The following is a 56,122-nucleotide window of genomic DNA, read 5'->3' as shown; positions in this document are numbered from 1 at the left end:
TGCCAGAGCCGCCAGCGCCGCCACCATTCCGGGCGTCACCAGCGCGCGCAGATTGATGCCTTGCGAGCAATCCATTCCTCCCGCGGCGAGGCAGGCCGCCTTTGCCGCGTCGCGCGTGGACAACATGTCCTCGAGCCCGGCGCCGAGCCCGGCATAGATGAAGGCACCCGGCGTCAGCCCGAGCAGGGTGGCGAGCGCGAAGGTACGCAGCCGCACGCCGAAGGCCGCCGGGGCGATGTTGGTGATCCAGTAGGGAAAGATCGGCAGCAGCCGCAGGATCAGGATGTAGCCGAAGCCGTCGCGGCGGAAGCCCTCGGCGAAGCGCCCGACGCGGGGGCCGGCCTTGCGCCGGATCAGGTCGCCGGCGGCGTAGCGCCCGACCGAAAACACGATCGCCGCCCCCGTCGTCGACGAGCCGATGGCCATCAGGGCTCCGGTGACGGGGCCGAACAGCAGCCCGGCCAGCACCGTGAGCACCAGGGTGGCGGGCAGCGAGACCACGACCGAGCCGACATAGACGAGGCAGGCCAGCGCGATCGCCCGGACCCGGTCCTCGGCGATGAGCGACTGGAGCCAGACCCGCGACTCGGACAATTGATCGAGGTCGAGGATGCGGGCGCCGCCCGAGGCGAGGATGCCGACGGACAGCGCAGCGAGGACCAGAAGCGGGAGCCAGCGCAGCCAGGGCCGGCGCGCCCCCGATGTCTCGGGCCCGGCTTGCCGCTCACGCGATCCATCATCCGGCCGACCGCCCTCGCCGCCCCCTGGCGTCATCGACCTGCCTCCGCCGGACGGTGTTCGCGTGCTCGCAAACGGTTGCGCATCGTCCTTCTCCGGAAGCCGGCGACCAGCTTTCGAGGCGATGCTTTAGGCCGTTGGTTTTCCATCATCTTTTACCGAAAGCCGGTGACCACCTTTCGGGATGATGCTCTCGCCTTCAGCCCGGCTTGCGCATCCGCAGGATCTTGAAGAAGCCGCCGGGGAAGGTCGGCGCGAGACCGACGACTTCGACGCCGTTGCGCCGGGCCCAGGCCTCGATCCGAGTCGCCTTGAAGTCGGAGGACCAGCCGATCTTGGTGCAGAGCGGTGCAACGATCTCCTCGACCCGCGCCACCGGACCGTTCGACTGGCCGAAATGGTTGGCGAGCACGATGCCGCCGCCGGGGCGCACCACGCGCAGGAATTCGGAGAGCGCGGCCTCCGGGTTCGGCACCAGGGTGATGAGGAACTGCGCCACCACCGCGTCGAAGCTCGCATCGGCGTAGCCGAGGCGGCAGACATCCATGACCTGGAGACCCTTGACGTGGGTCAGCCCCTTGCGGCGGACTTTTCCGCGGGCGCGCTTGAGCATGTCCTCGGAGAGATCGACGCCGCAGACGAAGCTGTCGCGCGGATAGTAGCCGAGGGACAGGCCGGTGCCAACGCCGGCCTCCAGCACCCGCGGCCCGTGGGCGACCGCCGCCTCGACGGCGGCGCGGGCGGCGGGCTCGGTGAGCTTGTCGTAGACGACGTCGTAGACCGGTGCCCAACGGGCATAGGCCTTGCGCATCAAATCGGTGGTCGGCCCGGCCTCGGGCGCCCGCTCGCTCAGCATGTAAAAGTCACCCTTCCCTCTTTTCGGCCTCAAGCGCCGGCAGCCGCCTCCGCGGCTTTGGCTCTCGCCATTCCACTTCGCATCGCCTCTTCCCGAAAGCCGGCGACCACCTTTCGAGACGACGCGCGAGACGCCTCGGCGAGGCCGCTCCGCATGCGCTCTTCGCGCCTGACAAGCGGCACAATCGCTCGAAAAGCGATTGCAGGGTTTAGAAAAACCTGAATCCGCGCGGCGTGAAACACCACCATCAGGCCGCCTCGGCGGCGCCTGCCTGCAACGCGCCGATGCGCCGGATGGTGCCGCCGCCGAGCACCTGCGCGCGCGGGCCGTCATCGGCGTAGATCACGCAAGCCTGACCCGGCGAGACGCCGTCCTCGGGCGCGACCAGCTCGACCTCGGCACAGGCCTCGGCCGCGTTCCACGACAGGCGCGCGGGCCGCGGCTCGCGGGTCGAGCGGACGCGCACCGCCACGGGGCGCTCGGTGATGTCTTCCGGGATGCCGTCCCCGAGCCAGTTGAGGTCGGTGAGCCGAATGCGGCGGGTGGCGAGCGCCGCGCGCGGGCCGACCACGACGCGGGCGGTCTCAGGCTCCAGCCGTACCACGTAGAGCGGCTCGCCGACGGAGAGCTTGAGGCCGCGGCGCTGGCCCACGGTGTAGTGAATGATGCCCTCGTGCTCGCCGAGCCGGCGACCGTCGAGATCGACGATCTCGCCGGGCCGGGCCGCCTCGGGCCTCAGCTTGGCGATGATGTCGGCATAGCCGCCCTGCGGCACGAAGCAGATGTCCTGGCTGTCGGCCTTGTCGGCAACGGCGAGGCCGAGTTCGCGAGCGAGCGCGCGGGTCTCGTCCTTGGGCCGCTCGCCCAAGGGAAAGCGCAGGTAGGCGAGCTGCTCCGGCGTCGTGGCGTAGAGGAAGTAGCTCTGGTCGCGGCCCGGATCGAGGGCGCGGTAGAGCGCGCGCCCGCCCTCCGGCCGCGCCCGGCTCGCCACGTAATGGCCGGTCGCCAGCGCCTCGGCGCCGAGGTCGCGCGCCATCCCGAGCAGGTCGCGGAACTTGACCGAGCGGTTGCACTCGACGCAGGGAATCGGCGTCTCGCCCGAGAGGTAGCTCTCGGCGAAGCGGTCGATCACCGATTCGCGGAAGCGGTCCTCGTAGTCGAGGACGTAGTGCGGGATGCCGAGCGTGTCGGCCACCGCCCGCGCATCGTGGATGTCGCGGCCGGCGCAGCAGGCGCCCTTGCGGTGAGTCGCCGCGCCGTGATCGTAGAGCTGGAGCGTGACGCCGACGACGTCGTAGCCCTCGCGCTTCAACAGCCCGGCGACCACCGACGAATCGACGCCGCCCGACATGGCGACGACGACGCGCGTCTCGTGCGGGGGCTTCGGGAGATCCAGCGAGTTCATGGCCGGTGATGCGGGCCGGTTGCCGGCCATTGGCGGAGCCTTCGGGCATGCGCCGGCCGGCAGGGACCGGGCGCATCGTGCGGATGTCTATAGCGATCCCGATCCGGAGTTTCCAGGGATGGTGCGGATGAGAGCGGGCCGAGGGCTCGCGGCGCTCCCGCGCCGGGCCGGCAAATACTGCCGGGCGGACGGCAGATCCGGCCGGGCCGGAGGGCGGCGGCGCCTTCGCCTTCAAATTTTCCCGATCCATACCAGAGGCTTAGAGAAAACGCTCCGGTGGCGCGCCGTTTGCTGTGCCCTCCCGCGTCTTCGGCTCCGGAAGATTAAGGACGGCATCGTGGTTTCGCGCTCAGATCTGGCGGAGGTGTGGTTCAGGCAGGTCCCGCGGCCCGCCTCGTCCGCAGCGCGGGGGAGCGAGGGCACCCCACGCTTCAGTCTCGAGGCCGCGGAGCGGAAGCCTGCGGCTCCGGTCCGGCCCGCCGCCCGCCGCGACGAGACGGCGTCCGCCCGCAGCGATGCCGGCCGGGCGGACAAGATGACGGCGGCGAGGGCCGAGAGCGCCGCGGCTAAGGCTGCCAGGACCGAAGCCGCCAAGACCGAAGCCCTCAAGACCGAAGCCCTCAAGACCGAAGCCACCAGGACCAGAACCGCCAAGGCCGACGCAGCCGAGAGCGGGCGGGCCGGCGCATCGCCGGAAAACCGTGCGCAGTCGACCTCCGCCCGCAACAAGCCGCCTCCCTCCGTTCCTACGCGGGACGGCACGGATGCCGCCTCGGCGCGGGCACCGGGCGCCGCCGATTCCGCCTCGCAGGGGCCGGACAGCCCGGCCGAAGGCGAGACCATAAAAGGGGCGGCGCAGGAGGCGGCTGCCGAAGGCGTGGCTGCGCAAGAGGCGGGGGCCGTCGTCCTGTCCGAGGACGAGACGCGGGACGAGACCGATGCGGCGGCACCGGACGCCCTCGATCCCGCCGCCCTCCTCTCGCCGCCCCCAGCCCCCCCTCCCCCCATACCGGCGCGGCCCGCCGCGACGACGGATGGGGCGGCGGACGAGGGCCGTATCGGCGCGGGTGAACCCGTCGCGGGCGGGCCCGGCGAAGCGGCGGCAACCGGACAGGCCGCCAAAGCCGATGCGGCCGCGGCATCGGCCTCCGCCGCGGCGGGCACGGCCGGCTTCGAGACGGCACTCAACGGGACGCAGACCGCCTCGGCGCCCGCTCCGACCGGCGTTGCGGGCCCCCTCCCCCCACACGGCAGCAGCGGTCTCGGCGCCGCACAGGGAGCGCAGGCGGCCCAAGCCACGGACGCCGCGGCAGCAGCGGCTCCGCCCGCGACACCGCCGATTCCCCTGGGCGCCGTGCCGATGACGATCGGGCTGCGCTCGCTGTCGGGCATGAACCGCTTCGCGATCCGCCTCGACCCGGTCGAACTCGGCCGCATCGACGTGTCGCTCGATCTCGACAAGGCGGGCGGCAAGGCGCGGGCGCATCTCGTCGTGGATCGCCCCGAAACCCTCGCCCTGCTCCAGCGCGACGCGGGCTCGCTGCAGCAGGCGCTGGCGCAGGCCGGTTTCGACGTCGGCGCCGAGGCGGGCGGGATCGACCTGTCCCTTCGCGGCGAGACGGGATCCCAGGGCGGCCGGGACGGCGAATCCGCGCCCCGCGGCGGCTCCGACCGCGGACCGGGCGGACGGGACGACGGCCCCGCTTCCCTCCCCGCTCCCCTCGACCCCGCCTCCCTCCGGCGCCTGCGTGCCGTCAGCGGCCTCGACATCCGAATCTAAGGGAACGCCATGGCCTCCGGGATCACGAGCAGCACCAGCATCACCGCCACCGGTGCCGCCTCGACGACCGACACGAAGTCGATCGCGGGCAACTTCACGCAGTTCCTGACGCTGCTCACCACGCAGCTCAAGAACCAGAACCCGCTCGACCCGCTCGACACCAACCAGTTCACCCAGCAGCTCGTGCAGTTCGCCGGCGTCGAGCAGCAGCTCAAGACCAACGCCTCGCTCGATACGATTCTGACGAACTCCAAGGCCGCCTCGGCCTCCTCCGCCTCCGGCCTGATCGGCCGGACGATCACGGCGGACGGCGCCAGCACCGACCTCGCCGACGGCAAGGCGAACTGGACGCTGACCCCGGAACGGCCCGCCGCCAAGGCCGTCATCACGATCAAGGGCAGCGACGGCACCGTGGTGGCCACGAGGACCACGACGCTGAAGAGCGGCGCGCAATCCTTCGCATGGGACGGCACCGCGACCTCGGGGCTCGCGGCCAAGGACGGGCGCTACACGATCACCGTCGATGCCCTCGATACGACGGGCACGCGGGTCAACGTCGACACCAAGGTGACCGGCACCGTGGACGGCGTCGACCTCAGCGGCTCTGAACCGGTGCTGACGATCGGCTCGGCGCGCGTCCCGGCCTCGAGCGTCAAAACGCTTTCCGCGCCAGCATCTTGATGCATTGCAGCATCGAGGAAAGCGAAATTGTCCACATCCGTTAACAACGAACGAATCGCATTCGAACGGCCGACTTCAAGAACTTTTAAGCGGACGCAAGTAGCTTCCCTCTCGACAGGTCAGTCGAGTGTAGAGCGTATCATGACCGAAACACCCCGGCCCCGCGTGAAGTATGTGATTGGGCCCGACGGCAGCCCCCTGACGATCGCCGATCTTCCCCCCGTCACCACCCGCCGTTGGGTCATCCGCCGGAAGGCCGAGGTCGTCGCCGCCGTCCGCGGCGGCCTTCTCAGCCTGGAGGAGGCCTGCCAGCGCTACACGCTGACCACCGAGGAATTTCTGAGCTGGCAGTACTCCATCGACCAGCACGGTCTGGCCGGCCTGCGCACCACGCGCATCCAGCATTACCGCCACTGAGTTTTTAACACCATCGATCCGACCGTTGCGCATGCCTGTTCGCGCAACGCATGAGGAGCCGCCTCCGGAGCACCGGGGCGGCTCTCGTCGTTTCCGGTACCCTCGAGCGGATCGCGCCGGCCGCGACATCGTGAACGGGACAGTCCCGGCGTTAACGCCTCGCTAACCACGCACCGGGCAATTCTTGCCGGGCGGTCGCGCATCCCTCGCGGCCGCATCCGCTGTCCTCAGGCGTGCCGGCCCGTGAAACCCATCCTCGATCTGGTGACGAAGCTCGGGCCTGCGCGCATTGCCGCGATGGCGGCCGTGACGCTGACGCTGGTCGGCTTCTTCGCCTTCGTGATCCTGCGTGTCTCGCGGCCCGATATGGGCGTGCTGTTTTCCGACCTTTCGATGCAGGATTCGTCGGCCGTGATCCGCGAGCTCGATGCGCGCGGCATCATCTACGAGACCAAGGGCGACATGGGTCAGACCGTGCTCGCTCCCCGCGCCGACCTGGCCAAGCTGCGGATGGACTTCGCCGGCAAGGGCCTGCCGGCGCAAGGCGGCATCGGCTACGAGATCTTCGACAAGGGCGACGCCTTCTCCTCGACGAGCTTCGTCCAGAACGTGAACCATCTGCGGGCGATGGAGGGCGAGCTCGCCCGCTCGATCCGCGCCATCGGCCGGGTCCAGGCGGCGCGCGTCCACCTCGTCATCCCCGAGCGCCGCCTGTTCGAGCGCGACCGCGAGGCGCCCTCGGCCGCCATCGTCGTCAAGCTGATGGGCGATCTCGATCCGAGCCAGGTGCGGGCGATCCGGCATCTCGCGGCCTCCGCGGTCGAGGGTCTGAAGCCCGAGCGGGTCTCGATCGTCGACGAGCGCGGGCGGCTGCTGGCCGACGGCGCCCGCGGCGCGGAGAAGGACGGGGCCGGCGCCCTGGAGGAGCGGCAGACGGGCATCGAGCGGCGCATGCGCTCGCAGATCGAGGAGATCGTGGCCGGCATCGTCGGCCAGGGCCGCGCCCGGGTGCAGGTCACCGCCGAACTCGATCTCAACCGGGTCGAGAGCCGCTCGGAGAGCTTCGACCCCGAGAGCCGCGTGGTCCGTTCCACCCAGACCCGCTCCGAGAATTCGCTGACCGGCGGGACGGAAGGGCAGGCCAGCGTCGGCAACGAGCTGCCCGGCGCCAACCAGAACCAGGCCCAACCGCAGCAGAAGGATTCCTCGCAGAAGAACGAGGAAGTCACGAACTACGAGATCTCCCGCGTCACCAAGGTCGAGACCCTGGAGGGCGGCCGCCTCAAGCGGCTCTCGGTGGCGGTGCTGGTCGACGGCGTCTACGCCCCCGGCGCCGACGGCAAGACCGCCTACCAGCCCCGCTCCGACGCCGAGATCGCGCGCATCACCGCGCTGGTGCGCACCGCGGTCGGCTACGACAAGGCCCGCGGCGATCAGGTCGAGGTGGTCAACCTGCGCTTCGCCGAGACGCCCACCGCTCCCGAATTCGCCGAACCGGGCCTGATCCAGTCGTTCCTGAGCCCGACCAAGGAGGACGTGATGCGCCTCGTCGAGCTCACGGTCCTGAGCCTGCTCACCCTGGTCGTGCTGATGGCGGTGGTGCGCCCGCTCCTGCGCCGCGTACTCGAAGCGGAGGCGCCGGTGGCCGCGCTGGCCGGCCCGGCCGGCGCGCTGGCGCTGGCCGGCGCGACGGGCGGCGAGGGTCCAGCCGAGCTCGCGGTGCGCGAGAACAGCACCAACCGGTTCCTCGAATCGGCGAAGATCAACGGCCAGATCCAGGCCGAGACGGTGGAGCGCGTGGTCGACATGGTGCGGGCGAGCCCGACCGAGACCGTCGAGGTGCTCCGCAACTGGATCCACGATTCCTGATGCGCGCCGAGACCAGCCATAGCCGGGAGAGAGGAGAGGTTTCGTGTCCGCGGGCGTGAACTTCAACGCTGCCATGGAGAGCCTCGATGCGTCGAAGGCCTTCTCCGAGATGCCGGGCCCGCAGCGCGCCGCCGCGCTGCTGCTGCTGCTCGGCGAGGAGGAGGGCGCGCCGATCTGGCAGCGCCTCGACGAGGACGAGATCAAGCTCGTCAGCCACGCCATGGTGCAGCTCGGCTCGCTCGAGGCCGCCACCGTCGAGCGGCTGATCGTCGATTTCGTCTCGCGCCTGTCCTCGGGCGGCGGCATCACCTCGAACTTCGAGCGCACCGAGTCGCTCCTGCTCAAGATCTTTCCCCCTGAGCAGGTCTCCTCGATCATGGCGGAGATCAAGGGCGCTTCCGGAAAGCGCGTCTGGGCGAGCCTCACCCAGATCGACCCCGAGATCCTCGCGAACTTCCTGCGCAACGAGTATCCGCAGACGGTGGCCGTCGTGCTCTCGAAGGTGCGGGCCGACTACGCCGCCAAGGTGCTCACGATCCTGCCGGAGGAGTTCGCCATCGACGTGCTCAACCGGATGCTGCGCATGGAGACCGTCCAGAAGGAGGCTCTGCGCCACATCGAGGAGACGCTGCGCACCGAATTCGTCTCGACCATCGCCCAGACCACGCGGCGCGATGCGCACGAACTCATGGCCGAGGTGTTCAACGCCTTCGACCGGCAGACCGAGACCCGCTTCCTCGCAGCGATCGATCAGGCCAACCGCGGCTCGGCCAAGAAGATCCGCCAGCTCATGTTCACCTTCGAGGATCTGCTGAAGCTCGATCCGGGCTCGGTCCAGACCCTGATGCGCAAGGTCGACAACGACACCCTGTGCCGGGCGCTGAAAGGGGCCGACGAGCGGGTGCGCGCCTTCTTCATGCGCCAGATGTCGACCCGCGCGGCCAAGAACCTCACCGACGAGATGGGCTCGATGGGGCCGATCCGCCTCAAGGAGGTCGATGAGGCGCAGGCCAAGATGACGGAACTCGCGAAAGAGCTGGCCGAGAAGGGCGAGATCATGATCGCCAAGAACGGCGGCGAGGAGGAGTTGGTCTATTGAGCGCGCGCGCCTCCCGCCCCTTCCTGTTCGATACCGATTTCGGCCGCCCGCGCGGGCCCTCCGCCGCCGACGCGGAGGCCGCCGCCCGGACCGAGGCCGAGCGCGCGGCGCTGGAGGCGGCGGCCTATGCCCGCGGCCTCCAGGACGGCCGGGCCGAGGCCGCCCTCCAGGAACAGGCCCGGCTCGCCGACGCCCTGACTCGGGTCGGCCTCGCCGCCGCCGGCCTCCTCAACCAGTCCGATGCCCGCGATTCCGAGCGCGAGGCGCAGGCCCTGGCCTTCGCGAACGCGCTCGCCCGCCGGATCGCGGGCGAGGCACTCGACGCGCGCCCGCTCGCGGCGGTGGAAGAGGCGGCCCGCTCCGCCCTGCGCCACCTGCGCGGCGTGCCCCACCTCGTCCTGCGGGTGAACGAGGCGCTGGTCGACGACGCGGAAACGCTGATGAAGCGTCTCTCCCGCGAGCACGGCTTCGAGGGCCGCCTCGTGGTGCTGGGCGAGCCCGACATGGCGCCGGGCGACGCCCGGCTCGAATGGGCCGATGGCGGCGTCGTGCGTGAGCGCGCCCGCATCGAGGCCGCCGTTGAATCCGCCCTCTCTCCCAACTTCGCCAGCACGGAGGCCTGAGCCCGATGTCGAGCGACGATTTCAGCCTGCCCCAGCTCAACGAGGGCGACATGCCCTACGACGAGGGCGGCCCCGGCTCCGTGCGCGACGCGCCGACGAGCCCGAAGAGCGCGGCGGACCTCGAACAGGTCTTCGACGTGCCGGTGGTGGTCTCGGCGGTGCTGGGCTCCTCGCGCATGCCGATCGGCGATCTGCTGCGGCTCGGCCCCGGCGCCGTGCTCGAACTCGACCGCAAGGTCGGCGAGGCCATCGACGTGTTCGTGAACAACCGCCTCGTCGCCCGCGGCGAGGTGGTGCTGGTCGATGAGCGCCTCGGCGTGACCATGACCGAGATCATCAAAAACGATCACTGATCCGTCGTCCCACCCGTACCCTCATCCTGAGGTGCCGCAGCGAAGCGAAGGCCTCGAAGGATCCTCCGGCAATCGCGCGGGATCTGGAGGATCCTTCGAGGCCCGCTGATGCGGGCACCTCAGGAAGAGGGCGCAGGTGGGAGACGCGATCGGACAGCAAACCTTTTCGGAGACACCACGCCATGCGGCTGCTCATCGTCGGACGGCTCTCGGGCGAACTCGTCACCGCCTCGAAGATCGCCATGAACCGGGGGGCCTCGGTCACCCACGCGGACGGGATCGACCAGGGGCTCGCGGCCCTGCGCGCCAAGGGCGGTGACCTCGTCATGGTCGATGTCGGCCTCGACATCCGCCGGATGGTGCAGGCGCTCTCCGACGAGCGCATCCGCACGCCGGTGGTGGCCTGCGGCATCGCCTCCGACGCCCGCGCCGCGGTGGCCGCGATCCAGGCCGGCGCCAAGGAGTACATCCCCCTCCCCCCCGATCCGGACATGATCGCGGCCGTCCTGGAGGCGGTGGCGGCGGATGCCCGCAGCTTCGTCTGGCGCGATCCGTCGATGGAGCGCGTGGTGCGGCTCGCCGAGCAGGTCGCCCGCTCGGAGGCTTCGGTGCTCATCACCGGCGAGAGCGGCACCGGCAAGGAGGTGCTCGCCCGCCACGTCCACGCCAAGTCGAACCGGGGAAACCGCCCGTTCGTCTCGGTCAATTGCGCGGCGATTCCCGATGCCCTGCTCGAATCCGAGCTGTTCGGCCACGAGAAGGGCGCCTTCACCGGCGCGATCGCCCGGCGCATCGGCCGGTTCGAGGAGGCCAACGGCGGCACGCTGCTCCTCGACGAGATCTCCGAGATGGACGTGCGGTTGCAATCCAAACTGCTGCGCGCGCTGCAGGAACGGGTGATCGACCGGGTCGGCGGCGGGGCCCCCGTCAAGGTCGATATCCGCGTGCTCGCCACCTCCAACCGCAACCTCTCCGAGGAGGTGAAGAAGGGCACGTTCCGCGAAGACCTGTTCTACCGCCTCAACGTCGTGCACCTGCGCCTGCCGCCCTTGCGCGAGCGGCTGGCCGACATCCTCGAACTCACCGCCCACTTCGCCCGTAAATATGCGGAGCTGAACGGCCTGCCGCTGCGGCCGCTGGCCCGCGAGGCGCAGGCGCTCGTCGCCCGCAACCCCTGGCCAGGCAACGTGCGCGAGTTGGAGAACACGATCCACCGCGCCGTGCTGCTGGCGCAGGGGCCCGAGATCGGCCCCGACGCGATCCTGAGCCCGGAGGGCGAGTCGCTGGCCGCGCCGGCCGCCGCCTCCGGCCCGGTCGAGCGGGCGGCGAGCGCGGCGGAAGCCGCCACCCGCGGTCTTGTCGGGCGCACCGTGGCGGAGGTCGAGCGCGACCTGATCCTCGACACCCTCGACCATTGCCTGGGCAACCGGACGCACGCCGCGAAGATCCTCGGCATCTCGATCCGGACCCTGCGCAACAAGCTCAACGAATATGTCGAGGCGGGCCTGCAGGTGGCCGAGCCCGGCGGGGTACGGGCGGTGGCGGCCTACGGCTGAGAGGGCCGGCGGGGCCGGAGGCTGCGGCGCGCACCTGCCACGCGCCCGCTCGCCTCACCGCTTCTTGGCGAACTGCGCCTCGTACTCGGCATTCTGCGCCGCGCGCGCCTGCTCGATCCGGCGCAGGGTGAGGAAGCGGACGATGTCGAACTCGACGTCGCGGATTGTCTCCTCGATCAGGTGGCGCTGGAGCAGGATGCGGGGATCGTCCGCGGCCAGGTTCTCGCGCTCCTGGAGCCGCTGCACCGCCTGCCGGACCACGGTGTAGACCTGCTCGCGCTCCTCCCGGCTCATGGAGGGGCTGACGGCGCGGGCGATGAGGTCGGTGAAATCCGCCATGGACGCTGTTTTAGAGAATGCCGTTCGATGAATGCCGCTGGCCCGCCGCTCAGAGCCGGTTGTCGTTGACCGCCGCGGCCACGAGCGAGACCGAACTCCACAGCACGGTGAAGCAGAACAGGGCCGCGAACAGGGTGTAGAACGGGGCCGGGTACTCCGAATAGGTCGGCAGAAGGGGCGGTACGAAGGTCGCCAGATAGATCTGCTGCTTGGCCGCCGCGATCCGGGCGCGGTCGAGGATCAACTGCATCGAGGCATTGAGCTTCTCCGCCACCGTCTGCTCGACCATCAGGCCCTCGTATTCGAGCAGCGCCTGGGTGAGGTTGTGCTCGGAATTCGAGACGAGGCCGTCGGTGGTGAGGCGGCTCTGCAGGTCCTTGATCTGGCCATCCAGGGCGCCGACGGTGGCCACGAGCACCTGGATGCCGCGGCTCTTTTCGTCGAGCTTGGAGTCGCGCAGGACGCGCAGGTCGTTCTCCGCCTTGATCTTGTCCTTGCGCAGGAGTTCGATCGTGGTCACGGCGGCCTCGGCCGACTTCACCGGGTCGATGATGCCCCAGCGGTTGCGGAACTCCTGGAGGGCGACCCGCGCCTGCTTGAGCCGCTCGGCGGTCTGCTCGACCTCCTTCTTCGCGTTGGTGATCATGTCCTCCTGGGCCCGGCGCGAGATGCCGTTGACCAGGGTCTCGGAGCGGGCGATCACCTCCTGCGAGATCGCGACCGCATCCTCGGGCTTGAAGGCGCGCACCTTGAGGTGGATCACGCCGGAGATCGCATCGATCTGCGGAATCACGTGCCGGCGCCAGTAGCGCACCAGCTTCTCGACCGGCTGGTTCTCGTCGTAGCGGGCCCAGAAATCGATCCCGTCTTCCGAAAACATCTTCGCGAGGCCGAGCTTGGCGTCGATGGCCTCCACCATCGGCCGGCTGCCGATGTAGTCGCGCAGGATGAAGCTGTCCTGGCTGTTGTGCTTCTGGATCAGGTCGGTGTGCAGGCCGAGTTCGGCGCTGGCCATCGGCTCGACGTTGCCGCGCACGGCGAACTGCGACTCGACGATGTATTGCGGCGAGGCGATCACGAAGACGTAGAGCCCGACCACCGCGGTCGGCAGCAGCGCGAACAGGGCGTAGCTGCGGAACAGACGCTTGACCATCCGCTCGGGCGGCCGCGCCTCCCGCGGCCGCAGGCCCGGCAGCCGGGTCCATTCGAGACCGCGCCGCGCCCGCTCGACCAGGGCCGCGCCGAGAGGCCGGCCCCGGCCGGGCGCGACCGGCTCGATCGTCTCGGCGTTGCGCCGCAGGTCCGGCACGGAGCGCCGGGCGAGTTCCATGAGCGACTGGACGCTCGGGCTCGGCCGGACTCGGGTCGCCTGCTTGACCTCGTCGTCGGAACTCATCGAATGGGGGTCCTCACGGATCCACGGCCGGAGCGCGCCCGCACGAAACGCCTCGCGCCCGCCCCCCGCGATACGCACGGGCAAGGCTTTTCGGCAAGCTCGGGCGGCATCCTGTCTAGAGGTTCAGGTCACGTTCTTTTCGGCCCTTTTTAAGGCGCGGCGATCCGCCGGGATTGCGCCTCGGGCGGGGGGGCTGCGATACCGCCCCGGACATCGGGATGCGGCCCGAATCGAGCGGGCCGGTCGGGAGGGCATGTGGGACGGCGGCAGGATCCGGGCGGGGCGGCCCGCGAGACCCAGGGCGAGGCGATCGGGGCCAAGGAAACCGGGACCAAGGCAACGGGGGCCAAGGAAACCGGGGCCAGGACGGCGAAGGCGGGCTTCTCGGACCTCGTGCTGGTCTGCCGCAAATGCGCCAAACGCCAGGGCGTGGCCCGCAAGCAGATCGGCCGTGCCGTCAAGCAGGCGCTCAAACAGGGTGCGCGTGGCGACGGCTCCGCGAAGCGTGCCGGCAAGGTCCGGCTCGGCAAGGTCCGGCTCGTGGAGACGGGCTGTCTCGGACCCTGCCCCAAGCGGATGCTGACGCTGGCCACGCCGGATTCCCTGGCCCGCCGCCGCGTCATCCTCGTCGATCCGGCGCTCGAAGACCTCGCCGCGGGGGCCCTCGTCCTCGCGCCCCTGTCGGCGCCGGTCGAAGCGCGTCCGGAGGTGCCGGCCGATGGAGCGGGGAATGGCTGAGTCACCCGCTCGCCGCGAGGAGCGGTGTCAGGAGCCCGGCGACCGGCGCCACGATCGGCGTCCGGCCGACCCCTCGCTGCCGCAGCGCCTCCTGCGCGGGCTGCTGCGCCGGTTGCCGCTCGTCGGCACCCTGGTCGGACTGGGGCTGGGCGTCTGGCTCGTCGCCACCAACGACCTCGCGGCGATCGGCACGGCCTTCGGGCGGATCGGTGCGGCGGGTCTTGCCGCCATCGTCGGGGTGCGGGTCGTCATCGTGCTCCTGTGCGGGCTCGCCTGGGCGAGCGTGCTGGCCGGCCTCCCGCCCTCCGGCCGCCCGCCCTCCGGCCGCCCCCGGACGGGCGCTCCGGCCGAGCCGCCCGTCGAGACCGGCGCCTTCGTGATCCTGCGCTTCGTGCGCGAGGGCGTGAACGTGCTGTTGCCGGTCGCCTCGGTCGGCGGCGAAGTCGTGGGCGGGCGCCTGCTGACCTTCTGGGGCGTCGCGGGCAGCCTCGCGGCGGCCTCGCTGCTCGCCGACATGCTGATCCAGGTCGCGACGCAGGTGGCCTTCACCGGGCTCGGCGCTGCCCTGCTCTGGCGGCTGCCGGGGGAGGCGGCCGCCGCACTCGCGTGGTGGACGACACAGGCCGCCGTCGTAGCGGTGGCAGCGGTCGCCGCCTTCTTCGCCCTGCAGACGCTCGGCGTGGCACGGGGCCTCGAGCGGCGCCTCGCCGGCCTCGGCCGCCGCTTCCTGCGCTCGGCGGCTCCGGAGGGGGCGAAGCCGGAGGGAGACGCGGCCGGCATCCTCTCGGTGCAGGAAGCTCTCGATGCGGTCTGGGCGCGGGGCCGGCGCGGGCGCATCGCCCAGTCGGTCGCCCTGCACGCCGTGGCCTGGGGCCTTGGGGCGGCCGAGATCTGGATCGTGCTCGCCTGCATCGGGGTCGAGGTGAGCCTGACCGAAGTTCTGGTGCTGGAATCGCTGTCCCAGGCGATCAAGTCGGCGGCCTTCGCGGTGCCGAGCGGGCTCGGCGTTCAGGAGGGCGGGTTCGTGGTGGTGGGCGCCCTGTTCGGGCTCGATGCGGGCACCGCCATCGCCCTGTCGCTCGCCAAGCGCGTGCCCGACGTGGTCCTCGGCCTGCCCTCGCTGATCGTCTGGCAGAGCCTGGAGGCGAAGCGGGCGCAGGTGCTGCCGCCGCGCTGAACCGGGGTTTCGAAAGGACAAGTCCTTTCGCGGGTCCAGGGCAGAGCGCTGGAGAAGCCGTGCCGATCAGCCCGCGCCCGAGACGAGCCACCCGCGCATCGCCTCGAACGTCGCGATGCCGGCGGCGAAGGCTGCATCGGCCTCCGCCTCCGGCAACCCATCCAGCCGCTCGCGGAAGGCCCGCCAGAGCGGCCCGGTCGCGCGGCCGCGGCCGGCATAATAGGCCAGCGGCACGCCCGCCCCGTGCAGACGGGCGACGTGGCGGCCGATGACGGCGCCGCCCAGCGTCGAACCTTCCAGCACGTAGAGCGCGCCGAGCGCCGCGCCCGGGCCGTCGAGCCGGGGCGCGGCGGGTGCGGGCAGGGTGTCGGGCGCCGGCCCGTCGAGGGCGTGCAGATCCGCGTCGAGGGAAGGGAGCCGCCGCCGGGGATCGAAGAAAGGCGCGTCGGCGAGCGCGATCCCGATCACCGGCTCGTAGGCGGCGTGGAAGCCGCGCAGGCGGATCAGCAGGTCGCGGTAGCCCGGCAGCGTCGCCACCCGCACCTCCCAGTCGAGGTCGCGCTCCAGCGCCTCATGGGCCGGAGCCGTGGCCTCCCGCAGGCGGGCATGCAGGCTGTCGCTCAAGGAGGGCTCAGGCGTAGACGGTGAAGCAGGCGCCGTCGGCGTTCTCGACGTCGAGGCGGGCGCCGATCTGGTCGAGCATGGCGCGGATCAGCTTCATGCCGAGCCCGGTGCCGCGCGCCTTGGCGTTCTCCCAGCCCGGCGGCATGCCCTCGCCGTCGTCGCAGACCTTGAGCCGGACCGCCGTCCCCTCGCCGCCCGCCACGGTGACGCTGACCCGCGCACCCTTGTCGGGTCGGCCGGCATATTTGAACGCGTTGGTGACGAGTTCGGTGGTGATCAGCGACAGCGCCACCGCGTGCCGGTAGGGCACCATCAGGCCGGGCTCTGCCGTCATCTCGACACTGTGCTCGTCGCCGGCCATGCCGGCGAGGTCGCTGCACAGGGTCTGGATGGTCTGGCCGAGATCGACCTGTTCCATGCTCTCGCCCTGATACAGGCTGTCATGGACGCGGGCGACGCTCATGACGCGGGCCGAGGTCTCGGAGAAGGCCTGCCGCGCCTCCGGGTCGGCGATCTGGCGGCGCTGCATGTGCAGGAAGGCCGTCACGATCTGGAGCGAGTTCTTGACCCGGTGGTCGATCTCGCGGGTGAGCAGGTCCTTCTGCTCCAGCAGGCGCTCCTTGTCGGCGAGCAGGCCCGTCAGTTCGTCGATCTTGCGACGCTGGCGCAGCACCACGCCGTCGACGGCGTCGGCGAGTTGGGCGGCGAGCGCCACCTTCCAGGTCGCCCAGGGTGTGGAATGCCCGCGCCGCTCCTCGATCCAGCGCTCGAACGAGCGTCGCGGCAGCACCGCCACCGGGCCGCTGCCGGGCAGAACGGGTTTGCGCGGGTCACCGCCCCAGGTCACGGTGCTCGGCACCTCCGGCTTGAGCCAGAACAGGAGGTGCTGGCGCGAGGTGCCGACGAAGGTCGCCAGAAGCCCGCTCGCGATCTCGGTATAGGCGGAGGCCGGCGCATGGTGCAGCACCAGCGTGTCGGTGACGAAGGTGATCTCGCCCGGCGCCAGACTCTCCCGCAGCCAGTCGGCGAGCGCGCGCATCTTCGCCGCTTCCGGTGTGGCGCCGACGAGGCAGACGGCCTCGTCCGAGACGATGCCCGCGCCGGTGGCGCCGAACAGGTCGAGCAGGGTCGGGTTGCCCTGGGTCAGGGAGGCGACGAAATCGTCGGAGCGGGTGAGCCCGCGCACGAGCCGGCCCTGCACGTCGAGATGACGCTGCCGCTCGCCCCAGAGCGCCTTGCCCTCGATCTCCTGCACCCGCATGGCGAAGCCGTCGGTGAGCACGGTGGCCGCGGCGCGAGTCTCCGGCGCGACGTAATGCGGCCGGCGGTGATGGCCGATCATCAGGCCCCAGAGCCGGTCCTCGACCATGATCGAGATCGACATCGAGCCGTCGACGCCGAGATTGCGCTGGTATTCGAGGTGGATCGGCGAGAGCGAGCGGTTCTGGGCGAAGGTGAGATCGATCGGCGCATTGCCGGCGGAACGGTCGGCGACGAGCGGCACCGGCACGCAGTCACGGTCAATCACGAAGCGGCTCTTGGCCTTGGTGTAGAGGGCGCGCGCCTGGGCCGGGATGTCGGAGGCGGGAAAGCGCAGGCCGATCAGCGGGCGCTGCCAGTCCGGCACCATGTCCTCGGCGATGGCCTCGCCGTTCCAATCCGCGTCGAAACGGTAGACCAGCACCGATTCGAAGCCGGTCATGGCGCGGATTTCGAGGGCGGCGATCTGCGCCGCCTCGGTCAGGGTCTCGGCGGCGCGCAGCCGCATCATGGCGAGTTCGGCGTCGAGCGGGCTTGCGGTGAGGAAGTCCTCGGGCCGCTCCGGTGCCAGTTCCAGCTCGACGATGATCCGGCCGAGATGGGCATGCGCCACGAGGTGGAAGCGCTCCTCCCGCGGCGGAAGCGTGAGCGTGCGGCGCAGGAGGCGTCCGTCGGTCAGGGTGTGGGCGGCCAGGCCGTCGCGGATCGCGGAGACGATCGCGCCCGGCAGCACCGCCTCCAGATTGAGGCCGCTCGGCGGAAACAGCTCGGGCGCCAGCACGTCGGCGGCGTTGGCGCTGAAGGCCAGGATCTCGAGCGTCGCGGCGTCGGCGGCGAGCATCACCGCATTCGGCTGGATCGAGCCCGGAATGTGGATCGGCTCGCGCTCGCACAGACTCGGATCGACCGGTTCGGCCCGGCTGCGCTGAGAGATCGCGGCGAAAACGGCCTCGCGCGAGGGGCCGGCGGCGATCTGCTCGAGGGGGCTGATCGTCAGCCACGTGCAGTTCGCCCCCGCTCGCAGGCCGATCCGCGCCCGCAACGGGGCCGGGATGCGGCCGAACACGAATTCGAAGGCTTGGCCCGCCACGGCCCGGCGCTGAGCGGCGAGGAAGCGGCCGTAAAAGCCGGGCACGTGCGCGCTCGGCACGAGATCGCGGAAGAAGTTGCGCCCGACCATCGCGTCGGGCGGCAAGCCGCACAAGCTTCCCGCGGCGCGATTGCAGGCGAGCACTTTTCCGGCGGCGTCGAGAGCGAGAATGCCCACGCCGATTTCATCCCGCTGCTCGGGGGTGAGCGCATCGAGATCGACCGGAAGGTCGATCGGACCACCATTCGGTCCCCTGGCGTGCATCTGCGACGGATCGACCATTACGGCAGCCGGTATGCCTTCCGCGCTCGGGTTAGGCAATGCCGAGGCGCCCGCAGACGTCCGTTTGAGATCCCCGAAACGTCGCACCAAGTGCCTGAGAAGCCCGCGCTTTGTCTGAATGCATACAGACGCCGCGACACAGTGCGTAGGCCGCGCAGAGCCACCGCGGCACGCGCGGCGGCGCCGCGCTCCGAAACGCTATGGTCGCAAAAGGCCGGCTCACCAACCTCACCGATCCGCGAGATCGGACAGGGCCGTCTCGAGCCCCTCCTCCAGGGTCGGATGGTAGAACGGCCGGTCGCGCAAGCGCCGGACATCGAGCCCGTCCTGCACCGCGTAGGCCAGCAGGTGGCCGAGATGCTCCACCTCCGGGCCGATCAGCTCGGCGGCGGCGAGGCGCCCGTCGGCCTCCGCATAGAGGCGGATGCCGCCCTGCGCCCGATCCATCACCTGGGCCCGGCCCTGGTCGCAGAAATCGGCGCCGCCGACGCGGTGGCCGGCCTCGGGGTCGAAGCCACCGCCGATCACGGCGATCTGCGGATCGCTGAACACCATGGCGAGCGCCACCCAGCGCTCCGGCCGCTCGGCTCCCTCGCTGCGGGCGAGCCGCGCCGCGTTGCGCCCGGCGATGCGACCCTGGCGGCTCGCCTCGTGCAGCACCGGGCGGTCCGCGTTGGCATCGCCCGCGATCAGGATTGGCGCGCCCTCGCAGAGCAGTGAGCGGGGATCGTGGACCGGGCCCCCCTTCTCGTTCAGGCGCAGGCCGGTGTGTTCCAGGCCGATGCCCGACACGTTCGGCGGGCGGCCCGCGGCGGCGAGCACCCGCTCGAACACCCTCTCGCCCTCGCCGCTCTCTCCGTTCCAGCCGAGGCGTGCGCCCTCCCCGTCCGTCGCGCCGCTCTCGACCTTGACGCCGAGATGCAGGTCGAAGGCCTCCGAAAAGATCGCGCGGGCGGCCCGCTTCAGGTCGGGATCGCCCAAGCCCCCGAGGCTGTCGCCGGGATCGAACACGCTGGTCGCCACGCCGAGCCGGGCCATGGCCTGCGCGAGCTCCAGGCCGACCGGGCCGGCTCCGAGCACGGCGAGCGAGGCGGGCAGATCCTCGATCTCGAACAGGGTATCGGTGGTGAGAACCCTGTCACCGAGCCCCCGCAACGGTTCGGGCACGCTCGGGCTGGAACCGGTCGCCAGCACCGCCGCCTTGAAGCGCAGGCGGATGTGGTCGTCGATGCGTAAGACGTCCGGCCCTTCGAACACGGCTCGGCCGGTCAGGCGCGTCTCGGCCGGCAATCGATCGAGCCCCGCGAACACGGAACCCACGAACCGGTCGCGCCAAGCTCGCATCCGGGCCAGCACCGCCGGGCCGTCGACCTGCACCGCGCCGACCCGGACGCCGAGCCGGTGCGCCGCACGGGCCTCGTGCGCAGCCTCGGCCGCGGTGATCAACAGCTTCGAGGGCATGCAGCCGACGCGGGCGCAGGTGGTGCCGCCTGGCCCCTGCTCGATCAGTACGGCGCGGGCGCCCGCATCGAGGGCGGCGCGATGGGCGGCGATGCCGGCGGTGCCGGCCCCGATCACCGCGACGTCGCAAGACATCTCCCGCATCGCTCAGGCCGCCATGGTAAGGACGGCGCCGCCATCGACCCGCAAGTTCTCGCCGGTGATGAAGCTCGCCTGCTCGGAGCAGAGGAAGGCCACCGCGGAGGCGACCTCCTCGACCCGGCCGCGGCGCTTGGCGACGATGCCGGGACGCTTCTCCTCCAAGAAGCTCTCGATCGCCGCATCGAACGAGACGCCGAGTTCCTTGGCCCGCTTCTCCATCATCGCGTCGGTCATCGGCGTGGCGACGAAGGCGGGCGCCACGGAGTTCACGAGCACACCGTCCGGTCCGTAGGCCTTGGAGAGGCCCTTGGTCAGGTTCATCAGACCGGCCTTGGCGGCGCAGTAGGGCAGCTCCTCGACATAGGGCTGGACCGCGTCCTCGGAGGTGAAGAACACGATCCGCCCCCATTTCTGCGCGCGCATCCCCGGGATGAAGGCGCGGGCGACGCGGACCGCCGCCATCAGGTCGGCCTGGATCGTGGACATCCAGCCCTCGTCGTCGATCTCCAGGAAATCGCCGGTGGCCCCGGTGACGCCGGCGGCGTTGACGAGGATGGTGGGGGTCTCGCCGAAGGCTTGATCGGCGAACGCGCGCAGCGTGCGCGCGCCGGCGTCGCTGGAGAGGTCAGCCTGGCACGCCTTCACGGCACCGAGGGCGGCGAGCCGTCCGGCCGCCTCCCCCAATTCCTTCTCCTTCAGATCGGAGAGGACGACCTTCACGCCCTCGCGCAGCAGGTACTCCGCGCTCGCGTAGCCCATGCCGGAATCGCCGCCGGTGATCACCGCGACGCGGCCGCTGATGCCGAGATCCATAGTTCGACCTTCTTCGTTGGCGGCGTCCGGTTCGACTGTTCCGTGTCGGCGCGGGCTACCCTTTGATAAATGCGCGGGCCAACGGAGGGCGTCGGGGATCGTTCCAGTCCGGCGCCGGGCTGCGGCGATCCGACCGCCGCCTCGGACGGGATGAGAGACGGCCCTCATCCGTGGCGGACGGCCTTTTGCGCGCAAAAACGCTTTGCACCGGCGGCGGCCCACGGCACCCTCCCGGCCTTGGCGGTGGTGAATCGAAGAGGGAGAGCAACGATGAGCGAGACCGAGGCGACGCAGCCGGGACCAGCCGTTCCTCCGAAGGGCGGCGTGGTCGCCTACCTCACGCTCGATGGCGCCCTGCGGGCGGCGGCGTTCTACCAAAAGGCCTTCGGTGCCGAGATCCTGGCCTCCGTGCCCCCGGACGAGCAAGGGCGGACCATGCACGTTCACCTGTCCGTGAACGGCACCTCGGTGATGCTGTCCGACGCCTTTCCCGAATACGGCCACCCGCTCAAGCCGCCGCAGGCCTTCAGCCTGCTCCTGCCGGTCGACGACATCGCGGCGTGGTGGGATCGGGCGGTGGCGGCGGGCGCCGAGGTGGTGACGCCCTACCAGGAGATGTTCTGGGGCGACGTCTACGGGCAGTTGCACGACCCGTTCGGCGTGATCTGGGCGATGAATCAGCCCAAGCGCACCGCCTGATCCGGTTCGGGAGACAGACCATGAGCGACGCCGACGATCCGCGCGACCTCGTCCTCACCCGCCTGATCCCGGCGCCGCGTCGGGCGCTGTGGCGGGCCTGGACCGAGCCGGAATTGCTGAAGACGTGGTTCGCGCCCAAACCCTACACGACACCGGTCGCCGAACTCGATGTGCGGCCGGGCGGGTCGAATCTCATCGTGATGCGCAGTCCCGAGGGGCAGGATCTGCCCAATCGGGGCGTCTACCTCGAGGTGGTGCCCGACGCACGCCTCGTCGTCACCGACGCCTACAGCACGGCTTGGGTACCCTCCGAGAAACTGTTCCTGACGGTGATTCTCACCTTCGCGGATGAAGCCGGCGGCACGCGCTACACCGCACGCGCCCGCCACTGGACGCTTGAAGACCGCGAGCGTCACGCGGCGATGGGTTTCGAGCAGGGCTGGGGAACGTGCGCGGACCAGCTCACCGAGGTGGTGAAGGGATTGGGCTGACGGCTTCCGGGAGCCCTCCCCCCTCCGGATGTCGGGCTCGCCCGATATCCGACTCTCTTGTCCAAGTCGGGCAAGCCCGACTTGGATGGGCGAAGGGCGCCCGCGGAGCGGGCGGGAGCGGGGCCGGCTCCGCACTTTCCGGACACGGCGCTCCCCTCACCCGACCCCTTCGGGGCCATCCTCTCCCGCAGAGGGGAGAGTGGTATTCGCGTGCGGCCTCGGATCAGGCCGTCTCGCCCAGGCACCACGCCAAAATCCCCTTCTGCGCGTGCAGACGGTTCTCGGCCTCGTCGAACACCACCGATTGCGGGCCGTCGATCACCTCCGCCGTAACCTCCTCGCCGCGATGGGCCGGCAGGCAGTGCATGAAGACCGCGTCCTTGGCGGCCGCCGCCATCAGCTTGGCATCGACCCGGTAGGGCGAGAGCAGGTTGTGGCGGAAATGCTCGTCGTCGTCGCCCATCGAGACCCAGCAATCGGTCACGACCGCATCCGCCCCCTCGACCGCCGCGTATGCGTCGGTGGTGGCGTTGACGCGCGCACCCTCGCGCTTGGCCCAATCGACGAGCGCCGGCGGCATCGCCAGCTCCCGCGGCGCGGCGACGTTGAGGGTGAAGTCGAAGCGGGCGGCGGCGTGGACCCAGCTCGCCAGCACGTTGTTGGCATCACCCGACCACGCGATGGTGCGGCCCTTGATCGGCCCGCGATGCTCCTCGAAGGTCAGCACGTCGGCCATGATCTGGCAGGGATGCGAGGCCTTGGTCAGCGCGTTGATGACCGGCACCTCGGCATGCTCGGCGAGCTCCATCACCAGGCCGTGGTCGAGGGTGCGGATCACGATCGCGTCGACGAAGCGCGACAGCACGCGGGCGGTGTCGGACACCGTCTCGCCGCGGCCGAGCTGCATCTCCTTGCCCGTCAGCATCAGGGTGTCGCCGCCGAGCTCGCGCATCGCCACGTCGAAGGAGACGCGGGTGCGGGTCGAGGGCCGGTCGAACACCATCGCCAGCATCTTGCCGGTGAGCGGTCGCTCCGCCGCACGCTGGCCCTTCACCCGCGCGCGCTTCATCGCGGCGGAGGTGTCGAGGACGCCGCGCAGGGTCTCGGCGGAGAAGTCCTTCAGGTCGAGGAAATGGCGGACATGCGGGCCGCTGCCGTTCAGGGTCGTGGTCATCTCAAATTCTTCGCTCGCGATGCTGCCCTCAGAGTGGCTCACGAAATGCCCAAGCACCGGCCATGCCCGATTCGGGGGCGACGGCGGGACGGGCATTTCGTGAGAGGCACTCAGGCGGCACCGCGTATCTGCGCCTCCAGATCGGTCGCCGCGGCCTCCAGCCGGGCCACGGCCTCATCCACCTCCGTCTCGCCGACAATCAGCGGCGGCAGGAGACGGATCACGTTGTCGCCGGCAGGGATCACCAGCAGGTGCCGCGCGCGCGCGGCCGCGACGAACTCGGTGTTCGGCAGGCTGAGCTTCAGGCCGCGCATCAGCCCCTGCCCGCGCATCTCGGCGAAGACATGGGGGTGGCGGTCGATCAGCCCGGCGAGCTTCTGCGTGAGCAACAGGCCGATGCGCTCGACATGGGCGAGGAAGCCTTCGCCCAGCACCACGTCGAGCACGGCGTTGCCCACCGCCATGGCGAGCGGGTTGCCGCCGAAGGTGGTGCCGTGGGTGCCGGCGACCATGCCGCGGGCGGCCTCGGCGGTCGCGAGGCAGACGCCGAGCGGGAAACCGCCGCCGATGCCCTTGGCCGCGCTCATGATGTCGGGGGTGATGCCCGACCACTCGTGCGCGAAGAACTTGCCCGTGCGCCCGACGCCGGTCTGCACCTCGTCCATGATGAGGAGCAGGCCGTGCGCGTCGCAGAGCGCGCGCAGGCGCCGCAGCGTCTCGCCGGGAATCACCCGCAGGCCGCCCTCCCCCTGGATCGGCTCGATCATCAGGGCGGCGGTCTCCGGGCCGATCGCGGCTTCCAGCGCGGCGAAGTCGCCGACCGGCACCTGATCGAAGCCCTCGACCTTCGGGCCGAAGCCCTCGATGTATTTCTGCTGGCCGCCCGCCGCGATCGTCGCGAGCGTGCGGCCGTGGAAGGCGCCCTCGAACGTGACGATGCGGTAGCGCTCCGGATGGCCGCCGGCCGCGTGGTACTTGCGCGCCATCTTGATGGCGGCCTCGTTGGCCTCGGCGCCGGAATTGGCGAAGAAGGCCACGTCGGCAAAGGTCGCGTCCACGAGCCGCCGGCCCAGGCGCTCCCCGCCGGGGATCTGGAACAGGTTCGAAGTGTGCCAGATTTTTTGCGCCTGCTCCGTCAGCGCCTCCACGAGGTGCGGATGGGCGTGGCCGAGCGCGTTGACGGCGATGCCGGCGCCGAAATCGAGGTAGCGGTCGCCGTCCTCGGCGACCAGCCATGCGCCCTCGCCTCGCTCGAACGCGATCGGGGCACGGGCATAGGTCGGCAGCAGGGCGGAGGTCACGCGGGTCCGTCTCCTCAGGCTCGATCCAGGGGGAAGTCGCCAAAAGAAAGTGCCGCCTCGGGGGACGGGCGGCACGCGCGCGATTACTATGGAAGCGACCGTGTCTGTCAATCGCGGCGGCGGGTTTGCCGGTCCCGATTCGACCGGAGGTGGTGCCGTGCGGCACCCCGCACGCGCGGTCAGGCCCGCTGCAGCCGGGCCGCCTCGGTCGGCGAGCGCCCGATCACCTTGCGGAAGGTGCGCCCCATCCGCCGCGCATCGGGAAAGCCCGCGCGCTTGGCCGCCTCGCCGAGGGAGACCGTCCCGGAGCGGATCAGCGATTGGGCCAGAGTCACGCGCTCGCGCAGGACATACTGATAGGGCGTGACGCCGAAGCTGCCCTTGAAGGCCCGTACGAAGTAGCCCTCGCTGAGGCCCGCCGCCTCCGCCATCTCCCGCAGGGACAGGGGCGCATCGATACGCGCGGCGACGAGGTCGCGCACCCGCCGCGCCTGCCGCGCGGTGAGGGCCGCATTCCGGCGCGGGCTGGACGGCGCCAGGGCACCGGAGACGCGCAGCACCGCCAGCGCCACGCTGTCCACGAGGAGCGCGTCGGCGGCGGTGTCGTGCCCGCCCGCCTCCTGCCCGAGGGCGGCGAGCAGGTGGAACACGCTCATCCGCTCCGAGAGGTCGTCCGTGAGCGTCGGGATCTCGGCCTGGGAGATCGGCGCCTCGATCATCCGCTCGACCGCCGCCGGCATGTAGGCGAGGTAGCGCCCGCGGCAGGGCCCGCTCCAGGCCGTGCTGCCGACAAAGCCGGGGCCGCGCAGCACGAAGGCGTCGGCGATCCGCTCCTCCGCACGCTCGTCCGGCATCGCGCCCCCGCGGAAGGTTAGCCGGGTCCGCCGGTCGCCGGGACGGTCCTCCGGGCCGGGATGCCAGGGATTTCGCCAAGTGTTGTGCGAAGTGCCCTGCCAGGTGCCGACGAGGAGCCCGTCCACGCGATGGGTGCTGTATCCCGCGGATTCGTAGGCGAAATCGAGAAAGGCGACGCCGTCGAGGCCGCTTGCCGGGATCTGGCCGAAGATCTGGTCGGGCGGGGCGGAGAGTTCGCCCTGCACGGAGGCGTTGACGAACGGGACGCTCATCGGCCGCTTCGCTCTCCCCGTCTCGGCCGCTTCGAGGCGGCGTGGTTCCCCCCGTATCGCGCGCCGCCGCCAGGGTCGGCGGCCGGACGGCGAACGGTCCTGCTTGCATCCGACTCGGCAGAACGACGCTTCGGCCGAACCTGTTCCTTCGCCGGCCAATCTGCGCCTCGCGGCGCGCAGGACCGTTGAGCCCTGCGGAAGCGGTGGGGTTGACCGCTTCCGCAGGGCGGACAGCCCCGATGGGGGCTGACCTCAGAGGCTGCCTGAGAGGTTACTTGCCGAGCACGCCGCCCAGGAGGCCGCCGACCGCGCCGAGCACGGTGTCGAGCGTGCCGCCGACGAGGCCGCCGACCTGATCGACCACGCCGGAGACGGCGCCGAGTTCCTGGCTGAGATCGAGTTCCACGCCGACGCCGAGAGACAGACCGCCGCCGACCTGATCCAGCTCCGCAGCGTTCAGCTCACGGATGGTGTCAATGTTCTGCTGCATATGCTCTCCTTAGTCCGTACGATATTGGAAGATCGTTCTGTATTTATGTCTTCCCGTGGAATAAGAGCGGCGTTGCTGCGCTGCTCTGCTGGATAAGGTACGGATATTAGTCCGGCAGGCAACCCGGTTTGCGCCGGCAGAGCGGAGCGGATGGAGGCGGAAACCGAGGAATGAACAAATCTTGCCCCTCGAAATCACCACCAACGGTCGTGAATACGTCGCCTCGGCTGCTCACAGGCAACCGCCTTGCTCCGTCCTACGCCTTTCGGCGGTGTTCCGGGACGTCCGCACGGGAGGCGCGACCGACCGGAGCTCGGGGGACAAAAATTGACCTGCCCCGCCGGTAATGGGCCGCCCCACGTGCCCGATGGAATAAAGCCCTGAAATGACTACGGATTACGACAAGCATGCGTCAGAATAACGCACCATGCCGCACTGTCGCAGGCTGGAGCGCAGGCCGAAGCGAGACTTCCCGGGAGGCCCGGCCGTGAACGCGCCGCTGTTCCGGCACGAGGTCGTCGAGGCGCGTCGGAGCGCCTGGCTCGGCGAGGCGCAGGTGGTGCAGCCGCTCTCCATTCGCATCGTGGTTGGCCTCTGCCTCGCCTTCGCCGTTCTGGTCGGCCTCTACGCTTGGCTCGGCAGCTACACCCGCCGAGTCCACGCGAACGGTCTGCTCGCGCCCGATATCGGGCTCATCACCGTGGCGAGTCCGCTCGCGGGGCGGGTCAGCGCGTCGGGGGTCAAGGAGGGCGACCGGGTCGAGCGCGGCCAGCTCCTCTTCACCATCGATCTCGACGCCGTCTCTGCGAGCGGGCCGACCCAGGAGCGGGTGATCGCCCAGCTCGGGCGCCAGCGCGAGAGCGTCGAGCGCCAGCGCGCCGCCCGCGCCGCCATGGCCGCGGCCGAGAAGGAGGGCTTGCGCGAGCAGATCGCCAACCTGGAGGCGCAGCGCGCCAAGATCGACGAGCAGCTCGCGCTTCAGGAGAAGCTGGTGCCGCCGCTGAAGGCGCGGGCCGACGAACTCGCCGACCTCGTGACCCGGGGCTTCGCCCGCGCGGCCGACTTCCAGAGCCAGAACTACCTCTACCTCCAGGCGACCTCGCAGCTCGCGCAGTTCCGCCAGGGTGGCCTGCAGGTCGAGGGCAAGCTGGGGGATCTCAAGGCCAAGCTCTCGACCTTCGACGAGACGCTGGCGCGCGATCTGGCCGAACTCGACCGCAGCGCGGCCCAGCTCGAACAGCAGCGGGCCGAGAGCGAGGCGCGCCGCGCCATCGAAGTGCGCGCGCCCGAGCGCGGCATCCTCACCTCGATCCGGGCGCAGGCCGGGCAGACGGTGGCGGCGGGGGCGAACCTGCTGACCCTGCTGCCGAGCGAGGGCCGGCTGCAGGCCAACCTGTTCGTCGATTCCTCGGCCATCGGCTTCATCGAACCGGGAGCGAGCGTGATGCTGCGCTACGCTGCCTTCCCGTTCCAGCGCTTCGGTCTGCACCGGGGCATCGTGACGGAGGTGACCCGCGCGCCGCTCGAAGGCGACGGCGCCGCGCAGCCCGAGGCAGTCCGCGACGCGGCCAGGAATGCGGGGAATGGGGGCGTCTACCGCATCATCGTGCGGCCGGACGCCGACAGCGTGAGCGCCTATGGCGAGCCGCGCCGGCTCGAGGCCGGGATGCGGGTCGAGGCCGATATCGCGCTGGAGAAGCGCCCGCTCTACCGCTGGCTCCTCGACCCCCTCTACCACGTCAAGCGCAGCGTCGATCTCGTCACGGAAGGAGGGGAGCGTTGAGTCTGCTGTCGGATCTTCAATTCGGTTTCCGGCGGCGCCTGCCGGTCGTGCTTCAGGCGGAAGCCGCCGAGTGCGGCATGGCCTGCCTCGCCATGGTGCTGGGCTACCACGGTCGCGGGGTCGATCTCGGAACCTTGCGCGCGCGCCACGCCCTCTCGCTCAAGGGCATGACGCTGCGAAATCTCATGGACCTGTCGGGCACGATGGGGCTCTCGACGCGGGCGCTCAGGGTGGAGTTGCCCGATCTCGGCCGGCTACGCCTGCCCTGCATCCTGCACTGGGGGCTCAACCACTTCGTCGTGCTGGCCAAAGTCGGGCGCCGAGAGATCGTGATCCACGATCCCGCCCGCGGGCGCCGCAGTCTGAGCCTTGCGGAAGCCTCGCGGGACTTCACCGGTGTGGCCCTGGAGGTGAGCCCGAACCAGAGCTTCGTGCGGGAGAAGGCGGTTCAGGGCCTTGCGCTGTCCGACCTGTTCCGCGGCATGGCCGGCATCCGCTCGGCGATGACGCAGATCCTGGTGCTGTCGCTCGGGATCGAGCTCGTCGCGATCCTGATGCCGATCGCCTCGCAGATCGTCATCGACGAGGTGATCGTGAACGGCGACCTCGACCTTCTTCTCGTCGTCGCCCTCGGGCTGGCCTTGCTTCTGGTGCTGCAACTGGGCCTCGGCGTCGCCCGAAGCTGGGCGATCATGCTCACCGGCACCAAGCTGAATTACCAGTGGTCGGGATCGCTGTTCGACCACCTCTCGCGGCTGCCGCTCGACTATTTTCAGAAGCGGCATGTCGGCGACGTGATCTCTCGCTTCGGCACGCTCGCCACGATCCAGAAGGGCATCACCACCGATCTCGTCCAGGCGCTCCTCGACGGGCTGATGTCGGTCGGCATGCTGATCATGCTGTTCCTCTATGGCGGCTGGCTCGCCCTGGTGGCGCTCGCCGCCACCGCCCTCAACGCCGCCATGCGCATCGCCGCCTACAAGGCCTACCGCGAGGGTACCGAGGAGGCGATCGTCGCGGAGGCGCGCCAGCAGAGCCACTTCATCGAGACCGTGCGCGGCATGGCGAGCGTCAAGCTCCTGAACCTGCGCGAGCGCCGCCGCGGCACGTGGATGAACCAGTTCGTCCAGGCGCTGAACGCCCGGCTGCGGCTGCAGCGGCTCGACCTCGTGTTCGGGCGCGGCAACGAGTTCCTGTTCGGCGCCGACCGGCTGATCCTGCTGGTGCTGGGCGCCCGCGCCGTGATCGACCAATCGATGACGCTCGGCATGCTGGTGGCGTTTCTGGCCTATCGCGACCAGTTCTCGACGCGCATCGGCAACCTGATCCAGTCGGGCTTCCAGCTGCGGATGCTCAACGTGCAGACCGACCGGCTCTCGGACATCGTCATGACCGAGCCCGAGGAGGCCGCCGCCCCCATGCCTGCCGCGGTGGCGCCGGTGGCCGCGCCGGCCCTCCTCCCCGCTGGGGAGCGTCCGCCGGGGCGCGGGGCGGGTCTGCGCGCCGCCGGCCTGTCCCTGCGCTACGGCGCCGACGAGCCCTGGGTGTTCCGCAACCTCGGCCTGGAGGTGGCGCCGGGCGAAAGCCTCGCCATCACCGGCCCTTCGGGCTGCGGCAAGAGTTCGGTGATGAAGATCCTGATGGGTCTGCTGCCGCCCACTGAGGGCGCGGTGCTGGTCGACGGGCGCGATATCCGCGCCGGGGGGCTCGCGGCCTACCGCGCCCGCATCGCCGGAGTCATGCAGGATGACGGGCTGTTCGCCGGCTCGATCGCCGAGAACATCGCCTGTTTCGACGAGCGGCCCGATCTTGGCTGGATCCGCGAATGCGCCGCCCGCGCGGCCATCCTCGACGACATCGCCCGCACGCCGATGGGCTTCGAGACCCTGGTAGGCGACATGGGCTCGACGCTGTCCGGCGGCCAGCGCCAGCGGGTGATCCTGGCCCGCGCCCTCTACCGGCGCCCGGAGATCCTGTTCCTCGACGAGGCGACGAGCGCGCTCGACGAGCCGACCGAGGCGGTCATCGCCGCCGCACTCCGCGACCTGAAGATGACGCGGGTCATCGTCGCCCACCGCCCGGCCACCGTGGCCCATGCCGACCGGCGCTACGACTTTTCGGCCGACGCGCCGCGGGTCGAGCCGCAGGCGGCGGAGACCGCCGGCTGAAGGGGCCCTCCCCCTTGCGGAGCGCCCCGCGCCCGTGCTCAGAGCCCCGCAGCATCATGCGGGAGACGGCGATGAACTCGGTCAAGGAACGTCTGGAAGCGCTCGGCCTGAAACTGCCGAAGGCGGCGGCGCCGGTCGCGAACTACGTGCCGTATGTCCGCACCGGCAACCTCGTCGTCATCTCCGGCCAGATCTGCTTCGGGCCGGACGGCACGCTCGATCCCGCCCACAAGGGCAAGCTCGGCGCCGAGGTCTCGGCCGAGCAGGGGATCGCGGCGGCCCGGCTCTGCGGGCTCAACGTGCTGGCCCAGCTCCAGGCGGCGGTGGGCGATCTCGACCACGGCGTCGTGCAATGCGTGCGCCTCGGCGGCTTCATCAACGCCGTGCCGAGCTTCGCCGGCCTCGCCCCGATCATGAACGGCGCCTCGGACCTGATGGTCGAAATTTTGGGCGATCGCGGCCGTCATGCCCGCGCGACGGTGGGCGTGGCCGAACTGCCCCTCGACGCGGCGGTCGAAGTCGAGGCGATGTTCGAGGTCGCGTGAGCGAGACCCTGGATCGGGCGCCGGACTGGCTTACCGCCCGTCCGATCGCCCATCGCGGCCTGCACGACCGCGCGAACAGCATCCCCGAGAACACCCTGGCCGCGGCCGAGGCGGCGGTCGCGGGCGGCTACGCCATCGAGTGCGACGTGCAGCTCAGCGCCGACGGCGAGGCGATGGTGTTCCACGACGAGGCGCTGAGGCGCCTCACCGCGGCCTCCGAGCGGGTGGAAGCCCGTATGGCCGCCGACCTCGGCCGGCTGAGCGTGGCCGGGACGGAGGAGCGCATCCCGACCCTGACGGAATTCCTGGCGCGGGTCGCGGGCCGCGTGCCCGTGGTCGTCGAGATCAAGTCCCGCTTCGACGGCGACCGGCGCCTGACCCGCCGCACCGCCGAAATCGTCGCAGGCCTCGACGCGCCGGTGGCGCTGAAATCCTTCGATCCCGGCATCGTCGCCACGCTCGCCGAGATCGCGCCGGACCGGCCCCGCGGCATCGTCGCCGAGGCGAGCCAGGACGATCCGCATTACGCCCTGCTGGCGCCCTCGGTGCGGGCCGAGTTGTCGGGCCTGCTCCACCTGCATGTGAGCCGGCCGCACTTCCTGTCCTGGCGCGTCGGCGACCTGCCGGGCCCCGTCCCCTATCTCTGCCGCCGGCTCGGGCAGATGCCGGTGATGACCTGGACGGTCCGCACCGAGGCGCAGCGGGCGCTGGCCCAGGAGCACGCCGATCAGATGGTCTTCGAAGGCTTCCGCCCGTAACGGGTTTCGAAAGGACAAGTCCTCTCGCGGGTGCAGGGCAGAGCCCTGCTTCATGCTCAGGCCGCGCGAACCGTGTCGAGGAACCGTGAGACCTCCGCCGAGAGATGCTCGGACTGGCGCGACAGCTCGGTCGCCGAGGCCAGCACCTGGGCGGCCGCCGCGCCGGTCTCCTCGGCCGCGCCCGCCACGCCGGCGATGGTGCGGGTGACGGATTCCGTCCCGCCCGCCGCCTGGGCGACGTTGCGCACGATCTCCTGGGTCGCCGCCCCCTGCTCCTCGACCGCCGCGGCGATGCCGGTGGCCACGCCGCTGATCTCGCGGATGCGCCCGGCAATGCTGTCGATGGCGCCGACCGCCTGCCCCGTCGCGCCCTGGATGCGCCCGATCTGCGCGGTGATCTCTTCCGTGGCCCGTGCGGTCTGGTTGGCGAGTTCCTTCACCTCCGCCGCGACGACGGCGAAGCCGCGGCCCGCCTCGCCGGCGCGCGCCGCCTCGATCGTGGCGTTCAGCGCGAGCAAGTTGGTCTGGCCGGCGATGGTCGAGATCATCGCCACCACGTCGCCGATCCGCGCGGCGGCCTCGGAGAGATCGCGCACGAGCGCCGCCGTCTGGCCGGCCTCGGCGACGGCCGCCTGCGCCAGGGAAGCCGAGCCGTCGACCTGCCGGCCGATCTCCTGCACCGAGGCGCCGAGCTCCTCGGCCGCCGCAGCCACCGTGCCGACATTGGAGGCGGCCTCCTCGGCGGAGGCGGCCACCGTACCGGACTGGCCGGCGGTCTGGCTGGCATTGGCGGTCAATTGCTGCGCGGTGGCCTGCAACTCGGTCGCGGCGGCGGTCACGCCGTTGACGATGCCGCCGACCGCGCGCTGGAAATCGTCGGCGAGCGCGCGGGCGGCGGCCCGGCGCTGCGCCTCGGCGCCGGCGCGGGCGGCCTGCGTCTCAGCCTCTAGGGCGCGGGTGCGGATCAGGTTGTCCTTGAACACCTGCACCGCCGCGGCCATGGCGCCGATCTCGTCGCCGCGCCCGCGCCCCGGCACGGCGACCCCGGCATCGCCGCCCGCGAGCGCGCCCATCGCCCCAGTCATCCGCGTGATCGGCCGCGAGATCCCGAACCAGCCGAACAGGGCGGCGGCAAGCGCCGAGAGCAGGGTGACGGCCATGGCGATCCAGGCGGTCGTGGCGGCGGAGGCCGCGCTGCCGACGGCGCCCTCGACGCTGTGCTTGGCGCCCCGCTTGTTGAGGGCGAGGTTCTCCTGCAGCGTCTTGGTCGCGGCCTGGGCGAGGCCCAGGGCCTCGGGCCCGGTGAGGAGGGCGAGCGCCTCGCTCTGGCGCCCCTCCCGCATCAGGGCGACGATCGCCTCGATGCGCCCCGTATAGGTCGCCCAGGTCGCGGAGAAGCGCTCGTACAGCGCCCGCTCCTCGGGAGAGGCGATCATCGGCTCGTAGGCCCGCCGCAGGGCGTCGAGGGCGGCCTGGCTCGCGCGCACGCTCTTCTCGTTCTCCTCGCGCAAAGCGGCGGTCGGCGAGGCGGCGACGTAGCGGTAGGTCTTCACCCGCTCGTCCCGGGTCGCGGTGCTGATGTCACCGAGCAATCCCACCGAAGGCAGCCAATTGTCGGCGATGTCGCGGACTTCGTGGTCGATGGCCGAAAGTTTGACGATGCTGAGACCGCCCTGAACCGCAGCAACCACGGCCAAGAGGCTGAACGAGCCCGCCAGGGCCACCTTGAGGGAGACGCGCATGCTGGATCCGGTAGGGTATGGAAACGCTCGGTTCCGCCACCCTGCCCCGGAATACTTAAGGTTCTCTCGATTTCTGCAAGAAAATGCACATCCCCACGCCATCGAGCGCCGCCCCACCGGAGGCGCGGTGGCGCAGCCGGCCGGCCGCGAACACCCGCCGCCAGGGGAGGCGGAGGGCGGATCGCGGATCGCCGGCTACCGGCGGCCCTCCGGCCGCTCCGATGAACTCGCCTTCTCTGTCGTCGCCTCGGGCTGGCCCAGAAACTCGGCCAAGTAGCCCTTCCACAGGCTCGCGAAGCGCAGCGACTGGTGGCCGTGGGTTTCGGGCGAGGTCGGCACCAGCACGAAGCGGCCGTCCTTCACCCGCGCCATCGCCGCGTTCATCACGTCGAGCTGCGGCGGGTTCAGCTCGTCGTCGGCGAAATTCACCGCGAGCACCTTGGCGGCGATCTTTTCGAGGTCCGGCGAGGGGTCGTAATCGTAGGAGGAATCGAACCAATACAGCCAGTCGTTGGCGTCGGCCTTGTTCTCGTAGCCGGCGATCATCTTGTCGTAGGCCTTGTCGGCCGCCGCGCGGGTCGGCGCCTGCTTCTGCAGGCCGAGCACGCTCTCGGTCATGATGTTGAAGATCGGCAGGATGCGCTCGAAGTTGCGCGGCTGCTCGGTGTACGCGCCGCCCTTCCAGCCGGGATCGGTGCGGATGCCCTCGATCAGGAGGCGCCGCCACAGGGCGTTGCGCCCGCTCACCGGGATCGGCTGGCTCGCCACCGCCATCAGCAGGTCCATGCTGCCGGGATAGCGCTCACCCCACATCCAGGCCTGCATCCCGCCCATGGAGGTGCCGAGCACGAGGCGCAGGTGCTTGACCCCGAGCGCTTCGGTCACGACCCGGTGCTGGCCCTCCACGACGTCACCGTAGCCGTAGCGGGGGAAGCGCGCCTTGAGACCGTCGGAGGGCTTCGAGGAGCCGCCGCGGCCGAGCCCGTCGGGCAGGATCACGTACCAGCGCCGCGCATCGAGCGGCGCCCCCTCGCCGAACAGCTCCGGCCCGAGGGTGGGGATCAGGAAGCTCTTTCCGGTGCCGGTGGTGCCGTGCAGGACGAGCACGGCGTTGTCGATCTCGCCGTCGGCGCCGCGATGCGGCGTGCCCAGGGTGGTGTAGTGCAGCTTGACCCGATCCAGGCTCTCGCCGCTGGCGAATTTGAAGTTCTCGGCGACGAAATCGCCCTCCTGCTGACCCGGATAGGCGACGGCCGGCGCGGCGAGGGCCGGGGCCGGCGCGAGGCCGGCGGCGAGCGGGGTCAGCGCCAGCGCCGTGACCAAGAGAACCGCGCGAAGCGAAGGTATCCGCGCACCCATCAAGCGTTCTCCTCGACCCATCCGAACGAGCGTTCCACCGCTCTTCCCCATCCGGTGAAGAGTGCCCGGCGCTCCTCCACCTCGATACGCGGATGCCAGCGTTTGTCCACGGCCCAGTTATCGCGAAGATCTTCGAGTGTTTTCCAAAAACCGGTGGCCAATCCCGCGGCGTAGGCGGCTCCCAGCGCCGTCGTCTCCGACACCTTCGGGCGCAGGGTCGGCCGGTCGAGGATGTCGGCCTGGAACTGCATCAGCAGGTCGTTGACGGTCATGCCGCCGTCGCAGCGCAGTTCGGCGATCGGACAGCCGGAATCGCGCTCCATCGCCTCCAGCACCTCGCGGGTCTGGTAGGCGGTGGCCTCCAGGCAGGCGCGGGCGATGTGGCCCTTGTTGGCGTAGCGGGTCAGGCCGATAATGAGGCCGCGGGCATCGTCCCGCCAATGCGGGGCGTAGAGCCCAGAAAACGCCGGCACCACGTAGACGCCGCCATTGTCCTCGACGCTGCGGGCGAGCCCCTCGATCTCGCCCGAGGCGCCGATCAGCCCGAGATTGTCGCGCAGCCACTGCACCAGGGCGCCGGTGATGGCGATGGAGCCCTCCAGCGCGTAGGCCGGCGGGTGGCCGTCGATCCTGTAGGCCACGGTGGTGACGAGGCCGGCGGTGGAGGCGACGGGCTCAGGGCCGGTGTTCATCAGCGCGAAGCAGCCGGTGCCGTAGGTGTTCTTGGCCTCGCCCGCCGAGAAGCAGGTCTGCCCGAACAGGGCCGCCTGCTGATCGCCGAGAATGCCGCCGACCGGCACGCCGGGGAACGGCGCGCGCGTCTCGCCGCAGACCCCGCCCGAGGAGACGATGGTCGGCAGCACCGCCCGCGGGATGCGGAACACGCCAAGCATGGCGTCATCCCACTCCAGCGACTCCAGCGACATCAATTGCGTGCGGCTGGCATTGGTCACGTCGGTGACGTGCAGGCCGCCGTCCGGGCCGCCGGTAAGGTTCCAGACGAGCCAGGAATCGATCGTGCCGAACAGGGCGGTACCGTCCTCGGCGAGCGCCCGCGCGCCCTCGACATGGTCGAGCAGCCACGCGAGCTTGGAGGCCGAGAAGTAGCTCGCCAGCGGCAGGCCGGTGACGGCGCGGAAGCGGTCGCGCCCGCCGTCGCGGGCAAGCGCGGCGACGTGCCGGTCGGTGCGGGTGTCCTGCCAAACGAGGGCGTGGTGCAGCGGCTCGCCGGTGCGGCGGTCCCACAGGAGCGCCGTCTCGCGCTGGTTGGTGATGCCGATGGCGGCGAGATCCCGCGGCTCCAGCCCGGCCCGGGCCAGGCCCTCGCGCATCACCGCGTGAGTATTGCGCCAGATCTCGCGCGGGTCGTGCTCAACCCAGCCGGGACGGGGAAAGATCTGCTCGTGCTCGCGCTGGGCCTGCGCCAGGATGGTGCCCCGGCGGTCGAACACGATGAAGCGCGTGCTCGTGGTGCCCTGGTCGATCGCCCCGACCGCGTCCGGCATGGCCACTCTCCCGGCGTTCCTCGCGTCCGGGATTCTTCGTGTCCCGGCGCGAGGTCGATCCTACACGAGCCGGCGCGCGCCGGAACCGGTCGTACCAAATCCGGCTGATCCCTTCGGGATGGCGGATTTGGACTTCGCTCAAGCGCCGCGCGGGCTTGCTGATCCGATCCCCGCTTGAAGCAAGCGGAGACCGTATCAGCCGGCTTGTCGGTCCCCTTGCGCGCGCTCCAATTGGGCCGGGGTGTCCTTCGCCCCCATCTGGCGGGCCATGTCGGCAGCGCTCATCCCCGAGGCGTCGCGCTTGGCCGGATCGGCCCCGTGGGCGAGCAGCAGATCGACGATGTCCGTGCGGTCGAACATCGCCGCCACCATCAGCGCGGTGCGAGTGCCGTCGCCGGCCCCATCGACCTGCGCGCCGTGCTCCAAGAGCAGCCGCACGATCTCGGAATCGCCCTTGAACGCGGCACCGGCGAGCGGGGTCTGGCCGCGGTCGTTGGCGAGTTCGGGATCGCCCCCGGCCTCCAGGATGACCTGGGTCGCCGCCGCCTGCCCGTTATAGGCGGCGAGCATCAGCAGGCTGTCGCCCTTGTCGTTGCGCAGGTTGGCCGGCAGTCCCTGGCCGAACAACTCGGCCAGTTCCTCCGCATGGCCCATCCGGGCGTACTGGAAGACGCGGGCGGCGAAGGCGAGGGTCTCGTCGTCGAGGGCGGGGGGCGCGGCGTTCGGATCGGCCTGCATCGGGATCTTTTCGAGGCTTCGTGGCGGGATCGGCTCCTTGCATGTGGCGTTTGCGCGGGCTTCGTCCAGCCTGAAGGGCTCAGGCGGCCTGCGGCACCGCGGGCGGGTTCAAACCCCCGTATCGCCGGTCGCGGGCGGAAAAGTCCGCCACCGCGGCGGCGAGGTCGGCGGCGCCGAAATCGGGCCACATCCGCTCGGTGAAGTGCAGTTCCGCGTAAGCCGCCTCCCAGAGCAGGAAGTCGGAGAGCCGCTTCTCGCCGCCCGTCCGGATCAGAAGATCGACATCCCCGTCCGCCCCCAGGGCCTCGCTCAGGCCGTCGCGGCTTAGGCCCTCCGTCCCGAGCCGGGCGGCGGCAGCGAGGATCGCGTCGCGCGAGGAGTAATCGACGGCGATGCGCAGGTGCAGCCGGTCACTCGCGGCGGTCGCGGCCTCGGCCCGCTCGATCGCCTCAGGGATGCCAGCCGGCAGGCGGTCGCGGCGGCCGATCACCGACAGCCGGGTGCCGCTGCGGGCTAGCCGGTCGGTCTCGCCGCGCAGATAGGCCCGCAACAGGCGCATCAGCCCGCCGACCTCCTCGGCCGGTCGGCGCCAGTTGTCGCTGGAGAAGGCGTAGAGCGTCAGCGTGCCGATGCCGAGGGCGGGGGCGGCCTCCGCTACCCGCTGGATCGTCTTGACGCCGGCCCGGTGGCCCGCGCTCCGGGGCAGGCCGCGGGCGCTCGCCCAGCGGCCGTTGCCGTCCATGATGATCGCCGCGTGCAGACCGGATCTGCGATCGAGAGGGCTTTGCATCGTAAAGTCTCCGGGCAGCCTTCGGGACGGGTGGAAGAGGCGGCGTTCGACGGGATTGTGCGAGAAGGGACGTCAGACCGGTTCGGCGAGGCCGGAACGGTCATGGCCCGTCGGCCGGTCTTCGGTCGACGGGGATCGGCCAGCTGCGTTTTGTGGCCTGCCGGCGGCGCTTTGTGGCCTGCCGGCGGCTTGAGCCGCGTCGCGCACCACCTGCTCCAGCACCCCGAGATAGTCGAGGAAGCGGGTGCGCCCGGAGGGCGTCAGGCGGCAGAGAGTCTGCGGCCGGTTCTGGTCGTAGCCCTTCTCCAGGCTGACGAGGTCGGCCTCCTGCAGCACGGCGAGGTGGCGGCTGAGATTGCCGTCGGTGAGCCCGCACAGGCGTTTCAGATCGGGGAAGGCGAGGCCGCGGGGATGCGAGACCAGGGAGGTCAGCACCGAGAGCCGCGCCCGCTCGTGGATGATCCGGTCGAGCCCCTCATAGGAGAAGCGGGCGTCGGAGCGATCAGAGGTCGGCATCGGCGTCTCCGTCGGCGGATCCGTCAGCTTGGCCCGAATGGCGGTGGATGATGGCGGCGAGGAGCCCCTGGCCCACCGCGAAGGGCACGCCCATCAGCCAGGGTGAGAGGTGGCGCGTCTCGCTGGTGAGCGCCAGGACGGTGAGGCCGGCGAGCAGGTACCACGCGCCCGCCAGCGGCACGGTGCGGGGCAGGATGCGGGCGGAGGCGAACAGGCCGAGCCCGACCAACACCTGCCACAGGCCCGGCAGCATCCAGAGCTGGTCCGGCGCGAAGCGGGCGAAGACGAGCCCCAGACACAGCCCGGCTCCGCCCGCGGGCAAAAACCCTTCGATGGCGTTGAACACCATCGCGTCGGCGAGCCCCGAATGGACCCGGCGCGAGCGGCGCACCGCCTCGAACCCGATCAGGGCGCAGGCGGTGACGGCGGCGGCGATCCAGAGCCCGAAGAAGACGACCGGCCGCGCGGTCGGATCGTCGAGCAGCCAGTCCTGGGCGCCCGCGACGACGAGGGCGAGAACGCCGGTCGCGGCCAGCGTCGCCGCGCCGAGGCCGCGGAACGCCGTATCCCGTGCGATCTGCATCCGGATCGCGACGATGTCGGCCAGGGCCTTGTCGAGGTCGCCGTGGGTGTCACGCATGGGGGTCGCCTTCCGGCATCGGGGCGCGCTTTGCATTGCAAAGTACACGCGGACGCAGAGCCGTCAAGCCGCATTCGTCCGGACGAACGAGACGCAGCCGTGACGGCCTGCAAACCGGGACAATCTTGGTCCATTCGGACTCTTCCGGAGACCGCCCGGCGGGCCCATATTGCCGCCATGCCCGCACCCAAGACTCCGCGCGTGAGCCCGGCCCAAGCGCCCGCCAAGGCGACGGCCAAAACACCGGCCAAGGCGACCTCGAAGACGGCGGCGAAGGCCGACAAGCCCGCGCTGATGCCGCTCGACGAGCATCTCGCCGCGCTGCTCAACCCGGCCCTCAACCGCAATCGCCCGAAAGCGGTCGAGCCGGTGCCCCAGCCCGAGCCTGCCCGGAAGGGGCGCGGCCGGAAGACCGAGGCAGGCGAGGCGAAAGCGTATAAAAAAATCGCGCAGGACGGCTTCGCCGAGGCGCCGCAGGCGGGCTTCGCCATCGGCGATGCGGCCGACGTCGATCCGCGTCTGGCCCAGGCGCTCGGCCTCGTTCCGCCCGATGACGGCCCGGCGCCCGAAGCTGGGCCCGAGGCGGACGCGCCCTCGCTCGCGACAGAGGGCGTCTCGGCCACGGTCGAAGCGCTGGAACGGCTGCTCACCGAAGGCAATCCGCTGTTCAAGAACGGCGAGGCCTGGGTGCCGCACCGGCCCGAGCGGCCGGCCAAGTCGGAGGGCGGCTACAAGTTCACGCTGAAATCCGAATTCACGCCGGCCGGCGACCAGCCCAGGGCCATTGCCGAACTGGTGGCAGGCGTCAAAACCGCCGAGCGCGATCAGGTGCTGCTCGGCGTCACGGGTTCGGGAAAGACCTTCACGATGGCCAAGGTCATCGAGGAGACGCAGCGCCCGGCCCTGATCCTGGCGCCGAACAAGACGCTCGCCGCGCAGCTCTACGGCGAGTTCAAGAGCTTCTTTCCCGACAACGCGGTCGAGTATTTCGTCTCGTACTACGACTACTACCAGCCCGAGGCCTACGTGCCGCGGTCCGACACGTTCATCGAGAAGGAATCCTCGATCAACGAGCAGATCGACCGGATGCGCCACTCGGCGACCCGCGCCCTGCTGGAGCGGGACGACGTCATCATCGTCGCCTCGGTGTCGTGCATCTACGGTATCGGTTCGGTCGAGACCTACACGGCGATGTCATTCACCGTCTCGCTCGGCGAGCGGATCGAGCAGCGCCAGCTCATCGCCGACCTCGTGGCACTGCAGTACAAGCGCATCCAGTCGGACTTCGCCCGCGGCACGTTCCGCGTGCGCGGCGATGTGATCGAACTCTGGCCGGCCCACTTGGAGGATCGCGGCTGGCGCATCGGCCTGTTCGGCGACGAGGTGGAATCGATCGTCGAGTTCGACCCGCTGACCGGCAAGAAGCTCAACGAGCTGAAGTTCGTCAAAGTCTACGCGAACTCGCACTACGTCACGCCGCGCCCCACCCTCCAGCAGGCGATCAAGGGCATCAAGACCGAGCTGAAGCAGCGCGTCGAGGAGCTGACCCGGATGGGGCGCCTGATCGAGGCGCAGAGGCTGGAGCAGCGCTGCACCTTCGACATCGAGATGATCGAGGCGACGGGGGCCTGCAACGGCATCGAGAATTACTCGCGCTACCTGACGGGGCGTAAGCCTGGCGAGCCGCCGCCGACCCTGTTCGAGTACCTGCCCGACAACGCCCTCGTCTTCACCGACGAGAGCCACGTCACCGTGCCGCAGATCGGCGGCATGTATCGCGGCGACTTCCGCCGCAAGGCGACGCTGGCCGAGTACGGCTTCCGCCTGCCCTCCTGCCTCGACAATCGCCCCTTGCGGTTCGAGGAATGGGACGCGATGCGCCCGCAATCGATCCACGTCTCGGCCACCCCGGCCAAGTGGGAGATGGAGCGCACGGCCGGCGTCTTCGCCGAGCAGGTGATCCGCCCCACCGGCCTCGTCGATCCGGTGATCGAGATCCGCCCCGCCCGCTCCCAGGTGGACGATCTTTTGGGCGAAGTCCGCGCGGTGGCTCAGGCGGGTTATCGCACGCTCGTCACCACGCTCACCAAGCGCATGGCCGAGGATCTGACCGAGTACCTGCACGAGAACTCGGTGCGGGTGCGCTACATGCACTCCGACATCGACACCCTGGAGCGGATCGAGATTATTCGCGACTTGAGGTTGGGTGCCTTCGATGTTCTCATCGGCATCAACCTCTTGCGCGAGGGCCTCGACATCCCCGAATGCGCGCTGGTGGCCATCCTCGATGCCGACAAGGAAGGGTTTCTGCGCTCCGAGACCTCCCTGATCCAGACCATCGGCCGCGCGGCGCGCAACGCGGATGCCCGCTGCATCCTCTACGCGGACAACATCACCGGCTCGATGGAGCGGGCGATGGCCGAGACCGAGCGCCGCCGCACCAAGCAGCTCGCCTACAACGAAGAGCACGGCATCACGCCGCAATCGGTCAAGCGTGGCATCAGCGACATCCTCGAGAGCGTGTACGAGCGCGACCATGTCCGCGTCGACACGGGGCTCGCTAAGGACGCGATCACCGTCGGCCACAACCTCAAGGCCGTCATGGCCGATCTCGAGAAGCGGATGCGTGCGGCCGCCGCCGATCTCGACTTCGAGGAGGCGGCGCGGCTGCGCGACGAGCTCAAGCGTCTCCAGGCGACCGAGCTGATGGTCTCCGACGATCCGATGGCGCGGCAGAGCGATGTGGAGCGCGAGGCCGGACGCTACGGGCAGAAGGGCAGCCGGATCGCGAAGCCGACCCTCGACAATATGGGGCCGGGCACCGACCGCGAATTGCCGGCCGGGGCCGTTCCCTGGCAGGAGCGGCCGAAGGCGCGCTCGACGCAAGGGTTGGGCGGCCAGAAACCGCGCTACAAGGGCGGCGGCGGGCGCAAGCGCGGCTGAGGCCGCCGCGCCGAGCCTCGAAGAGCGAAGCATTCGATCACGGAACCTTGGCCATCGGTCGGGATTGGCCTTTCAGATCCCTGCAACCGCCGGGCGATCTCGCCGTCGGCCCGGCCGGCGGCGAGAAGCGTCGAAAGGAGCCGACCAATGCGATCCTCCTCCCTCAACCGGGCTGCTCTGGGCGCCCTCTTCGGCAGCCTGATCCTGTCCACGTCAGCTCTGGCACAGAGCGTGGCCAACCCCAACGACCAGCCCACCGCCGGCACCCTGCCCTCCGGCACCGACACGGTGCGCGGCAACGCCCGATCCGCCGAGCGGCCGACCGGCGAGGTCTCGGCCCCGAGCGCGATCCGCTCCTCGACCTCGGTGATGCCCGAGGGCCGGAGCAGCGGGAAGAGCGTGCGCACCAATCCGACCGATCACCTCTCGAAGCCGTTTCGGACAAGCTACGAGAACTGATCCGCAACCCCATCCCGAGGCTCGCCGTTGGACCGGCAGGGCCGCCTGAGCGCGCTCAGCCGAAGGGGAGACCGGTTCGGCGTGAGAGCGCGCTTCCAGACCCTCTGGATGCGGCGTGAACCGGCGGGAGGAAACAGATGGGGCTGCTCGATCAGGTCATCGGCGGAGTCGTCGGACAGGTTCTGGGGGGCGGACGCGGCGGGGCGCTGGCCTCGCCGGTGGTCAAGGCGTTGCTCATGCTGTTGCTCGCCAAGGGCGCGAGCGGCGGCCTCGGCGACATCTTCGGGCGGGGGCGGGACGAGGGCGGCGGCTCTCCTCTGCCGAGCCCGGGCGCCGACGACGGTGATTTCGGCGGGTTCAACCAGGGCCGGCGCAGCGGTCCGCCCACGCGCGGCGACGAGGCCGGCGGCGATTTCAGCGACCTCGCGGGCATGCTCGACGGCCCCGGCGACGGCGCGTCCGGCAGCCGCTCGCCCGGCGGGGGGCCCTATGCGGGGCTCGACCGGGAGCCGCAGGACGGGGGCGGTCCTGCCGCGGGCGGGCTCGACGGCCTGATCCAGAGCTTCGAGCGCAGTGGGCTGGGCGACGTGATCGGCTCGTGGATCGGCCAAGGCCCCAACCGCGAGATCGCGCCGAACCGCCTCGCCGAGGCCCTGGGTCCCGGCACCGTCGACAGCCTCAGCCGCGAGACCGGCTTGCCGCGCGAGGATCTGCTGGCGCAACTGGCGCAGGCCCTGCCCGGCGTGATCGACGCCCTGACGCCCCAGGGCCGGGCGCCCAGCCGCGAGGAACGCGGCGGCTGGTGAATGACGGAGGGGATCGGCGATGGCCTACGAGCTGCACTACTGGCCGATGATCCCCGGTCGCGGCGAGTTCGTGCGGCTGGCCCTCGAAGCGGCCGGGGCGGATTACGTCGATGTCGCCCGCCTGCCGGAAGAGGCGGGCGGCGGCATCGCGGCGATGATGGACCGGCTGGAGGACGAGCCGCTCCGCCCGCCCTTCGCGCCGCCCTTCCTCAAGGACGGCGACCGCGTGATCGGGCAGACCGCGGCGATCCTGCTCTATCTCGGGCCGCGCCTCGGCCTCGTCGGTGCGGACGAGGCCGACCGGATCTGGACGCACCAGATCCAGCTCACGATCGCCGACATGGTCGCGGAGGCCCACGACACCCATCACCCGGTGGGCGTCGGCCTGTACTACGAGGACCAGAAGCCGGAGGCGCGCCGCCGCGCCGAGGACTTTTGCAAGCACCGCATCCCGAAATTCCTGGCTTGGTTCGAGCAGGTGCTCGCCGGCAACCCGGCCGGGCCGGAGTCCTTGGTCGGTGGTGCGGTCAGCTACGCCGACACCTCGCTGTTCCAGCTCGTGGAGGGCTTGCGCTACGCATTCCCGAAAGCTGCGGCGCTGGCGCAGACGCCGCAGGTCGCCGCCCACGCGGAGCGGATCGGAGCGCTGCCGCGCATCGCGGCCTACCGCGTCAGCGATCGGTGCCTCCCCTTCAACGAGGACGGCATCTTCCGGCACTATCCGGAGCTCGATTTCGGCTGATCATCGAGGCTCACGGCGTCACCTGTGACAAAGCCGTGAAAGCTGTCTTCCGGTTAAACGGTCGCGCTTGTGCCGCCCGGCGGCGTGTTACATGTGCGGCGTGAGCATCAGCGAGAGCCTCCCCACCATCGGCGAACCGAGCGCGGCACCGGCGCGCTTTCGGATCGCGGAGCCGTTGCGGACGGCACAGGACGCCCTCGCCCGGGCGCAGGACACCGCCGGGATCGGCGTGTTCTCCCTCGACCTGCGCGCGGGCCTCCTGCATCCGAGCCCCGCCTTCTGCCGCCTGCACGGCCTGGAGCTGCGCGAGGCCTATCCCCTCGCCGCGCTGATCGAGCGGCTCGGGGTAGAGGCGGCCGCGATCCCCTCGGGCGATGCGCCGGCGGGAGAGGCGGTCTACCGCATCCGCGATCCGCTGAGCGGCCTGCCGCGCTGGATCGCCCGCACCGTTGAGATCGAGCGCGATGGGGACGGCGTGCCTGTGCGGCTCGCGGGCGTGACCCGGGACGTGACCGAGCAGCACGCCCAGCGCACGGCGCTGGCCGAGAGCGAGCAGCATTACCGCACGCTGTTCGAGCAGATGGACGAGGGCTACTGCGTCATCGAGTTCATCGACGGTCCGCACGGCCCCTTGAGCGACTACGTCCACGTCACCGCCAACCGCGCCTACGCCCAGCATGCCGGCATCGAGAACGTGGCGGGCAAGCGCCTGCGCGAGATCGTGGGCGAGGAGGCCGAGGGCTGGCTCGCGCTCTACGGCGATGTCCTGCGCACCGGCCGGCCGATCCGCTTCCAGCGCGAGCTGGTCGCCACCGGGCGCTACCTCGAACTCGCCGCCTTCCGCATCGAGCCGCCCGCGCGCCGGCAGGTCGCGGTGCTGTTCCAAGACATCACCGCCCGGCGGCGCGTGGAGCACCTGCTCCATTCCAAGGCCGCCGATCTGGAGGCGGAGGTGGTGGCGCAACGGCGCGACCGCGACCGCGTCTGGACGCTCTCGCCGGTGCTCAAGGTCGTCGCCTCCCCCGACGGACGGATCGGGGCGGTGAATCCCTCGTGGAGCCGCACCCTCGGCTGGCCGCCGGCTGAGACGGTGGGCCGCTGCGTGCCCGATTTCTTCGCCCCCGAGGAGCGCCCGGCGGCCGAGGCGGCGCTGGAGCGGCTCGCGGCCGAGGCGGCGCTGGAGCGGCTCGCGGCCGGCGCCTCCACCGACCTCGAACTGACCTGCCTGACCCGGGACGGCGGCACCCGCCGGGTGCTCTGGACCATCGTGCCCGCCGACGGCCTGCTCTACGGCTTCGGCCGCGACATCACCGAGCAGCGCCAAGCGGAGGAGGCGCTGCGCCAGTCGCAGAAACTGGAGGCGGTGGGCCAGCTCACCGGCGGCGTCGCCCACGACTTCAACAACCTGCTCACCATCATCCGCTCCTCGGTGGAGTTCCTGCGCCGGCCCGACCTCGCGCCCGAGCGCAAGCGCCGCTACCTCGACGCCGTCTCCGACACCGTGGACCGGGCGGCGAAGCTGACGGGCCAGCTCCTCGCCTTCGCCCGGCGGCAGGCGCTCAAGCCCGAGACCTTCGATGTCGGCGAGCGGCTGCGCAGCATCTCGGAGATGCTCGATTCGGTGACCGGCGCGCGCATCCGCGTGGTCACCGACCTGCCCGGCGCCCCCTGCTACGTGCGGGCCGACGCGAGCCAGTTCGAGACGGCGCTCGTGAACATGGCGGTGAACGCCCGCGATGCCATGGACGGCGAGGGCCGCCTGACGCTCCGCCTCGACGGCGGCGCACCGATGCCGCCGATCCGCGGCCATGCCGGCGCGGCCGGACCCTTCGTCGCGGTCTCGGTCGTGGACACCGGCACCGGCATCGCCAGCACCGATCTCGCCCGCATCTTCGAGCCGTTCTTCACCACCAAGGAGGTCGGACGGGGTACCGGGCTCGGCCTGTCCCAGGTGATCGGCTTCGCCAAGCAGTCGGGCGGGGACGTGGACGTGCGCAGCCGCGCGGGCGAGGGCACCACCTTCACCCTCTACCTGCCCGAGGTCAGCGCCCCGCCGCCGGCTTCTCCCCCCGCCGGACCGGGGCCGGAATCGGCCACCGAGGCGCATCTGCGCATCCTCGTGGTCGAGGACAATGTCGAGGTCGGCCGCTTCTGCACCCAGATCCTGGAGGAACTCGGCCACCAGCCGGTCTGGGCCGAGAACGCCGAGGCCGCCCTGGTCGCGCTGGAGCGGGCCGAGACGCCGTTCGAGGCGGTCTTTTCCGACGTGGTGATGCCCGGCATGGGCGGCATCGCGCTCGCCCGCATCCTGCGCGAGCGGCACCCGGACCTGCCGGTGGTCCTCACCTCCGGCTACAGCCACGTCCTGGCCCAGGACGACGCGCACGGGTTCGAGCTGTTGAGGAAACCGTATTCGGCGCAGGAATTGGGGCGGGTGCTCAAGGAGATGGCGGGGCGGCGGATGAAGCGGGAAACAGCACCGACCTGAGTTGGACCCCAATCCGCTTGACTATAGGACGGGCCGCTTCCGACCCTTTGTGACTCGCGGGATTTCCGCTTCAGAGCATCCCACCGCGCCGGTTCTGGGCCGAGCATCCCCTCGTCCACGGCGCAGCCGAGCCCCTCGGCGATCGGGCTGTTGAGGCGGTGTCAGGTGTTGTCCCCCGGCCAGCGACACGGCGAAGCCGTCACCCTTCGCCCCCGCCGAGACCGCCTCCCCGGCGACGATGCTCTATCCTCTTGTATTTGCATCCCCTTTTTCCGAAAGCCGGCGGCCACCTTTCGGGAGGGATGCTCTAGCCCGCGAGCTGCGCGCGGGCCGCCGCGATCATCGCCAGAGGATTCTCACCGTCCTGCGCGAAGAAGCCGTGCGAGACCGCAGGCCCCGAACGCAAGAAGGCCCACCTTCCGGCGGGCCTTCTGCCTGTTCGAACGTGCCCGGCCACCGGCCGGGCAAAACGTTGTCAGGAAACAAAGAACAACTACTGACCGGCGGGCTTGTTCGCCGCGGGCGGGTTGGTCGGGGCCGTGGTCTGGCCGGCGGCCGGCGGAGTGGCGGGCGGCGTCGCCGGGGCGGTGGTCGTGGTGCTGGCCGGAGGCGTGGTCGTGCCGGTGGTATCCTTCTTCTCGTCCTTGCAGGCCGCGAGGCCGAGGGCGACGAGGCCGAGGACGGGAAGCAGCTTGATGGCGCGCATAGGTTCCTCCGTGTCGTTGGACCCTTCGAGCACCGCCGCGGACGGACGGCACCGGAAGAGCGGAAACGGGCTTTGCCGTGTTGTGGCAAAGCTGAGAACGCATTTCGGCGCCGAACCGTTCAACATTCCCGTGCCGGCCACCCCGAAGAACGGTGGAAGACCGGACTTTTTCAGGACAAAAAGGCGGGATGAAATCTCCGGCGCCGACGTGCAGACCTTTCCGGACCGGCAGGTCTCACCGGGTCGGCAGAACTTGGCAGGTCTCGCAGAAGAAGGTCGAGCGCCCGCCCTGCACGATCCGGCCGATCCGCCCGGTGCAGCCCTTCGTCGGGCAGGCATGGCCGACCCGGTCGTAGACGCGGAACCCGTGCTGGAAGGCGCCGCGCTCCCCGTCCGGCCGGGCGTAGTCGCGTAAGGTCGAGCCGCCGGCCGCCACCGCCTCGGTCAGCACCGCCTTGATCTCCCGGACGAGCTTTTTCGCCTTCGGCGTCGGCGAGCCGTCCGGCTTGGCCAGCGCGCCGGCCGGAAGGGCCGGGTGGAGGCCCGAGCGGTGCAGCGCCTCGCAGACATAGATGTTGCCCAGGCCCGCGATCAGGCGCTGGTCGAGCAGCGCTGCCTTCAACGGCGTGATCTTTCTCGCGAACAGGTGGGCGAGCCAAGCAGCGTCGAGGGCGTCGGAGAGCGGCTCGACACCCATGCCGGCGAAGTGGCGGCAGGTATCGAGATCGCGCGTCGCCACGAGGTCCATGAAGCCGAAGCGGCGGGTGTCGTTGTAGGTCACCGTGGCGCCGTTGGCGAAAGCCATCACCACGTGGTCGTGCTTGGGCTGGCCCAGGGTCCCTTCGAGGTAGAAGTCACCCGGCGAGAGGTTCGAGCCGTCGGGCATCCGCACGTCGAAGCGCCCGCTCATGCCGAGATGCAGGATCAGGCTCTCGCCGGAATCGAGATGCGCGGTGAGGTATTTGGCCCGGCGCGCGAGGTCGCGCACGGTAGTGCCCTCCAGCCGCTCGGCGAAGCGCTCGGGGAAGGGGAAGCGCAGGTTCGGCCGGCGCAGGATGACGCGGGAGAAGCGCGCGCCGACCATCGCGGGCGCGAGGCCCCGGCGCACGGTCTCGACTTCGGGCAGTTCGGGCATGGTCGCGAGAAAGAAGCGGCAGGGGAAAAAGAGCTGTAGCGCCCTCCCCGCCCCCGGCGCGAGCGCCGCCGTGCGGCCACGGTGTCGCGTCCCCCGCCACGCGGCGCGGAACCGGGACGGAACCCTTCGGAACTCTTGGCCCTGCAAACGGCTTGCTCCCGGCCAAGGTCCTTTCGCGGCGCTCCCCTCGCGGGCTCCGGCCCCGGCGAGAGCCCGCGTCGGCCGGTCGTCGGAGTCTTTACGGCATGAGCGCCCACCCCTACCGGTTCGGGATCGAGGAAGAGTATTTCCTCGCCGATGCCGAGACCCGTGGCACCCCGCGCCGCTCGGTCAAGCCGTTCCATCAGGCGGCTGGCGAGCGGCTGCCGGAGATCGGGCGCGAGCTGCTGCAATGTCAGGTCGAGGTCTGCACCCCGCCCTCGACTGCCTTCCCGGCCGCCCGCGCGTCGCTGATGCGGCAGCGGCAGGCGCTTGCGGAATTGGGGGCCGAGCACGGGCTCCTCGTCTTCGCCGCCGGCACCCACCCCATCGCCGACTGGGCGCGGCAATTGCCGACCAAGGGCGACCGCTACCGCGGCATCCTGCGCGACGTGGGGCTGGCCGGGCGGCGCAGCCTGATCTGCGGCATGCACGTCCATGTCGAGGTCTCCGACCCCGACCGGCGCGTGCCCCTGATGGATCGGCTGCTGCCGTTCCAGCCGCTGCTGTTCGCGCTGTCGGCCTCCTCGCCGTTCTGGCAGGGCAAGCCGACGGGGCTCGCCGCATACCGTCTCAGCGCTTTCGGCGAGTTGCCCCGCACCGGCCTGCCCGACCTGATGGGCGATGCCGAAGCCTACGCGCGCTACGTGCGGATCATGACCAATGCCGGCTCGATCCAGGATGCGAGCTTTTTGTGGTGGTCCTTACGGCCCTCGATCAAGTTCCCGACACTCGAACTGCGCATCGCCGATTCTTGCACCCGGCTTTCCGACGCCATCGTGGTGGCGGCACTGTTCCGTTGCCTCGTGCGGTTGGTCGAGCGCCGGCCCGACATCAATGCGGGGCTCACCGGCGTGTCGCGGGCGATTGCGGCGGAGAATCTCTGGCGGGCCCAGCGCAGTGGGATCGAGGCCGAGCTGATCGACGAGGCCTCGGAACAGGCGTTCCCGTTCGAAGCCGCCCTCGACACGCTGCTCTCGCTGATCGCCGAGGACGCCGAGGCGCTCGGCTGCACCGAAGAGGTCGCCGACGCCCGCCGCATCCTGCGCGAGGGCACCAGCGCCGACCGGCAGATCGCCGCCTTCGAGGCCACCCGCGGCGGCGACACCAGCAACCGCCAAGCCCTCGACGCGGTGGTCGACTGGCTCGCCGAGACGACGCGGGCCGGGTGAGCCGGGAGAGCTGAGGCTTTAGCCGAACAGCCCGGCGAGGTTCACGAGGCTCAAGCCCGCGATCAGCAGCCCGACCACGACCATCAGCGCCCGCGCCGGGATCACCCGAACCAGAAGCGCGGCGATCGGTGCCGCGAACAGCCCGCCGACGACGAGGCCGGCGATGGTGGTCCAGTGGGTCAGCCCGCCGAGCAGGCTGAAGGAGAGGCCGCTCGCCAGCGCGATGAAGAACTCCGCCGCGTTGACCGTGCCGATGGAGGTGCGCGGATCCTGCCCGCCGCCGACCAGTGTCGTCGTCACCACCGGCCCCCACCCGCCGCCGCCGACCGCGTCGACGAAGCCGCCGCCGAGCGCCAGCGGCACCACCGCGCGCGGCGGCTCGCGTCGGGTCTTCAGGGTGCGGAACGCCTTCGACAGGACGTAGAGACCCATCACCAGCAGGTAGACCGAGACGAACGGCTTGATGGTCTCGCCATCGACCGATGTGAGGAGATACGCGCCCGCCACCGCGCCGATCGCGCCGGGGATCAGCAGGCGCCGGAACAACGCCCCGTTCACGTTGCCGAGCCGCCAGTGCGACAGGCCGGAGAAGGCGGTGGTGAAGATCTCGGCGACATGCACCGAGGCCGAGGCCGCCGCCGGCGGCACCCCGGTGGAGAGCAGGAAGGTCGTCGAAGTGATGCCGTAGGCCATGCCGAGGGCGCCATCGACGGTCTGCGCCGCGAGCCCGACCGCGACGGCGGTCCAGAAGCCGCGGCTCGCCAGCCCCTCGCTCACCGCCTGGACCGTGCCCCCGCCCGCGCCACCGGCGAGAAGGGTCCAAACCGCCGCGATCACGACGAGCGTGGCGAGGGCGGCGAGCGCCAGGAAGGCGAGCGTGCGCGGCTCACCGAACTTCGTCGGCCGCGCGGCGGCGGAGGACGATCCGGCCATCGAAAAGCGATCCATGCGAGAGGAGGCCGAAAACTAAGACCTCGCTCCCGGCGAGCAAGGGTTCGGCATCCCAATGATTGGCCCCTAAAGAGAGCGAATCCCTCCGCGATCGGTTCCTGGGAGGACGATGTTTTCTTTGTCCCCCGCGCCCAGGCAGAGACGGGACGAAACCGTTTCCTCGAGCCGATTCTCAGCCCTTGTCGAACGGGTTCTTGGACGTGCGCAGGGACAGCCGGATCGGCGTACCGGGCAGGTCGAAGGCCTCACGCAGGCCGTTGACGAGATAGCGCGTGTAGGATTTCGGCAGGGCGTCGAGCTGGTTGCCGAACAGGGCGAAATGCGGCGGGCGGCTCTTCACCTGGGTGGCGTAGCGGATCTTGATGCGCCGGCCGGAGACCGCGGGCGGCGGATTGCGCTGGAGCGCGTCGGTGAGCCACGCGTTGATCCGCGCCGTCGAGACGCGCCGGCTCCACACTTCGGAGGCATCGACCACCGCCTGCATCAGCTTGTCGATGCCCTCGCCGGCGAGCCCTGAGAGCGGCACCACCGAGACGCCGCGGACCTGCGGCAGCAGGCGGGTGCAATCCTCGCGCAGGGACTTCAGCAGCCCCGGCTGGTCGGCGACGAGATCCCACTTGTTGAGGCCGATCACCAAGGCGCGCCCCTCGCTCTCGACGAGATCGACGATGGTGAGATCCTGCTTCTCGAAGGGAATCGTCGCGTCGAGGAGCACGACCACGACCTCGGCGAAGCGCACGGCGCGCAGGCCATCGGAGACCGCGAGCTTTTCCAGCTTGTCGTCGATGCGGGCGCGGCGGCGCATGCCGGCGGTGTCGTGCAGCTTGATCCGGCGCCCGCGCCACTCCCAATCCAGCGAGATCGAATCGCGGGTGATGCCGGCCTCGGGTCCGACCAGCAGGCGGTCCTCGCCGATCATCCGGTTGATCAGGGTGGACTTGCCCGCGTTCGGCCGCCCGACGATGGCGACGCGCAGGCCCTTGCCGCCCTCTTCGTCCTCCTCCTCGTCGTCCGGCTCGGGCAGAACCTCGCGCAGGGCATCCTGGAGCGAGCCCAGACCTTCGCCGTGCTCGGCGGAGAAGGGGATCGGGTCACCGAGCCCCAGCGAGAACGCGTCGTAGGCACCCGCCATCCCGGCCCCGCCCTCGGCCTTGTTGGCGATGAGAATGACGGGGCAGCCGGAGCGGCGCACCAGTTCGGCGAAGGGCCGGTCGGACGGCAGGACGCCGGCGCGGGCATCGATCACGAACAGAACTGCGTCGGCCTCGAGGATCGCGGCCTCGGTCTGGGCGCGCATGCGGCCGAGCAGCGAATCGGCATCCGCCTCCTCGAGGCCGGCGGTGTCGATGACGCGGAAGGCGACGTCGCCGATGAAGCCCTCGCCCTCGCGGCGGTCGCGGGTCACGCCAGGGCGGTCGTCGACGAGCGCGAGCTTGCGCCCGACCAGCCGGTTGAACAGGGTCGACTTGCCGACATTCGGGCGTCCGACGATCGCGACGGTCGGCAGATCCATGGGACAGTACAGTCTCGTCAGGCGCGCGGGACGGACAAGCCCGACGCGCGATATTCGATGAACGCATCGTCTTTTCAGACAAGCCGGAGGCCAGCTTTCGGGACGATGCTTGAGAAGATAAGCGGTTCCGGCCGCGCCGTCAGCGGGTGATCGGCGGCGGCGCGGCGTTCTCGGGCTTGGCCTCGGTCACGATGACGGGACCGCCGGCCACCAGCGCCGCGTAGACGTCAACCCGCTGGCGCAGGCCCTGGGGCGTCTCGGCATCGGCGCTGATCTGGTCGAACCAGCGGCCGGCGCCCTCGATGTCGCCACGCTTGAGCGCGGCCAGGCCGAGCATCTCGCGGGCGGTGTGGCGGTAGGCGTTGGTCGGGGCGGCAAGCCCCTGGAGGCTCGCCAGGGCCGCGTTCGGATCGGGCCCGTCGAGGCGCAGCAGGGCCGCGCGCAGGCGGGCGAGGTCGCGCAGGGAATCGCCGATACCGGTATCGGCGGCGAGCTTGTCATAGGCTTCCGCTCCGGCAGCCGCGTCGCGCTTGGCCGCGTCGGCGGCGAGGCGGAAGCGGGCGAGCAGGGCGTAGCCGCCCGGCGCGTCGGTGCGGATCGCGGCGAAGTCGCGGTCCGCCTCCTCGGTCTTGCCGTCCTTGGCGAGGCGGCTGGCGAGATCGTAGCGCTCGGAAGCCGCCTCGGCGCGGGTGCGCTCGGCATGGCGCCAATAATTGTAGCCGCCGACACCGGCCACGAGGAGGATCGCCCCGGAGATGATCAGCGCGTTGTAGCGCTTCCAGATCCTGGCGATCTGGTCGCGGCGATAATCCTCGTCGACCTCGCGAATGAACTCGTTGTTCTCGGCCATCTTCGAAAAAATCCGGGCGCCCCTCGCGGAAGCGCACTCGCCTCGCCTGTCTTGTCGGGGCGCCTAGCACAGCGCCTCCGCTTTGGCGAATGAGGGCTCAGCCCGTCAGGCCCATCGCGCGGAGAGAAAGCCAGAGGCAACGGAGGCGGCCACCGGCGCTTGAGGCCGAAATGAAACCGGGGCGATTACTTCGAGCAATTGCCCTGTCAGGCCTGTCCCGGCCAGGCGGCGACGCCGATGAGGAGCGGGTGCAGGTACTTGCCGAACACGAACCACGCCACGACGCCGACCACCACGGCGATGGCGTCGTTGCGCCAGCCGGCCGGGACGGCCTGCCCGCCATGCTGCTGCGCCACCTGCCCCGCCGTGAGCGTCCGGCGCTTGGCGCTGATGCGGGCGGCCACCGCCCAGGCGAGGAAGGAGCCGAACAGCAGGATCGAGCCGAGATCGCCGTTGGCCAGGAGGTGGGCGGTCGCCCAGATCTTCACGGCGAGCAGCATCGGGTGCTTGAGCCGGGCGCGGATGTGGCCCGGCAGGTAGGTCGCGGCCAGGCTGATGAAGGCGAACAGAGTGAGCAGCACCGCCAGATGCCGGGTCCAGAGCGGCGGCGACCAGACCGGGATCAGGCCCTCCTGCCGGTAGAGCCCGTAGCCGTAAACGGTCAGGATCAGGCCCGCCGCCGAGAGCAGGGTGTAGCCGAGCTTGAACCGGCCCTCGCCGATGCGGCCGATCACCTCCGCGCGCTTGGACCGGGCCATGGAGAAGGCGTGCGTGCCGAGGAACAGCACGAGGCCAAGGATCATCACCAGCATGGGGCAGCCTGTGGACGGCGCTCGCTCCGGCGGATGCGGACAAGCTCCCTGTAACGGTTCAAAACGCAATCCTTGCGGGATGTCCAGATCGTCCCGTCTGCTCGGCCGTTTCCTTGGCCGCCCCCTCGCCGTGACGCTCGCGCTCGCCTGCGGCGGCGTGCCGCCGGTCCGTGCCGCTCCGGAGCCGCCGCTCTCGGCGCTCACCCTGACGGGGCCGGAGCGGACGATCTTTTCCGCCACCCGCGACGCCTGCGATGGCGCCGACGTGCCCGACGCCCCTGCCCGCGCCTTCCGCGACGCTTCGGGCGGAATCGCGCTCTACGGCCTGCACTACCGCAACCGGGCCCTGCGCGGCCCCGATCTCGACCACCTCAAGATCGATTGCCGCGTGGTGCTCGATTCCGGGGAGAAGCCCGATCCGGCGCTCTACGACGACCGCTCGTGGATCACCGCCACTTGGACCGAGGACGGCACGAGCGTCGCCGCCCTCCTCCACCACGAGTATCAGGCCAACGAGCACGAGGACCGCTGCCGCTCGAAGGTCTATATGGAGTGTTGGTACAACACGGTCACGGCGGCCTTCTCCCGCGACGGGGGCATGAGCTTCACCCGAATGACACCGCCCGCGGTGGTGGCGGGCGCACCCTTCCGGCAGGAGGAGGGCCAGGGCCGGCACCGGGGCTTCTTCAACCCCTCCAACATCGTCAGTGAGGGGCGCTTCCGCTACTTCTTCGCCTCGACCACGGGTTGGGACCGCCCAGGCAGCGATCAGGAGGCGGGCGTCTGCCTGTTTCGCACCGAGCGGCCGGAGGACCCGGCGAGCTGGCGCGCCTGGACCGGCACCGGCTTCACCGCCGCCTTCCCCGACCCCTACCGCAAGCCGGTGAAGCTCGCCGACACCTGCAAGCCGGTCGCGCCGTTTCCCGCCCCTGTCGGTGCGGTGGTGCGGCACCGCGGCTCGGGAGCCTGGATCGCCGTGTTCATGGCGGCCAAGGGCGGCGTCTTTCCGGAATCGGGCTTCTACTGGAGCACCTCGCGCGACCTGCTGAGCTGGGACGGGCCGCGGCTGCTGCTGGCCGGCGCCACGCTCTACGACGATCCCTGCCAAGCGAAGGGACGGCTGATCGCCTACCCGTCCCTGCTCGATCCGGGGGCGCAGGGCCGCAATTTCGACGATGTCGGCGAGGGCGCGCTTCTCACCTTCGCGACCCTGCGCCTTGAGGGCTGCACCATCACCTCCGACCGCGACCTCGTGCGGCGGCCGGTGGCGATCAAGGTGTGGCCGTGAGGCGCATATCGATCACAGGCATCCCGCCCACGACCTCATCCTGAGGTGCCCGCGTCGGCGGGCCTCGAAGGATCCTCCGTTTCCGCGCGCCTTCTGGACGACCCTTTGAGGCCGACGCGTCGCGTCGGCACCTCAGGATGCGGCGGTGGATGGGATCGGCCCTTCCGTGATCGGGACGGGGACCGACCCGTGGGTTCGCGCGTGCGGCGCTCACCCGAGCCCGAGCGCCGCCTTCTCCTCGAGATAGGCCGCGTGCACCGCCTCCTTGCCGTAGGCGCGCTCGAGCCGGCGCACGGTGAAGTGGGCGCGGCCCATGGACTGGAAGTGGTCCATGAAGGCGGCGTTGACGGCGGCGCCCCCGAGCGCCCCGATCACCGGTACGGCCTGCGCCGCGACCTTCTGCGAGACGACGAGACCGAAGCGCGCGGCGATCTGCGCGGTGAGCCGCACCAGCGGCGGCGCGCCGGCATCGAGCAGCGAGCGGTGGGCGGCGTAGCGGGCGGCTTCCGACATGGTCTTGGCCAGCGCCGCACGCACCGCGAAATAGCCACTGTCGGCGACCGAGGCCTCGGCGCCGGCACGACCGCCCAGCGCGAAGACCTGAACGCAGGCGAGCGCGGTCTCGGGATCGCTCAGATCCTCGCCCTCCTGCCGCGCGATCTCGGCGATCGAGCGCAGCATGATCGTCGTGGAGACCGGCAGTTCCACCGCCAGCGTCGCGAGGCCGAGCACGCCGCCGACGGCGCCGGTCACCGCGGCGAGCGCCTTATGGCGGGTATCGCTCGATCCGAGCAGGCGGCTCAGGCGCCCGCCGGCTTCCGTCTCGACGCGTTCCAGCGCGGTGCCGGCGGGCTTCACGTCCTTGTCCGGCAGGGTCGCGAGCGCCACCCGCAGGGCCGTTCGCATCGCGCCTTCCGTGGCGCTGGCCACCGTTTCGGTGATGGGCGCCGGCAAGGCGCGGCCGATCATGTCGAGGGGCGCGCCCGCCGCCGCCGAGAGCCGGGCGGCAAGGCCCGGCTTCTCCAGCACCGCCACGGCCCGGCGCAGGGCCAGACGGTCGGCCTCCGACAGCGGGGGCGAGGGGGGCGCCTCCACCGGAACCGGCAGGGTCTCGCCGACGAGGGTCAAGTCGCTCACGGTTCGTATCCCAGCATCGCACCTCAGTGGCGTCGGACACAGCAAGCGCGGGGCCGCGCGCTTGGTTCCGTTTTCGGAAGACCGGGCCGGGGTCACACCTTCATCGCGACCGCCTCCGCTTCGGGAGCGGGTTCGGGCACGGGCTCCTCCCGCCCCTCGCGCAGGATCATCAGGACGATGCAGAGCAGCGCCACGGGAATGCCGATCGCGGCGGACGCCGCGAAGAAGGCCGGATAGCCCATCGCGTCGACCATGAATCCGGAAAAGCCCCCGACGAACTTGCCGGGCAGGGCATAGAGCGAGGAGAGCAGGGCGTATTGCGTCGCCACGAAGGCGGGCGAGGTCAGGCTCGACATGTAGGCGATGAGCGCGGTGCCCGCGAAGTTGCCGGCGAAGTT

The 56,122-nt window shown here is 70.6% G+C and carries 51 protein-coding genes (2 of these 51 cut by a window edge); 23 read left to right on the top strand and 28 right to left on the bottom strand.

Annotated features, from left to right (window positions below):
* From LPC10_RS20900 to mnmA, 3 genes are all read right to left on the bottom strand, one after another.
* Nucleotides 1-774: the 5' portion of a TVP38/TMEM64 family protein gene (locus LPC10_RS20900; protein ID WP_231344174.1), read on the bottom strand. It extends 63 nt beyond the left edge of the window; the window shows 774 of its 837 coding nt (coding positions 1-774); it begins with the start codon at nt 772-774; its stop codon lies beyond the left edge, outside the window.
* A gap of 163 nt (nt 775-937) precedes the next feature.
* Nucleotides 938-1,594: a class I SAM-dependent methyltransferase gene (locus LPC10_RS20895; protein ID WP_108941810.1), complete on the bottom strand. Its 657-nt coding sequence runs from the start codon at nt 1,592-1,594 to the stop codon at nt 938-940.
* A gap of 247 nt (nt 1,595-1,841) precedes the next feature.
* Nucleotides 1,842-2,999 carry a tRNA 2-thiouridine(34) synthase MnmA gene (mnmA, locus tag LPC10_RS20890; RefSeq protein ID WP_231344173.1) on the bottom strand — a complete coding sequence of 386 codons (1,158 nt, stop codon included), beginning with the start codon at nt 2,997-2,999 and terminating at the stop codon, nt 1,842-1,844.
* A 337-nt stretch (nt 3,000-3,336) separates the two neighbouring features.
* Here mnmA and LPC10_RS20885 point away from each other — a divergent pair, with 337 nt between their 5' ends.
* From LPC10_RS20885 to LPC10_RS20850, 8 genes are all read left to right on the top strand, one after another.
* Nucleotides 3,337-4,779, top strand: a complete 1,443-nt coding sequence (locus tag LPC10_RS20885; protein ID WP_231344172.1) for a flagellar hook-length control protein FliK — start codon at nt 3,337-3,339, stop codon at nt 4,777-4,779.
* Between the two features lie 9 nt (nt 4,780-4,788).
* Nucleotides 4,789-5,460 carry a flagellar hook assembly protein FlgD gene (locus tag LPC10_RS20880; RefSeq protein ID WP_231344171.1) on the top strand — a complete coding sequence of 224 codons (672 nt, stop codon included), beginning with the start codon at nt 4,789-4,791 and terminating at the stop codon, nt 5,458-5,460.
* A gap of 141 nt (nt 5,461-5,601) precedes the next feature.
* Nucleotides 5,602-5,877 (top strand): DUF1153 domain-containing protein, encoded by a 276-nt coding sequence (locus LPC10_RS20875; RefSeq protein WP_009865968.1) that lies wholly within the window; start codon nt 5,602-5,604, stop codon nt 5,875-5,877.
* A 243-nt stretch (nt 5,878-6,120) separates the two neighbouring features.
* Nucleotides 6,121-7,746, top strand: coding sequence for a flagellar basal-body MS-ring/collar protein FliF (fliF, locus tag LPC10_RS20870; protein ID WP_231344170.1), 1,626 nt, complete (start codon nt 6,121-6,123; stop codon nt 7,744-7,746).
* A 73-nt stretch (nt 7,747-7,819) separates the two neighbouring features.
* On the top strand, nt 7,820-8,845 hold the full coding sequence (gene fliG / locus LPC10_RS20865) for a flagellar motor switch protein FliG (RefSeq protein ID WP_370644736.1): 1,026 nt from the start codon (nt 7,820-7,822) through the stop codon (nt 8,843-8,845).
* Nucleotides 8,842-9,468, top strand: coding sequence for a FliH/SctL family protein (locus LPC10_RS20860; RefSeq protein WP_231344168.1), 627 nt, complete (start codon nt 8,842-8,844; stop codon nt 9,466-9,468). Before fliG ends, LPC10_RS20860 begins: the two co-directional genes overlap by 4 nt.
* 5 nt (nt 9,469-9,473) lie before the next feature.
* Entirely contained in the window at nt 9,474-9,821 is a 348-nt protein-coding gene (gene fliN, locus LPC10_RS20855; RefSeq protein ID WP_231344167.1) for a flagellar motor switch protein FliN, read from the top strand.
* Nucleotides 9,822-10,003: 182 nt separating this feature from the next.
* Nucleotides 10,004-11,377: a sigma-54-dependent Fis family transcriptional regulator gene (locus tag LPC10_RS20850; RefSeq protein ID WP_231344166.1), complete on the top strand. Its 1,374-nt coding sequence runs from the start codon at nt 10,004-10,006 to the stop codon at nt 11,375-11,377.
* 54 nt (nt 11,378-11,431) lie between these two features.
* Here the strand turns inward: LPC10_RS20850 and LPC10_RS20845 are convergent, their stop codons facing one another.
* Together LPC10_RS20845 and LPC10_RS20840 are read right to left on the bottom strand one after the other, a co-directional pair.
* Entirely contained in the window at nt 11,432-11,716 is a 285-nt protein-coding gene (locus LPC10_RS20845) for a hypothetical protein (protein ID WP_231344165.1), read from the bottom strand.
* 49 nt (nt 11,717-11,765) lie between these two features.
* The gene (locus tag LPC10_RS20840; RefSeq protein ID WP_231344164.1) at nt 11,766-13,112 is read right to left on the bottom strand and encodes a capsule biosynthesis protein; all 1,347 of its coding nucleotides are present in this window, start codon (nt 13,110-13,112) and stop codon (nt 11,766-11,768) included.
* Nucleotides 13,113-13,367: 255 nt separating this feature from the next.
* On the opposite strand from LPC10_RS20840, the gene LPC10_RS20835 reads away from it, so the two are divergent.
* Together LPC10_RS20835 and LPC10_RS20830 are read left to right on the top strand one after the other, a co-directional pair.
* On the top strand, nt 13,368-13,850 hold the full coding sequence (locus LPC10_RS20835; protein ID WP_231344163.1) for a hypothetical protein: 483 nt from the start codon (nt 13,368-13,370) through the stop codon (nt 13,848-13,850).
* Complete coding sequence (locus LPC10_RS20830) at nt 13,843-15,027, top strand: lysylphosphatidylglycerol synthase domain-containing protein (protein ID WP_231344162.1); 1,185 nt, start codon at nt 13,843-13,845, stop codon at nt 15,025-15,027. Before LPC10_RS20835 ends, LPC10_RS20830 begins: the two co-directional genes overlap by 8 nt.
* A gap of 66 nt (nt 15,028-15,093) precedes the next feature.
* Here the strand turns inward: LPC10_RS20830 and LPC10_RS20825 are convergent, their stop codons facing one another.
* The 4 genes from LPC10_RS20825 to LPC10_RS20810 form a co-directional block, all read right to left on the bottom strand.
* The gene (locus LPC10_RS20825) at nt 15,094-15,651 is read right to left on the bottom strand and encodes a biliverdin-producing heme oxygenase (protein WP_231344160.1); all 558 of its coding nucleotides are present in this window, start codon (nt 15,649-15,651) and stop codon (nt 15,094-15,096) included.
* Nucleotides 15,652-15,658: 7 nt separating this feature from the next.
* Nucleotides 15,659-18,283, bottom strand: a complete 2,625-nt coding sequence (locus LPC10_RS20820) for a histidine kinase dimerization/phosphoacceptor domain -containing protein (RefSeq protein WP_231344158.1) — start codon at nt 18,281-18,283, stop codon at nt 15,659-15,661.
* A gap of 228 nt (nt 18,284-18,511) precedes the next feature.
* The gene (locus tag LPC10_RS20815) at nt 18,512-19,888 is read right to left on the bottom strand and encodes a dihydrolipoyl dehydrogenase (RefSeq protein WP_231344156.1); all 1,377 of its coding nucleotides are present in this window, start codon (nt 19,886-19,888) and stop codon (nt 18,512-18,514) included.
* 3 nt (nt 19,889-19,891) lie between these two features.
* Complete coding sequence (locus tag LPC10_RS20810; RefSeq protein ID WP_231344155.1) at nt 19,892-20,698, bottom strand: SDR family NAD(P)-dependent oxidoreductase; 807 nt, start codon at nt 20,696-20,698, stop codon at nt 19,892-19,894.
* A 270-nt stretch (nt 20,699-20,968) separates the two neighbouring features.
* Here LPC10_RS20810 and LPC10_RS20805 point away from each other — a divergent pair, with 270 nt between their 5' ends.
* Both LPC10_RS20805 and LPC10_RS20800 read left to right on the top strand, forming a co-directional pair.
* Nucleotides 20,969-21,397: a glyoxalase/bleomycin resistance/extradiol dioxygenase family protein gene (locus LPC10_RS20805; protein ID WP_231344154.1), complete on the top strand. Its 429-nt coding sequence runs from the start codon at nt 20,969-20,971 to the stop codon at nt 21,395-21,397.
* A 20-nt stretch (nt 21,398-21,417) separates the two neighbouring features.
* Nucleotides 21,418-21,888, top strand: coding sequence for an SRPBCC family protein (locus tag LPC10_RS20800; protein WP_231344153.1), 471 nt, complete (start codon nt 21,418-21,420; stop codon nt 21,886-21,888).
* A gap of 223 nt (nt 21,889-22,111) precedes the next feature.
* Here LPC10_RS20800 and argF read toward each other — a convergent pair whose 3' ends face one another.
* The 4 genes from argF to LPC10_RS20780 form a co-directional block, all read right to left on the bottom strand.
* The gene (gene argF, locus LPC10_RS20795) at nt 22,112-23,062 is read right to left on the bottom strand and encodes an ornithine carbamoyltransferase (protein WP_231344151.1); all 951 of its coding nucleotides are present in this window, start codon (nt 23,060-23,062) and stop codon (nt 22,112-22,114) included.
* 110 nt (nt 23,063-23,172) lie between these two features.
* On the bottom strand, nt 23,173-24,363 hold the full coding sequence (locus tag LPC10_RS20790) for an aspartate aminotransferase family protein (protein ID WP_231344150.1): 1,191 nt from the start codon (nt 24,361-24,363) through the stop codon (nt 23,173-23,175).
* 179 nt (nt 24,364-24,542) lie between these two features.
* On the bottom strand, nt 24,543-25,490 hold the full coding sequence (locus LPC10_RS20785; RefSeq protein ID WP_231344149.1) for a helix-turn-helix domain-containing protein: 948 nt from the start codon (nt 25,488-25,490) through the stop codon (nt 24,543-24,545).
* Between the two features lie 271 nt (nt 25,491-25,761).
* Nucleotides 25,762-25,980, bottom strand: coding sequence for a hypothetical protein (locus tag LPC10_RS20780; RefSeq protein WP_108941789.1), 219 nt, complete (start codon nt 25,978-25,980; stop codon nt 25,762-25,764).
* A 487-nt stretch (nt 25,981-26,467) separates the two neighbouring features.
* On the opposite strand from LPC10_RS20780, the gene LPC10_RS20775 reads away from it, so the two are divergent.
* The 4 genes from LPC10_RS20775 (at nt 26,468) to LPC10_RS20760 (ending at nt 31,234) form a co-directional block, all read left to right on the top strand.
* Nucleotides 26,468-27,763, top strand: coding sequence for an HlyD family secretion protein (locus tag LPC10_RS20775; protein ID WP_231344148.1), 1,296 nt, complete (start codon nt 26,468-26,470; stop codon nt 27,761-27,763).
* Complete coding sequence (locus LPC10_RS20770) at nt 27,760-29,931, top strand: peptidase domain-containing ABC transporter (RefSeq protein ID WP_231344147.1); 2,172 nt, start codon at nt 27,760-27,762, stop codon at nt 29,929-29,931. Before LPC10_RS20775 ends, LPC10_RS20770 begins: the two co-directional genes overlap by 4 nt.
* Nucleotides 29,932-30,002: 71 nt before the next feature.
* On the top strand, nt 30,003-30,476 hold the full coding sequence (locus tag LPC10_RS20765) for a RidA family protein (protein WP_231344146.1): 474 nt from the start codon (nt 30,003-30,005) through the stop codon (nt 30,474-30,476).
* Complete coding sequence (locus LPC10_RS20760; protein ID WP_231344145.1) at nt 30,473-31,234, top strand: glycerophosphodiester phosphodiesterase family protein; 762 nt, start codon at nt 30,473-30,475, stop codon at nt 31,232-31,234. Before LPC10_RS20765 ends, LPC10_RS20760 begins: the two co-directional genes overlap by 4 nt.
* A gap of 56 nt (nt 31,235-31,290) precedes the next feature.
* On the opposite strand, the gene LPC10_RS20755 is transcribed toward LPC10_RS20760, so the two are convergent.
* From LPC10_RS20755 to LPC10_RS20725, 7 genes are all read right to left on the bottom strand, one after another.
* Complete coding sequence (locus tag LPC10_RS20755; RefSeq protein WP_231344144.1) at nt 31,291-32,976, bottom strand: methyl-accepting chemotaxis protein; 1,686 nt, start codon at nt 32,974-32,976, stop codon at nt 31,291-31,293.
* A gap of 195 nt (nt 32,977-33,171) precedes the next feature.
* Complete coding sequence (locus LPC10_RS20750; protein ID WP_231344143.1) at nt 33,172-34,335, bottom strand: alpha/beta fold hydrolase; 1,164 nt, start codon at nt 34,333-34,335, stop codon at nt 33,172-33,174.
* Entirely contained in the window at nt 34,335-35,840 is a 1,506-nt protein-coding gene (gene glpK, locus LPC10_RS20745; protein WP_231344142.1) for a glycerol kinase GlpK, read from the bottom strand. Before glpK ends, LPC10_RS20750 begins: the two co-directional genes overlap by 1 nt.
* Before the next feature lie 195 nt (nt 35,841-36,035).
* Nucleotides 36,036-36,578 carry an ankyrin repeat domain-containing protein gene (locus LPC10_RS20740; protein ID WP_231344141.1) on the bottom strand — a complete coding sequence of 181 codons (543 nt, stop codon included), beginning with the start codon at nt 36,576-36,578 and terminating at the stop codon, nt 36,036-36,038.
* Between the two features lie 79 nt (nt 36,579-36,657).
* Complete coding sequence (locus LPC10_RS20735; RefSeq protein ID WP_231344139.1) at nt 36,658-37,368, bottom strand: di-trans,poly-cis-decaprenylcistransferase; 711 nt, start codon at nt 37,366-37,368, stop codon at nt 36,658-36,660.
* A gap of 72 nt (nt 37,369-37,440) precedes the next feature.
* Nucleotides 37,441-37,884, bottom strand: a complete 444-nt coding sequence (locus LPC10_RS20730) for a transcriptional regulator (protein WP_231344138.1) — start codon at nt 37,882-37,884, stop codon at nt 37,441-37,443.
* On the bottom strand, nt 37,871-38,524 hold the full coding sequence (locus LPC10_RS20725) for a hypothetical protein (RefSeq protein ID WP_231344136.1): 654 nt from the start codon (nt 38,522-38,524) through the stop codon (nt 37,871-37,873). The genes LPC10_RS20730 and LPC10_RS20725 overlap by 14 nt, the downstream gene beginning before the upstream one ends.
* 177 nt (nt 38,525-38,701) lie before the next feature.
* Here LPC10_RS20725 and uvrB point away from each other — a divergent pair, with 177 nt between their 5' ends.
* The 5 genes from uvrB (at nt 38,702) to LPC10_RS20700 (ending at nt 45,962) form a co-directional block, all read left to right on the top strand.
* Nucleotides 38,702-41,467 carry an excinuclease ABC subunit UvrB gene (uvrB, locus tag LPC10_RS20720; protein ID WP_231344135.1) on the top strand — a complete coding sequence of 922 codons (2,766 nt, stop codon included), beginning with the start codon at nt 38,702-38,704 and terminating at the stop codon, nt 41,465-41,467.
* Between the two features lie 147 nt (nt 41,468-41,614).
* Nucleotides 41,615-41,926, top strand: coding sequence for a hypothetical protein (locus tag LPC10_RS20715; protein ID WP_231344134.1), 312 nt, complete (start codon nt 41,615-41,617; stop codon nt 41,924-41,926).
* Between the two features lie 137 nt (nt 41,927-42,063).
* The gene (locus tag LPC10_RS20710; RefSeq protein WP_231344133.1) at nt 42,064-42,732 is read left to right on the top strand and encodes a YidB family protein; all 669 of its coding nucleotides are present in this window, start codon (nt 42,064-42,066) and stop codon (nt 42,730-42,732) included.
* Between the two features lie 19 nt (nt 42,733-42,751).
* Nucleotides 42,752-43,474: a glutathione S-transferase gene (locus LPC10_RS20705; protein WP_231344132.1), complete on the top strand. Its 723-nt coding sequence runs from the start codon at nt 42,752-42,754 to the stop codon at nt 43,472-43,474.
* Nucleotides 43,475-43,565: 91 nt separating this feature from the next.
* Nucleotides 43,566-45,962: a PAS domain-containing protein gene (locus LPC10_RS20700; RefSeq protein ID WP_231344131.1), complete on the top strand. Its 2,397-nt coding sequence runs from the start codon at nt 43,566-43,568 to the stop codon at nt 45,960-45,962.
* Nucleotides 45,963-46,455: 493 nt separating this feature from the next.
* On the opposite strand, the gene LPC10_RS20695 is transcribed toward LPC10_RS20700, so the two are convergent.
* Entirely contained in the window at nt 46,456-46,668 is a 213-nt protein-coding gene (locus tag LPC10_RS20695) for a hypothetical protein (RefSeq protein WP_231344130.1), read from the bottom strand.
* Nucleotides 46,669-46,903: 235 nt separating this feature from the next.
* Nucleotides 46,904-47,803, bottom strand: a complete 900-nt coding sequence (gene mutM, locus LPC10_RS20690; protein WP_231344129.1) for a bifunctional DNA-formamidopyrimidine glycosylase/DNA-(apurinic or apyrimidinic site) lyase — start codon at nt 47,801-47,803, stop codon at nt 46,904-46,906.
* Between the two features lie 245 nt (nt 47,804-48,048).
* Here mutM and LPC10_RS20685 point away from each other — a divergent pair, with 245 nt between their 5' ends.
* Nucleotides 48,049-49,173 carry a carboxylate-amine ligase gene (locus LPC10_RS20685; protein WP_231344128.1) on the top strand — a complete coding sequence of 375 codons (1,125 nt, stop codon included), beginning with the start codon at nt 48,049-48,051 and terminating at the stop codon, nt 49,171-49,173.
* A gap of 18 nt (nt 49,174-49,191) precedes the next feature.
* Here LPC10_RS20685 and LPC10_RS20680 read toward each other — a convergent pair whose 3' ends face one another.
* From LPC10_RS20680 to LPC10_RS20665, 4 genes are all read right to left on the bottom strand, one after another.
* Nucleotides 49,192-50,106, bottom strand: a complete 915-nt coding sequence (locus tag LPC10_RS20680) for a sulfite exporter TauE/SafE family protein (protein ID WP_231344127.1) — start codon at nt 50,104-50,106, stop codon at nt 49,192-49,194.
* 190 nt (nt 50,107-50,296) lie between these two features.
* Entirely contained in the window at nt 50,297-51,637 is a 1,341-nt protein-coding gene (der, locus tag LPC10_RS20675; protein WP_231344126.1) for a ribosome biogenesis GTPase Der, read from the bottom strand.
* 139 nt (nt 51,638-51,776) lie between these two features.
* Nucleotides 51,777-52,487 (bottom strand): tetratricopeptide repeat protein, encoded by a 711-nt coding sequence (locus LPC10_RS20670; RefSeq protein ID WP_231344124.1) that lies wholly within the window; start codon nt 52,485-52,487, stop codon nt 51,777-51,779.
* A 206-nt stretch (nt 52,488-52,693) separates the two neighbouring features.
* Complete coding sequence (locus LPC10_RS20665; protein ID WP_231344122.1) at nt 52,694-53,299, bottom strand: NnrU family protein; 606 nt, start codon at nt 53,297-53,299, stop codon at nt 52,694-52,696.
* A gap of 79 nt (nt 53,300-53,378) precedes the next feature.
* Between LPC10_RS20665 and LPC10_RS20660 the strand changes: the two genes are divergently transcribed.
* The gene (locus tag LPC10_RS20660; RefSeq protein WP_231344121.1) at nt 53,379-54,587 is read left to right on the top strand and encodes a hypothetical protein; all 1,209 of its coding nucleotides are present in this window, start codon (nt 53,379-53,381) and stop codon (nt 54,585-54,587) included.
* Between the two features lie 210 nt (nt 54,588-54,797).
* Here the strand turns inward: LPC10_RS20660 and LPC10_RS20655 are convergent, their stop codons facing one another.
* Together LPC10_RS20655 and LPC10_RS20650 are read right to left on the bottom strand one after the other, a co-directional pair.
* Nucleotides 54,798-55,724, bottom strand: a complete 927-nt coding sequence (locus LPC10_RS20655) for an EcsC family protein (RefSeq protein ID WP_231344120.1) — start codon at nt 55,722-55,724, stop codon at nt 54,798-54,800.
* A gap of 92 nt (nt 55,725-55,816) precedes the next feature.
* A protein-coding gene (locus LPC10_RS20650; protein ID WP_231344119.1) for an MFS transporter crosses the window boundary here: on the bottom strand, nt 55,817-56,122 show its 3' end. Its footprint extends 1,170 nt past the window's final position; 306 of the gene's 1,476 nt are visible here — the last part of the coding sequence; its start codon lies beyond the right edge, outside the window — the gene reads right to left on this strand; the stop codon is at nt 55,817-55,819.

Source organism: Methylorubrum sp. B1-46 (genome assembly GCF_021117295.1).
In the GTDB taxonomy this organism is placed as follows: domain Bacteria; phylum Pseudomonadota; class Alphaproteobacteria; order Rhizobiales; family Beijerinckiaceae; genus Methylobacterium.
This window is presented reverse-complemented; position numbering and strand designations above follow the sequence as displayed.

Excerpts from the sequence above, each read along its gene's own strand:
- LPC10_RS20895 (WP_108941810.1), bottom strand. The coding sequence starts at position 1,594 with ATGCTGAGCGAGCGGGCGCCCGAGGCCGGGCCGACCACCGATTTGATG.
- mnmA (WP_231344173.1), bottom strand. The coding sequence starts at position 2,999 with ATGAACTCGCTGGATCTCCCGAAGCCCCCGCACGAGACGCGCGTCGTC.
- LPC10_RS20880 (WP_231344171.1), top strand. The coding sequence starts at position 4,789 with ATGGCCTCCGGGATCACGAGCAGCACCAGCATCACCGCCACCGGTGCC.
- LPC10_RS20875 (WP_009865968.1), top strand. The coding sequence starts at position 5,602 with ATGACCGAAACACCCCGGCCCCGCGTGAAGTATGTGATTGGGCCCGAC.
- fliG (WP_370644736.1), top strand. The coding sequence starts at position 7,820 with ATGGAGAGCCTCGATGCGTCGAAGGCCTTCTCCGAGATGCCGGGCCCG.
- fliN (WP_231344167.1), top strand. The coding sequence starts at position 9,474 with ATGTCGAGCGACGATTTCAGCCTGCCCCAGCTCAACGAGGGCGACATG.
- LPC10_RS20850 (WP_231344166.1), top strand. The coding sequence starts at position 10,004 with ATGCGGCTGCTCATCGTCGGACGGCTCTCGGGCGAACTCGTCACCGCC.
- LPC10_RS20845 (WP_231344165.1), bottom strand. The coding sequence starts at position 11,716 with ATGGCGGATTTCACCGACCTCATCGCCCGCGCCGTCAGCCCCTCCATG.
- LPC10_RS20840 (WP_231344164.1), bottom strand. The coding sequence starts at position 13,112 with ATGAGTTCCGACGACGAGGTCAAGCAGGCGACCCGAGTCCGGCCGAGC.
- LPC10_RS20830 (WP_231344162.1), top strand. The coding sequence starts at position 13,843 with ATGGCTGAGTCACCCGCTCGCCGCGAGGAGCGGTGTCAGGAGCCCGGC.
- LPC10_RS20820 (WP_231344158.1), bottom strand. The coding sequence starts at position 18,283 with ATGGTCGATCCGTCGCAGATGCACGCCAGGGGACCGAATGGTGGTCCG.
- LPC10_RS20815 (WP_231344156.1), bottom strand. The coding sequence starts at position 19,888 with ATGCGGGAGATGTCTTGCGACGTCGCGGTGATCGGGGCCGGCACCGCC.
- LPC10_RS20810 (WP_231344155.1), bottom strand. The coding sequence starts at position 20,698 with ATGGATCTCGGCATCAGCGGCCGCGTCGCGGTGATCACCGGCGGCGAT.
- LPC10_RS20805 (WP_231344154.1), top strand. The coding sequence starts at position 20,969 with ATGAGCGAGACCGAGGCGACGCAGCCGGGACCAGCCGTTCCTCCGAAG.
- LPC10_RS20800 (WP_231344153.1), top strand. The coding sequence starts at position 21,418 with ATGAGCGACGCCGACGATCCGCGCGACCTCGTCCTCACCCGCCTGATC.
- argF (WP_231344151.1), bottom strand. The coding sequence starts at position 23,062 with ATGACCACGACCCTGAACGGCAGCGGCCCGCATGTCCGCCATTTCCTC.
- LPC10_RS20785 (WP_231344149.1), bottom strand. The coding sequence starts at position 25,490 with ATGAGCGTCCCGTTCGTCAACGCCTCCGTGCAGGGCGAACTCTCCGCC.
- LPC10_RS20780 (WP_108941789.1), bottom strand. The coding sequence starts at position 25,980 with ATGCAGCAGAACATTGACACCATCCGTGAGCTGAACGCTGCGGAGCTG.
- LPC10_RS20765 (WP_231344146.1), top strand. The coding sequence starts at position 30,003 with ATGAACTCGGTCAAGGAACGTCTGGAAGCGCTCGGCCTGAAACTGCCG.
- LPC10_RS20755 (WP_231344144.1), bottom strand. The coding sequence starts at position 32,976 with ATGCGCGTCTCCCTCAAGGTGGCCCTGGCGGGCTCGTTCAGCCTCTTG.
- LPC10_RS20750 (WP_231344143.1), bottom strand. The coding sequence starts at position 34,335 with ATGGGTGCGCGGATACCTTCGCTTCGCGCGGTTCTCTTGGTCACGGCG.
- glpK (WP_231344142.1), bottom strand. The coding sequence starts at position 35,840 with ATGCCGGACGCGGTCGGGGCGATCGACCAGGGCACCACGAGCACGCGC.
- LPC10_RS20740 (WP_231344141.1), bottom strand. The coding sequence starts at position 36,578 with ATGCAGGCCGATCCGAACGCCGCGCCCCCCGCCCTCGACGACGAGACC.
- LPC10_RS20735 (WP_231344139.1), bottom strand. The coding sequence starts at position 37,368 with ATGCAAAGCCCTCTCGATCGCAGATCCGGTCTGCACGCGGCGATCATC.
- LPC10_RS20730 (WP_231344138.1), bottom strand. The coding sequence starts at position 37,884 with ATGCCGACCTCTGATCGCTCCGACGCCCGCTTCTCCTATGAGGGGCTC.
- LPC10_RS20725 (WP_231344136.1), bottom strand. The coding sequence starts at position 38,524 with ATGCGTGACACCCACGGCGACCTCGACAAGGCCCTGGCCGACATCGTC.
- uvrB (WP_231344135.1), top strand. The coding sequence starts at position 38,702 with ATGCCCGCACCCAAGACTCCGCGCGTGAGCCCGGCCCAAGCGCCCGCC.
- LPC10_RS20715 (WP_231344134.1), top strand. The coding sequence starts at position 41,615 with ATGCGATCCTCCTCCCTCAACCGGGCTGCTCTGGGCGCCCTCTTCGGC.
- LPC10_RS20710 (WP_231344133.1), top strand. The coding sequence starts at position 42,064 with ATGGGGCTGCTCGATCAGGTCATCGGCGGAGTCGTCGGACAGGTTCTG.
- LPC10_RS20705 (WP_231344132.1), top strand. The coding sequence starts at position 42,752 with ATGGCCTACGAGCTGCACTACTGGCCGATGATCCCCGGTCGCGGCGAG.
- LPC10_RS20700 (WP_231344131.1), top strand. The coding sequence starts at position 43,566 with ATGTGCGGCGTGAGCATCAGCGAGAGCCTCCCCACCATCGGCGAACCG.
- LPC10_RS20695 (WP_231344130.1), bottom strand. The coding sequence starts at position 46,668 with ATGCGCGCCATCAAGCTGCTTCCCGTCCTCGGCCTCGTCGCCCTCGGC.
- mutM (WP_231344129.1), bottom strand. The coding sequence starts at position 47,803 with ATGCCCGAACTGCCCGAAGTCGAGACCGTGCGCCGGGGCCTCGCGCCC.
- LPC10_RS20685 (WP_231344128.1), top strand. The coding sequence starts at position 48,049 with ATGAGCGCCCACCCCTACCGGTTCGGGATCGAGGAAGAGTATTTCCTC.
- LPC10_RS20680 (WP_231344127.1), bottom strand. The coding sequence starts at position 50,106 with ATGGCCGGATCGTCCTCCGCCGCCGCGCGGCCGACGAAGTTCGGTGAG.
- der (WP_231344126.1), bottom strand. The coding sequence starts at position 51,637 with ATGGATCTGCCGACCGTCGCGATCGTCGGACGCCCGAATGTCGGCAAG.
- LPC10_RS20670 (WP_231344124.1), bottom strand. The coding sequence starts at position 52,487 with ATGGCCGAGAACAACGAGTTCATTCGCGAGGTCGACGAGGATTATCGC.
- LPC10_RS20665 (WP_231344122.1), bottom strand. The coding sequence starts at position 53,299 with ATGCTGGTGATGATCCTTGGCCTCGTGCTGTTCCTCGGCACGCACGCC.
- LPC10_RS20660 (WP_231344121.1), top strand. The coding sequence starts at position 53,379 with ATGTCCAGATCGTCCCGTCTGCTCGGCCGTTTCCTTGGCCGCCCCCTC.